Consider the following 57671-nt stretch of genomic DNA (forward strand, 5'->3'; position numbering starts at 1 on the left):
GTACCGCTGCCCGCGATCACCGCCTCCCTCTTCGCCCGGTTCGCCTCCCGCCAGGAGGACTCCCCGCAGATGAAGATGATCGCCGCGCTGCGCAACCAGTTCGGCGGCCACGCCGTCGAGTCGGCGAAGAAGTAACCCGTGGGAGATCTGCTGCTGGTCCGGCACGGCGAGACGGAGTGGAGCCGGTCGGGCCGGCACACCAGCCACACCGACCTGCCCCTGACCCCGCACGGTGAGGAGCAGGCCAAGTCCCTGGCCCCGCTGCTGTCGGGCCGGCCGTTCGCGCGGGTGCTCACCAGCCCGCTCGGCCGCGCCCGCCGCACCGCCGAACTCGCGGGCCTGGTCGGCGCCGTGACCGACGCCGACCTGCACGAATGGGACTACGGCGACTACGAGGGCGTCACCACCGTCGACATCCACCGCACCCGGCCCGACTGGGACCTGTGGACCGACGGCACCCCGCCCGGGGACGGCACGGACGGCGAGTCGCCCGAGCAGGTCGGCCGCCGCGCCGACCGGGTGCTGGCCCGGGTGGTGCCCGCGCTCGCCGGGGGCGATGTGGTCCTGGTGGCCCACGCCCACTTCCTGCGGGTGCTCACCGCCCGCCGGCTGGGCCTGCCGCCCGCCGAGGGCAGGCTGTTCCAGTTGGCGACCGGCACGCTCAGCCGGCTCTCCACCGAACACGACCGGCCCGTGATCGCCGAGTGGAACACCCGGCCCTGACGCCCGACGGCCGGGGGCCGGTTGACAGCTCCCGGCCGGCGCGTCAGAGTCCCGGTCGATGGAGATCGACGATCTGACGCCGGCCGAGGCCCGCGTGTGGCGGGCCTTCCCCCGGGGCGAACTCGTGGACTTCCGGACCGCGGACGACGAGGACCCCGCCGAGGGCGCCGACTGGGGACCGGAGCGGACGGTACGGGCCTCGGTGCTGCGGACGCTGCTGCTGGACGGGCCGCGGGAGAACGGCGAGATCCCCTCCCTCGACCTGTCCGGCGCCCGGATCACCGGATCCCTCCGCCTGCAGTACGCGGCCGTCGAGGTGCCGGTGCGGCTGAAGAACTGCCACGTCGAGCAGGTGCCCCGGCTGTACGGATGCCGCCTGCGGGAACTGAACCTGAGCGAGTCCGTGCTGCCGGGGCTGGTCGCCCACGCGGTGCGCGTGGACGGCGTCCTGCGGATGACCCGCACCCGGTGCCACGGGACGGTACGGCTGGCCGGGGCGGAGATAGCGGGGAGCCTGTACCTGGAAGGCGCGCGGTTCCATGCCGCCCCGGACACCGAGGGGCCGGTGCTCCAGCTCAACCAGGCGGTCCTCCGCGCCGACCTGTGGGCACCCGGCCTGCGCACGCACGGTACGACCCGGCTCACCGGCGCCGGTGTCGCCGGGCAGGTCAACCTCCGGGACGCGGTCCTCGACGCGGGTGGGGGCACGGCCCTGGACGCGCAGAACCTGGTCGTCGGGACGAACGTGACCGCCGGGTGCCTGCGCGCCCGCGGCCTGCTCGACCTGCGCGGCGCCCGCGTACCGGGCACCCTCGACCTGGCGCACGCCTCGCTGTCCCGGCCGGGCGATGTCGCGCTGCGGGCCACCAGCTCGGTGATCGGGGAGCTGTGGCTGTTCGCCGGCGAGCGGATCGAGGGCGCGCTCCGGCTGCGGCGCGCCCGGATCGACAGCCTGAGCCTGGACCCGGAGATGCTGCCCGACGAGGTGTACCTGAACGACCTGTCCTACACGGCGCTCGTCCCCCACCATCCCGCCGAGCGCCGCCTGCCCATGCTGGAGCGGGACGGCGACGGCTATGTCCCGTACGCCTACGAGCAGTTGACGGCCGCCTACCGCCGCACCGGCGACGACGACGCGGCCCGGCGGGTGCAGCTCGCCAAGCAGCGCCGGCACCGCCGCACCCTGCCCTGGTACGGGCGTGCCTGGGGGTGTCTCCAGGACGTGACCGTGGGCTACGGCTTCCGGCCGATGCGGGCCCTGGCCTGGCTGCTGACGCTGCTCGCGATCGGCTCGGCCGCGTTCGGCCTGGAGCACCCGGCGGCGCTGAAGCCGTCCGAGGCCCCGCCGTTCAACCCGGTGTTCTACACCCTGGACCTGCTGCTGCCGATCATCTCCTTCGGGCAGGAGACGGCGTTCGCGCCGCGCGCCGGGTACCAGTGGCTGGCCTATCTGCTGACCGTCACCGGCTGGGTCCTGGCCACCACCGTCGTCACCGGCGTCACCCGGACCGTCAGCCGCCAGTGAACCCCCGGGCGGTGTGCTGCGCGGCCAGCCGTACGGGCGCGTTGGGGGCGCCGTAGCCGCGGTAGCCGCCGTCGCGCTGGAGGAGTTCGACGAAGACCCGGCCGACGGTGTGCGTGTAGCAGTGCCGGAAGACGCCGTGCGCGTCCCGGTCGTAGAGGATGCCGAGGTCCCGGTAGGTCTCCAGCTCGCCGTCGGCGAACTCGTAGCGGGCCGCGAGGTCGTCGTAGTAGTTCGCGGGGATCGGCAGCAGGGTGCCGCCGGCCGCCCGGAAGCGGCGGGCCGCGGCGACCACGTCGTCGGTGGCGAGCGCGAGGTGCTGGGCGTGCGCGGTGCCGTCGGTGGGCGCCGGGCCGACGGACAGGACGATACGGACGCCGCCGGCGTCGTCGGTGACCGCGCGGCTGCGCTGGAGCCCGTAGGGGTCGGCGACGTCCACGCTCGCCTGGGGACGCAGCCCGAGGACACCGCTGTGGAACAGGGCGGCCTCGTCGAAGTGGTGCCAGGGCTGGGTCAGCGCCACGTGGTCGATGCGGCACCCGTCCGCGGGGGCGGGCGCGGTGTCCGTGAAGTCGGCCCGCCAGTCGGGGGCGTCCCCGCCGGGCGCGGCGCAGAAGAACAGCTCGGTGCCGTCGGGCGCGGCGACCGCCTCCAGCGGCGCGTCCCCCGGGGCGCGGCGGCGCGGCAGCACGGGGGCGAGCAGCGCCTCGGCGCGGCGGGCGGCACCCGCCGGGTCGGGCGAGGTCAGGCCGATCGCGGCGAGCCGGGTGCCCTCGCGGCGCTCGGCGGGCCCGGTGTTGACCAGGACCCGGGCGTCGCCGCGCTGCCACAGGTCGACGGGCTTGCCGCGGTGCCGGGCGGCGCGGGCGAAGCCGAGCGCGCCGAGCAGGCCGGCCACCGGCTGGGCGTCGGGGGTGACCAGCTCGGCGAAGGCGACGCCGGTGGGCACGACGGCCGGGGGCAGAGGCGCGGTGCCGACCTCTTCCTGGAGCATCCGCAGCGAGCGCTGGGCGTCGACGGCGGTGGCGGCGGCATCGGCCTGCCGGAACACGTCGTTGAAGACCTCCAGGGAGAGCGGCCCGGCGTAGCCGGTGCGCAGGACCTGGCGGACCAGCCCGGCGACGTCGAAGCCGCCCTGGCCGGGGAAGCAGCGGTGGTGGCGGCTCCACTGCAGGACGTCCATGGCGAGCCGGGGGGCGTCGGCGAGCTGGAGGAAGAAGATCTTCTCGCCGGGCAGGTCGGCGATGCCCTTCGGGTCGCCGTCCCGGGAGAGGATGTGGAAGCTGTCCAGACAGGTGCCGAGCGCGGGGTGGTCCGCCGCCTCGACCACCCGCCAGGCGTGGTCCCAGGTGCTGATGTGCCGGCCCCAGGCGAGCGCCTCGTAGGCGACGCGGATGCCGAAGTCCTGGGCGAGCGAGGCGAGGCGGGCGAGCTGCTCGGCGGCGAGCGCGTCGTCGTCCAGGGCGTCCGGGGAGACGCTGGAGCAGACCAGGACGGTGTCGGCGCCGAGCCGGCGCATCAGCGCGAACTTGTGCCGGGCGCGGCGCAGGCTGCGCGCGAACTCCGCCTCGGGGAGCGCCTCGACGTCCCGCATCGGCTGGTAGAGGTCGATGGTCAGACCGAGGTCGGCGCAGCGGGCGCGGATCTCCTCGGGGGTGAGCGGGCTGGCGAGCAGGTCGTTCTCGAAGATCTCCACGCCGTCGAAGCCGGCCCGGGCGGCGGCGGTGAGCTTCTCGGTGAGCGGTCCGCTCAGACAGACGGTGGCGATGGACGTACGCACGTCGGTGCCTCTTTCTCCGTGGGCCTACTGGTGCTTCCTCCGGGGGCCTACCGGGGCGCGGGGACGGCGCCGGCCAGCGCGGGCAGGTCCGCGAGCATCCGGGCGGTGCCGGGTTCCCGCCCGGTGAACAGGCGGAACGCGTCCGCCGCCTGGAAGACGGCCATGCCGCCGCCGTCCAGCACCGCGCAGCCCGCGGCGCGGGCGGCCCGGACCAGCTCGGTCCGAAGCGGCCGGTAGACGACCTCGGCGACCCACAGCCCGGGACGCAGCAGTCCGGCGGGGAAGGGCAGACCGGGGTGGGCGGCCATGCCGGTGGGGGTGGCGTGCACCACGCCGTCGGCGCCGGCCAGGACGCCGGGCAGCCGGTCCGGCCCGGCGCGGTCGGCCCGGCCCGCGCCGAAGTGCCGGTTCAGCGACCCGGCCAGCGCGGCCGCCCGCTCGGGCAGCGCGTCGACGACGGTGATCCGCCCGGCGCCCAGGGTGAGCAGGGCGTGGGCGACGGCCGCGCCCGCCCCGCCGGCGCCCACCAGCGCGACCCGTTCCAGCGGGGCGTCGGGCAGGCCCCGGGCGAAGGAGGCGGCGAAGCCGGTGACGTCGGTGTTGTGGCCGACCGCCCGGCCGCCGTCGAAGACGACGGTGTTGACCGCGCCCAGCGCCTCGGCCCCCGGGGCGAGCCCGTCGAGGTGGCCGAGGACGAGCTGCTTGCACGGGTGGGTGATGTTCAGCCCGTCGAAGCCCAGGTCCCGCGCGGCCCGCACCAGGTCGCCCACCTTCTCCGGGGCCGCGCCCAGCGCGTCCAGGTCGATCAGCCGGTACAGGTAGCGCAGCCCCTGCCGGTCGGCCTCCCGCTGGTGCAGGGCCGGACTGAGCGACGGGCCGATGCCGGAGCCGATCAGTCCGACGAGATACGAGTCCTTGGCCACCGGTGACCTCCTGAGCCGGGCACGGCTAATGTACGAACCAGTACGTTAGTCATAGCAGCAGGGCACGGCCCGTGGGAAGACCCGACCTTCTACAATCACCGCACTGGCCCCCGCCCCAGCCGAAGGAACCCGATGACCAGCGTCGACGAACCGGCACGATCCAACGGGCGCATCCGCGACGCCGCCCGCACCCGGGCCGAGATCCTCGACGTGGCCACCCGGGAGTTCGCCCGGGCCGGCTACGACGGGGCCCGCGTCGACGAGATCGCCGCCCGCACCCGCACCACCAAGCGGATGATCTACTACTACTTCGGCGGCAAGGAGCAGCTCTTCACCGCCGTGCTGGAGCGGGCGTACGGGGTGATCCGGGAGGCCGAGCAGCAGCTCGACGTCGAGCACCTCGACCCGGTCGCCGCGATCCGGCGGCTGGCCGAGGTCACCTTCGACCACCACGAGCGGCACCCGGACTTCATCCGCCTGGTCAGCATCGAGAACATCCACGGCGCCGAGCACATCGCCGCCTCCGAGGAGCTGGCCCGGATCGGCTCGCCCGCGCTGGACGTGATCCGCCGGATCCTCGCCGCGGGCCAGGAGTCGGGGCTGTTCACGGCCGACGTGGACGCGGTCGACCTGCACGCGATGATCAGTTCCTTCTGCTTCTTCCGGGTCGCCAACCGGCACACCTTCGGCGCCCTGTTCGGCCGCGACCTGATCGCCCCCGAGCAGCGCGAGCACTACCGGACCATGCTCGGCGACATGGTGATCGCCTACCTGACCGCGGAGCGCTCGGCCCGCTGAGCCCGGCCGGCCCGGCCGCACCGCACCCCTTGACACCCGGAACCCGCGGGCGCACCATCCCAGCCACCACTACTAACTATCCAGTGGGTTAATTAGGCGACGATGCCGAAGGAGCCGCCGCGTGTCCGTCCCCGCCCCCGTCCCCGAGGCCCCGCCGGGGCAGCCGAAGAAGGCGGCGACCGCCGCCTGGATCGGCAGCGCCCTGGAGTACTACGACTTCTTCATCTACGGCAGCGCCGCGGCGCTGATCTTTCCCGAGGTCTTCTTCGACGCGTCCGATCCGGCGACGGCCACCCTGCTGTCGCTGGCCACCTTCGGTGTCGCCTACGCCGCCCGGCCGCTCGGGGCGTTGTTCCTGGGGCACATCGGGGACCGCCTCGGCCGCAAGAAGATCATGGTGTTCACGCTGATCCTGATGGGCGTGTCGACGTTCCTCATCGGCTGTCTGCCCACCCGCGCCCAGGTCGGCACCCTCGCGCCGGTGCTGCTGGTGCTCTGCCGGGTCCTGCAGGGCGTCTCGGCCGCCGGCGAGCAGGCCAGCGCCAACTCCATGACCCTGGAACACGCCCCCGGACACCGGCGCGGCTTCTTCACCAGTTTCACGCTCAGCGGCACCCAGGGCGGCCAGTTGCTGGCCACGCTGGTGTTCATCCCGGTCGCCGCGCTGCCCGAGGAGCACCTGATGGCCTGGGGCTGGCGGGTGCCGTTCTGGCTGAGCGTCGCGGTCGCCGTCGTCGGCTACGTCATCCGCCGCAACCTGGACGAGACCCCGGCGTTCACCCGGCAGACCGCCGCGCAAGGGGTGGTGAAAATGCCGCTGCTGGTGCTGGTGCGCGAGCACTGGGCGGATGTGCTGCGGGTGATCGGGGGCGCGCTGATCGCCTCGGTGAGCACCATTTTCACGGTGTGGGCGCTGGCGTTCGCCACCGGTGACTCGGTCGGCATGTCCCGTACCGCCATGCTCTGGGTGGGCGCCCTCGCCAATGTGGTGGCGCTCGCCGCGATCCCGCTGTGGGCCACGCTCTCCGACCGGATCGGCCGCCGCCCGGTGTTCCTGGTCGGCGCGGCGGGCAGCGCGGTGACCATGTTCCTGTACCTGTGGGCGGTCTCGACCGGCTCCTACCCGCTCACCTTCCTGTGCGGCGTGCTCTGCTTCGGCGTGGTCTACAGCGCCGCCAACGGGGTGTGGCCCGCCTTCTACGGCGAGATGTTCGCGACCCGGGTGCGGCTGTCCGGGGTGGCGATCGGCACCCAGATCGGCTTCGCGGTGGCCGGGTTCGCGGTGACGTTCGCCGCCCGGATCGCGGGGCCGGACGGCGACGACTGGACGGCGGTCGCCCTGTTCACGGCGGCCCTGTGCGTGCCCCCGGTGATCGCCGCGCTGACCGCCCGGGAGACGCACGCCGTGCCGACGGAACAGCTCGGCGAACGGGTCCCCGTGAGCGCGCCCCGGGCGGCGAAGGTGACGGCCTGACCGGCGGCGGTGGCCTGCCGGGGGGTCAGTGCGGGAGGTCGGTCACGCCGTAGACGCGGTCCACCCGCAGCCGCAGCACCAGGCGGCGGTCGCGGACCAGGGCGGCGCGGTAGTCGTCCCAGTCGGGGTGCTCGCCGAGGGCCTCGCGGTAGAGCCGGACCAGTTCCTCGGCCGTCTCGTCGTACGGGTCGGCGACGACCGGGGAGAGGTCGGCGGTGCCCTCGGCGACCGCGTAGGACCACCGGTCGGGGGTGGTCACGTGGTAGGAGGCGCGGGGGTCGCGGCGGAGGTTGCGGGTCTTGGCGCGGTCGTCGGTGAGCGAGACGCGCAGGACGCGCCCCTCGGGGTCGTAGGTGTGGATGACGTTCGACAACTGGGGGCGGCCGTCCCGCTTGAGGGTGACCAGCACACCGTTGCGTTCCTCGGCGAACAGCTTCAGCAGCGCGTCCTGCGTGGCGTCATCAGTCATGCCTCGGTCAACGGGCGGGCGGGCAGGTCTGTTCCCCGCGTCCGGTCCACGGATTCCGGTGGACCGGAGGCGCCTGGGCGGGCAGGAGTCACGGAGGAGTCCTCGAGTGACGGAGGAGCGCGAACGATGACAGGGCTGCGACAGGAGACCGACCCGGACCGGGCCGGGCTGGACGGCAAGGCGCTGGAGCGACTGGACCGGCACTTCGCCCAGGAGGTGGACGCGGGCCGGCTCCCCGGCTTCCTGGTGGCCGTGGCGCGCGGCGGCCGGGTCGCCCACCTCACCACGTACGGCCACCGGGACATCGCGGCCGGGCTGCCGGTGACGGCGGACACGCTGTGGCGGATCTACTCCATGACCAAGCCGGTCACCGCGGTCGCCGTGCTGATGCTGGCCGAGGAGGGACGGCTCTCCCTCGACGACCCGGTCGCCGCGTACCTGCCCGCCTTCGCCGAGCCGCGGGTGTACGCCGGCGGCAGCGCGCCGGACGTGACGACCCGCCCGGCCGCCGGGCCCGTACTGATCCGGCACCTGATGACCCACACCGCCGGTCTGACCTTCGGCTTCTACCACGCCCACCCGGTGGACGCCCTCTACCGCGCGGCGGGCCTGGAGTCCTCGGTACCGCCCGGCGCGGACCTCGCGGAGACGGTCGACCTGTACGCGAGCCTGCCGCTGCAGTTCGAACCGGGCACCCAGTGGAACTACTCCGTCGCCAGCAATGTGCTCGGCCGCCTGGTGGAGGTGGTCAGCGGCCGGCCGCTGGACGAGTTCTTCGCCGAGCGGATCTTCCGCCCGCTCGGCATGGCGGACGCCGGTTTCCAGGTCACCGGCGAACAGGCCGGGCGGCTCGCGGAGCTGTACGGGGAGCAGGACGGCGGCGGTATCGCGCCGGTCGCCGGGCTGCCGCTGCAGGGCCGGCCGCGGTTCCTGTCCGGCAGCGGCGGCCTGGTGGCCTCCGCGCACGACGTGCACCGCTTCACGGAGCTGCTGCGGCGCCGCGGCGAACTCGACGGCACCCGGCTGCTGTCGGCCGCCACCGTGGACCTGATGACCCGCAACCATCTGCCCGGCGGCGCCGACCTGCGGTCCTTCGGCAGTCGCCCGGCGCACGACGAACCCGGCAACGACGGCGTCGGCTTCGGCCTCGGGGTCTCCGTGGTGACCGACCCGGCCCGCACCCAGGTGCCCTCGGCGCCCGGCACGTACGGGTGGAGCGGAGTGGCGACGACGACGTTCTGGGTGGACCCGGGCCGCGAGCTGACCGTGCAGTTCATGACCCAGGTGCGGCCGAGGTCCTCGCACACGGTGTTCCGGGACCTCAAGCGGCTGGTCCACGAGGCGGTCACGGACTGACGGTCCGTCAGAACCGCGGGCCGGCGGTACGGCGGCCCCAGGGGGCCGGCGGCGTCCCGGCCGCTCAGGCCGGCCCCTGCCGCTCCCGGGGCAGCAGCCCCACCGCCGCCAGCGGTACGGCGGCCAGCACCAGCCACGGGACGGCGGCGGGCAGGCCGCTGTCCAGCAGGGAGCCGACGACCGAGCTGCCGGCCAGCACGATCAGCCCGGACACCGAGGACAGCGCGCCGGTGTAGAGGCCGAGCCGGCCGTCCTCCGCGAGGTCGGGCACCCAGGCGCGGGCGACCGGCGCGACCAGCATCTGGCCGAGGGTGAGCAGGACCACGAAGGCGGCGGCGGGCAGCAGCCCGGCCGTCCCGGTCCACCCGGCGGGCCGGGCCGCCGCCACCACCGCGAACCCGCCCCCGATCAGCACCAGTCCGGCCGCCATGGACCGGCGCGACGTCAGCCGCTCCCCCGCCCACCGCGTCACCGGCAACTGCGCCGCCACGACCAGCAGCGAGGACAGCGCGAACAGCCAGGCCAGCGGCGCCTGCGACCCGGCCGCCCGCACCACCTCGGCGGGCAGCGCCAGATAGAACTGGTTGTAGGCGAGCAGATAGGCCCCGTAGGCGCAGCACAGCGCGAGGAAGGGCCGGTTGCGCAGCAGCAGTCTCCCGCCGCCCCGGACCCGGGTGCGGGGGCGTCCCGGGACGCGCTGCGGCAGTAGCCACGCGTGCCCGGCGAGGACCAGCACGAAGACCCCGGCCCCGGCCAGGCAGGCGGTACGGAAGTCCACGCCCAGCAGCAGCGCCCCGAGCAGCGGCCCGGTGAACGCCCCGGCCTGCCCGGCGACGGTGAACAGCGCGAGCACCCGGGTGCGCGGTCCCGCCCCGGACTCCTCCCACAGCACCGCCTGCCGGGCGACCTCGGACTCGACGGCGGGGGAGAACAGCGCGGCGGCGAACCCGATGAGCAGGACCGCGCCGAGCACGGACCAGGTGGCCTCCGCGTACCCGAGCCAGCCGAACCCGGCGATCCGCAGCCCGCACCCGGTGAGGACGACGGGCCGGATGCCGTACCGGTCGGCGAGCGCCCCGCCCACCACGAACAGTCCCTGCTGGCTGAAGGTGCGCAGTCCGAGCACGAGCCCGACCAGCCAGCCCGCCATGCCGATGCCCTCGCCGAGGTGGTCGGCGAGGAAGGGCAGCACGGCGTAGAAGCCGATGTTGAAGGCGAGCTGGGTGAGGACGAGCAGCCGCAGGAGCGGGGTGAGGCGGGCGCGTCCGCGGGTCGCCGGCGGGGCGGTGGCCGTGGTCTCCTGGGTCATCGCACGCCCACCGGTTCCCTGCTGACGGCGGGTTCGGGGGACTCGGCGGGCGCCGGGGACGGGCGCCGCCGGGGCAGCCGTACCCCTCCGCTCGCGGTGACGGCGAGCGCGCCCAGCAGGGCCAGGACGGCGGCGGGGGCGAGGACGGCCCAGGGGGCGCGTTCGGCGTAGGGCTGGTTCTCGGCGAGCAGCAGGCCCCACTCGGGGGACGGGGGCTGCGCGCCCAGGCCGAGGAAGCCGAGGGAGGCGAGCGCGAGGGCGACGCCGGGCAGCCGCAGCAGGGCGTGCCGGACGACGGACGGCAGCACGGCGGGCAGCAGTTCGCGGCGGAGCAGGTACCAGCGGCCCGCGCCCAGGCCGCGGGTGGCGAGGACGTGCAGGGTGGCGCGTTCCTGGCGCAGCAGCGCGGAGGTGTGCGCGGCCAGCGGCGCCCAGGCGACGGCGGTCACGGCGAGCGCGGGGGTGGCGGTGCCGCCGCCGGCGACGGCGGTGACCAGGAGGGCGAGCAGGACGGGCGGCACGGCGTTGACGGTGTCGACCAGCGGCCCGGACAGCCGGGGTACGAGGCCCAGCAGGACGCCGAGGAGGAGGGCGGCGGCGCTGATCGCGGCGGCCAGCAGCAGGGTGTCGAGGGCGCCGTGCCCGACCCGAGCGAGCAGGTCCCGGCCGAGGGCGTCGGTGCCGAACGGGTGGGCGAGGGAGGGCGGTCGCAGCCGGTCGCCGGTGGCGACGGCGAGCGGGTCCCGGGTCAGCCCGGCCGCCACCACGGCGATCAGCAGGGCCCCGAGAACCAGCGGTGTACGGCTCCGCGCGGGCGGCGCGGGGCGGTGCAGGGTGGGCAGCGCGCCGTCGCGCAGGGCGGGGCCGGTGAGCAGCCGGGCGGCGAGCCGGGTGACGGCGGTGGCCACGGCGGCGAGCAGCACCAGGGCGAGGGTGCCGGCCTGGAGGACGGGCAGGTCCTGGGCGAGGGCGGCCTGGAGGGTGGTGCGGCCCAGGCCGGGAATGTCGAAGATCTGCTCGACGGCGACGGCTCCGCCGGTGAGTCCGACCACGAACAGGCCGAGGTTGGGCAGCAGCGCGGGCACGCACCGGCGGACCGCCTGCCGGGCGATGCGCCGGCCGGTCAGTCCCCGGGCGGCGGCGGCCAGCGCCCAGGGTTCGCGGAAGGCGCCGGGCAGCAGGTCGTCGAGGAGCCGTCCGAGCACGGCCCCGGCGGGCAGGCCGAGGGCGAGCGCGGGCAGCAGGGTGTACTGGGGCCCGTACCAGCCGAGCGCGGGCAGCCAGCCGAGCTGGACGCCGACGACGGTGGCGAGCACGGAGGCGAGCAGGAACTCGGGCAGCGCGGCGAGCGTCGCGGAGCCGGTGCCGCCGCGCCGGCCGGTGCCGAGCCGCCGGGCGGCGCCGCGCCGCAGCGTCCGGGCGCAGACGCCGGCGGCGGTGAGCACGGCGACGACGAGGGCCACCGCCATCAGCAGCACCGAGGCGCCGAGCGCGCGCAGCACGTCGGGCAGCACCGCGGAGCCGGAGATCCACGACCGCCCGGCGTCCCCGTGCGGCAGCCCGCCGAGCCACTGCCCGAGCAACTGCAGCGGCCCGCCGTCGAGCCCCAGTTGGGCGCGGATGCCGGCCAGCACCTCGGGTGTCGGGGTCCGTTCGGCGGACCGCGCCTTGAGGACGGTGAGCGCCGGGTCGGTGCGGGTCAGCCAGGGCAGCAGCCCGATCCCGCAGACCAGCCCGGCGGCGAGCGTCAACCGCCAGAGCAGGGCCGTCACTTGCCGCCGCATGGCTCAGCGCCGCGTTCCCGTGCCGACGAGGGTGCGCTCGTACGGGTCGAGGACCACGCCCTGGACGCCGTCGCGGACGCCGGTGATGATGCGCTGGTGGACCAGGGGCAGGACGGCGTCCGTGCCGAGGATCCGGGCCTCGGCGGCCATGGCCGCGTCCCGCCGCCGGTCGGTGTCGGCGGCCTTCTCGGCCTGGGCCACGGCCCGGTCGACGCCCTTGTCGCAGAGCTGGGCGATGTTGAAGTCGCCGTCGCAGGTGTAGTCACCGGCGAGGACGGCGACCGGGTCCCCGGTGTCGAGGAGGGTGTTGCGGGCCAGCACGAACGCGTCGAACTTCCCGTCCAACGCGTCGCTCTCCAGCCGCGAGTACTCCCGGACGACGAGCCGGACCGTGAACCCGGCCTTCTCCCACTGCTCCTTGACGACCTGGGCGACCTCGGGCAGTTCGGGCCGGTTGTCGTAGGTGGCGAGGGTGACGGTCTCGCCCTTCGGCCGCTGCTCCGCGGCCCGCCCGACGGGTGCCGTCCGCTTGCCTTCCGCCCAGGTGACGGCGGGCCCGTAGATCCCGGCGCCGGGGTCGCCGTACCCCTCGTACACGTCCTTGGCGAAGACGGAGGTGTCGAGGGCGGCGCGGGCGGCGGCCCGCAGTCCGGCGTCGTGGAAGGTCCCGGTGCGGGCGTTGAGCAGCAGGCTGGTGGTGCGGGTGGTGGCGGTGTCCCGCCGCTCGTCCCGGTCCAGGGTGGCGGCCTGGGCGACGGGCAGGGCCTCGGCGATGTCCAGTTCGCCGGTGCGCAGGGCGTTGGCGCGGGCGGTGCCGTCGGCGATGAACCGGGCGTCGATCCCGGCGGCCTGCGCCCGCCCGCCCCAGTAGTCGTCGAACCGGTCGAGGGAGGCGGAGGTCGCTCCGTTCACCTCGGTGATCTCGAAGGGCCCGGTAGCGGTGCCCACGGGGTCGGCCTTGCCCGTCTTCGCGTACGCCTTGGCGGACAGCACGGCGAGGCTCGGACTGGACAGCCGCAACGGCAGTACGGGGTCGGCCTCGGCGGTGGTGATCCGCACGGCGCGGTCGCCGGCGGGCTCGGCCTTGAGGCTGACCCCGGTGAGGGCGGCGGGCGCGGGCTCGGCGTCGGCGGCGTGCCCGAGCGAGTCGGCAACCGCCTCGGGGGTGACCTCGGTGCCGTCCTGGAAGGTGGCCTCGCGCAGCGTGAACGTCCAGGTCCTGGCGTTCTCCTGGCGCCAGGACGCGGCGAGCGCGGGCGCGGCGGAGCCGTTGGCGTCCAGCGCGGTGAGGCCCTCGGTCACTCCGAGCCGGCTGAGCAGGGTGGCGTCGGCGCCGTACGGGGAGAGGTTCTCGGCGGGCGGGAACGCCAGCGCGACCCGCAGCCGCGACCCCCCGGTGTCACCGGAGCCTTCGTCGCCGTCGCCGCCGGAGGCGAAGCAACTGGATATCAGCGGTACGAGCAGGAAGGGGGCGAGCAGCCGAAGGCGACGGTGGGAGCGCATGGTCCTCGGTTCGATGAGTGCGGGGGGGTGGATCGGCCGTGACGGCAAGATCAGACCCTACATGAAAACCATTACCACTTAACCGGTCACCCCATGGGCACGTCGAAGTGCACGACCCGCTGCCCGCCCCCGGGCTCCTCCCGCTCGTCGTACACCACCTTGGCGAGCGACCGCCAGAACGGCTCCGCCCCCTCCACGCCGGGGTCGGTGTGCAGGTAGACGGCCCGGTACCCCCCGTCCGCGGCGGCGAAGGCCAGCAACTCCTCCACCATCCACCGCGCCAGCCCCCGCCTGCGGTGCTCGGGCCGCACGTACACCCGCCGGAGCTGCGCGGTCACCCCGGACGGATACCGCTCGGCGACCTCCCGGGGGTTCGGCGGATGCGCGGGCCCCCGGGAGTCGAGCGCCCCGGTCCCGACGACCTCGCCCCCCGCGTCCACGGCGACGAGCAGCGTGTGCCGCGGCGGCGCGAGATAGGCCCCGTCCAGATCGATGATGTCCCGGTGCCACCGCGGCACGTACCCCGTCCCGAAGTCCCGGTACACGGTGTCGAGCATGACGGCCCGAGCGGCATCGAGGTCGTCGGGACCGGCGGGACGAATACTGTAGTCACTGTGGCGCACCTGCACATCATATGCAACAAGCGCGCGTCACCCCTGCGGGGCCCCGAGGTGAGCGACGAACCCGCGCCACGCCCCACCGGACACGGAGAACGAGGGCCCGCCCCGCTCCTTGGAGTCCCGGACGTGCACGGCTCCGAACGCGTGGGCGATCTCGACACAACTGTCACCCTCGGACCCGCTGTGACTGCTCTTGAACCAGACCAGCTCGTTGACGGTGCTCATAGCGCTCCTCGCATCCGCTGCAACAACTCCGCCGAGTCCGCCGGGGACAGGGCCTGCGAGCGCATCTTGGCATAGCGCATCTGCATGACGCTGACCGCTTGCCGATCCATGACGAGCTGCCCGGTCTTCTGCCCCTCCGCATATCCCAACCAGTGCCGCTCCGGCGTCTCCAAGAGCTGCATGGGCCCATCGGTCCCCGCGTGATACGGCTGCCGCAACGGCATGATCTGCAACTCCACGTTCCACAGCTCGGTGCAGGCGAGGAGGTGGTCGAGGAGTTCCCGGGTCACCTCCTCACCGCCCGTGTGCCGCAGCAGCACCGACTCCTCGACGATGAAGCTGAACGCGATCGGCGGGGTGCGCCGGAGCAGTTCCTGCCGCGCCTTCCGTGCGGTGATCCGCTGCTCCAGTTGCTCCTCGGTCGGCGGAGGCGGCACGTTGAGCATGACGGCCCTGGTGTACGCCTCGGTCTGGAGCAGCCCCGGCACCACCCGGCATTCGTACGTGCACAGGGCGACCGCGGTCTCCTCGAAGCCCGCCCACTCCCGGAACCACACCGCCAGGCCCCGCTGCCGCCCGAGGTGCCGGGACATCGCCCGCAGCACCCCGAACGTCTCCAGCACCTCCTCCGCCCGTTCGACGAACTGGGCGGACGGCATCCGCCGCCCCTGCTCCACCGAGGCGACCAGAGCGTGCGAGTAGCCGAGCCGTTCCGCGACCTGCTCCTGCGTGAGCAGGGCCCGTTCCCGGAACGCCTTGAGCGCCGCTCCGAACACTCTGAGACTGTCGGACGGTTCCACCGCACCACTGTTCGCCATGCCCGAACGACCCCCTTGCCGCGCCGGTGAGCTTTTCCTCTACAACGACCCGGCCGGCCATCGGTGCCCGTACACCCCGAGGTGTACGGGCGGACTCTCACCCCTTCTGTTCCACCCGCACCCAGTCCACCTCCGCCTGCACTCCCCCGCCCGCGATGCGGTCCACACTGGACTGGGGCAGGCCCCAGTAGGGGGAGGTGACCTGGTTCCAGCCGGCGGGGTAGGCGCCGCCCAGGGCGAGGTTGAGGATGACGTACTGGTTGTGGTCGAAGACCCACTTGCCGCGGGTCGACTCCAGCTTGTTGCGGGTCGTCTCCTGGACGAGGCGGTCGTCGACGAAGAAGCGCATGGCCGTGGGGGTCCACTCGACCGCGTAGGTGTGCCACTGGTCGACGCGGCCGCCGCCGGGGAAGACCTGGCGGGCGCCGATGTTGCCGTCGGCCGAGTAGCCGGGGCCGTGCAGGGCGCTGCTGGTCCAGTCGGCGTAGCCGATGTTCTCCATGATGTCGGTCTCGCCGGAGGCCGGCCAGGAGACGGACGGGTCGTCGACGTCGCTGCCCAGCAGCCAGAAGGCCGGCCAGAAGCCGTCGCCGACCGGCAGCTTCATCCGCGCGCTCACCCTGCCGTACGTGAAGTCGAACTTGGTGTTGGTGTCGATGCGGCCGGACGTGAAGTCGTAGGTGCCGCCGCCCGCGCGGGTACAGCCCTTGCAGTACTTGGCGCGCAGCACCAGTGCCCCGTTCTCCTGGCGGATGTTCTCCGTGGAGTCGACGTACGCCTGCGCCTCGCCGTTGACCGAACCCATCTCGGTGCCGGTGCGGACCACCCGCCACTTCGAGCGGTCCAGGGCGGAGGAGGTGAAGTCGTCGAAGAAGCGGGTCTGGTACGTGCCCTGCTGGTCGGCCGGCAGGGCCGGGTACGCCGCCGACGCCGAGCCGCCCGTGCCCCAGACCTGGAACTCGTAGAGCGAGTAGCCGAACTGGGCGGTGGCCGGGGCCGGGTTGTAGAAGGAGCGGCGTTCCTTGCCGAGCATCCGGACGTAGCGGCCGGTGACGGGCGCGGGCAGCCGGACGGTGTCGTGGCGGCCGGTCGCCTCGGCCGGGGACTTCACATCGGCGCGGCGGGCGGCGACCTCGGTGGCCGAGGGGCGGTACACGGTGCGCCAGGTGCGGTTGTCGTCGGAGACCTGGAGTTCGTAGTCGACGGCGTACGCGGCCTCCCAGTACAGGTCGACGGTGTCGATGGTGGAGGTGGCGCCCAGGTCGACCGAGACCCAGCGGTCGGCGTTCCAGTCGCTGGCCCAGCGGGTCTGGTCGGCCTTGAGGTCGGCGGGCCAGCCGCCGTCCGTGACGAACGCCGGTGAGTTGCCCGCGTGCTGGTAGAAGTTGGCGTACGCCGGGTGGTTGAGGGCGAGGTTGGCGCGGGTGGTGGAGGCGGGGGCCGGTTCGCCGCCGTACACCTTGAAGGAGTACAGGGAGTAGCCGTACGGGGTCGCCCGCTCGATCCCGCGCATCCGGACGTAGCGGGCCGTGACCTCCTGGGGGTAGGTGTGGGCGGTGACCGAGCCGCCCGTGCCGGCCGTCTCCGTGTAGAACGGGGTCCAGTCCGTACCGTTCCGGGACGCCTCCAGGACGTATCTCTTGCCGTACGCCGCCTCCCAGTCGAGGACCACCCGGTCGACGCGGACGGTCGTGCCCAGGTCGACGCGGAGCCAGGCGCCGTCGGCGAAGTCGCTGGACCAGCGGGTGCCGGCGTTGCCGTCGAAGGCCAGGCCGGGGGCGGTGCCGGCGTTCTCGCTGCCGGAGGCGGTGACGGCGGACGGGTTCGCGGCGTACGCGGAGGCCGCGCGGTCGGTGTCCCAGGCCGCCGCCGCGGCGGCCGGTCGCGCGGCGGCCGGCGGGGTGAACGCGGGCCCGGCGGCCAGCAGGGTCAGGGCCGCGAGGGCGGTGAGGAGAGTGCGGGATGCCATGAGATCTCCTTCGGTGACGGACTGGTGCCTGCGTGAGGTGTGCATGTTGTGTGCATGACAAGATTGGTTCAAGAGGTGGAGGCGATGGGGGTGACGGGGGCGCGGATTCCGGGTCCGCGTCCCCGCCGTCTCACGCCGCCCGGCGCCCCCGCATCCGCTCGTGCTCGCCGATGATCCCGGCGTACCGGCGTCCGCTGCCCTTGATCGTGCGGACCTGGGTCCGGTAGTCCACGTGGACCAGTCCGAACCGCTTGTCGTAGCCGTACGCCCACTCGAAGTTGTCCAGCAGCGACCAGGCGAAGTACCCGGCCAGCGGAGCGCCCCGGCGGGCGGCGGAGGCGCACGCCGCGATGTGCGCCGCCAGGTACTCCGCGCGCTCCGGGTCGTCGACCGTGCCGTCGGGGCGGACCACGTCCGGGAAGGACGAGCCGTTCTCCGTGACGTAGATGCTGCGCGCCCCGTACTCCTCGGTGAGGCGGAGCAGCAGGTCCTCGATGCCGCTCGCGTCGATCTCCCAGTCCATGCCGGTGCGCGGGACGCCCTCGCGCTGGACGGTGCGGACGTACGGCGCCGGGGCTGCCGGGTCGTCGGCGACGGTCTGCGGGAAGTAGTAGTTCAGCCCGGTCCAGTCCAGGCCGGCGCCGATCAGCTCCAGGTCGCCCGGCCGTTCCGGCAGGTCGACGCCGTACAGCTCGCGCATGTCGGCGGGGAAGCCGCGGCCGTGCACCGGGTCCAGCCACCAGCGGTTGGTGTGGCCGTCCATCCGGCGGGCCGCGTCGCGGTCGGCCTCGCGGTCGGAGGCGGCGTGGATGGTGGAGAGGTTGTTGACGATGCCGACCTGGGCGCCGGGGGCGGCGGACCTGATCGCCGCCATCGCCAGGCCGTGGCCGAGCAGGAGGTGGTAGGAGGCGCGGACGGCCGCCGTCAGGTCGGTCCAGCCGGGGGCCATCGTGCCCTCCAGGTGGCCGATCCAGGCCGAGCACAGGGGCTCGTTGAGGGTGGCCCAGTGGGTCACGCGGTCGCCCAGCTTCTCCGCGACGACCGCCGTGTACGCCGCGAAGTGCTCGGCCGTGGCCCGCTCGGGCCAGCCGCCGCGGTCCTGGAGCGCCTGCGGGAGGTCCCAGTGGTAGAGGGTGACGGACGGGGTGATGCCCGCCTCGAGCAGCGCGTCGGTCAACTGGTCGTAGAAGGCCAGCCCCTTGGCGTTGACCTGGCCGTCGCCGCCGGGCACGATCCGCGGCCAGGCGACGGAGAAGCGGTAGGCGTTGGTGCCCAGCCGCCGCATCAGGCCGATGTCCTCGCGCCAGCGGTGGTAGTGGTCGCAGGCGACGTCGCCGTGGTCGTCGCCCGCGATCCGGCCGGGGGTGTGCGAGAAGGTGTCCCAGATCGACGGCGCGCGGCCGTCCTCCGCGACGGCTCCCTCGATCTGGTACGCCGAGGTGGCCGTGCCCCACAGGAAGTCGTGCGGCAGAGCGGCGAGGTCGATGGTCACAGGGGTCCCTTCGGTCGGTGCGGGGCGGGTCATTTGACGGCTCCGGCGGTCAGGCCGGCCACCAGGTAGCGCTGGAGGAGCAGGAAGCCCGCCACCACGGGGACGCTCACCACCAGCGAGGCGGCCATGATCTGGTTCCAGTAGACGTCGTAGAGCGTGGAGTAGCCCTGGAGGCCGACCGCCAGGGTGCGGGTGGTGTCGTTGGTCATCACCGAGGCGAACAGCACCTCGCCCCAGGCGGTCATGAAGGCGTAGACGGCGACCGCGACGATGCCCGGGACCGCGGCCGGGACGACGACCCGGAACAGCGCCTTGAGCGGGCCGCAGCCGTCGACCAGCGCCGCCTCGTCCAGGTCGCGCGGCACCGAGTCGAAGTAGCCGATCAGCATCCAGATGGAGAACGGCAGGGAGAAGGTCAGATAGGTGAGGATCAGACCGCCCCGGGAGCCGAACAGGGCGATGCCCGTGGCGTTGCCGATGTTGACGTAGATCAGGAACAGCGGCAGCAGGAACAGGATGCCGGGGAACATCTGCGTCGACAGGACCGTCACCGTGAACACCCGCTTGCCGCGGAAGTCGTAGCGGCTCACCGCGTACGCCGCGAAGATGGCGATCACCACCGAGCAGACCGTCGCCGCGCCCGCCACGATCAGCGAGTTCACGAAGTACTTCGCCAGCGGGACCGTCGACCAGATGTCGATGTACGGGCGGACGGTCAGGCTGCTGGGCAGCCAGCGGAAGGTGCCCGTCACGTCCGCGAGCGGCTTCAGCGAACTGGAGACCATGACGTAGACGGGGAGCAGGACGAAGGCGGTGAGCAGGGTGAGCACGATCCGCCGGGTCCACAGGAAGGAGCGGGGCGGGGCCATGGGAGAGCGGGCCGTCGTCGGTGGCATGAGTGAGCGGGTGTCAGGCACGGGCGGTCCTCCGTCCGCGTGAGGTGACGGCCAGGTAGACGCCCGTGACGACGAGCAGGAACAGCAGCAGCAGGACGGACATCGCCGAGCCCCGGCCGAAGTTCCAGGTCGCGAAGGACTCCTGGTAGATGTGGACGGAGATCAGGTCGGCGGAGGCCGGCGCGGTCTTGCCGAACAGGACGTACGGGGTGTTGAAGTCGTTGAACGTCCACAGGAACAGCACCAGGACGAGCACCTGGTTGACCGCGCTGAGCGACGGCAGGGTGATCCGGCGGATCTGCTGCCAGGTGCCGGCGCCGTCCAGGGCGGCGGCCTCGTACAGGTCCTTGGGGATGTTCTGCAGGCCGGCCATGACGATGAGGAAGGCGAACGGCCAGCCCTTCCACACCGAGACGGTGAGCAGCGCGACGAACGCGTTGTCGCCCAGCAGCCAGAACGACGGCTTGTCGGTGAGGCCGAGCTGGTCGTGCAGGACGTGGTTCACCAGGCCGTTGTCGTGCTGGAACATGAAGACCCAGGTGATGACGGCCGCGTACACGGGCAGCGCGTACGGCACCAGGAACAGGGCGCGCAGCAGGCCCCGGCCGCGGAAGGTGTCCTGCATGCAGACGGCGGCGGCGGTGCCGATCAGCCAGCACAGGGCGACCGAGAGGACGGTGAAGCCGACGGTGACGAAGAAGGAGCGCAGCAGTTCCTCGCCGACCGGGCCGTCGAAGTCGACCGAGACCCGGTAGTTGCCGAGGCCGGACCAGGGGGCGGCGCCCCAGTCGCGGATGAAGTACTGGGTCAGCTCCTTGAAGCTCATCACCACGCCGATGACCATCGGCGCCAGGTGGACGAGGAGTTCGAAGAGCAGGGCGGGCAGGAGCAGCAGATAGGGCAGGGCGGTGCGGCGGAGCCGGCCGGGGCGGCGGCGCGGGCCGCCCGGCACCGGGCCGGCGGGCGAGCCGTCGCGCGGCGCCCGCCGTCCGGTGGTCACGGGTGCGGTGGTGGTCATGGTGGTCAGGCCGCCGGCATCTGCGACTGGGCCTTCTCCAGCTTGGCCTTCACCGACGCCTCGGTGACCGCGCGCCCGGCGGCGGCGTCGGCGTACAGCTCCTTGATCGCCGTACCGACGGCCGTCTCGAACTGGGACTCGGCCGGGACCTGCGGCAGCGCGACCGCGCTCTTGGTGAGGGTGTCCTTCAGCACGGCGTTGGCCGGGGTGTTGAACGCGGGGTCGGACTGGGCGGCGGCGACCGGCGGGATGGAGCTGTACGCCTTGTTGAGGATCTTCTGCTCCTCGTCGCTGGTCATGAACTTCACGAACTCGGTGGCGCCGTCGAGGTTGCCGGTGTTCTTGAAGACGGCCAGGTTGATGCCGGCGACCATGGAGTTGACGTTGGCGCCGCCGCCAGGCGTGCCCGAGCGCACCGGGACGGGGGCGATGCCGTAGTCGTCCTCGTCCATGCCCTGGGAGGTGAGGTTGGCGGCGGCGGACTGCCACAGCAGCATCGCGGTCTTGCCCTTGGCGAAGTCGCTGACGGACTGGTTCTGGGCGTACTCGGCGTTGCCCGGCGCGATGATCTTGTCCTTGGCCATGAGGTCGACGTAGTCCTTGACGGCGGTCACGGCCCCGGCGTTGGTGAAGTCGGGCTTGCCGTCGGCGGTGAAGAAGTCGGCGCCGTGCTGCTTGGCGAAGATGTAGGCGTGGTGGATGTTCTCGGAGGGGTTCGACCCCTCGGTGCCCAGGCCCCACTTGCCGTTCTTCGACAGCTTCTTGCCCGCCGCGACCAGCTCGTCCCAGGTGACCGGCGGCTTGCTGATCCCGGCGTCGGCGAACATCTTCTTGTTGTAGTAGAGGGCGTACGCCATGGAGTACAGCGGCACCGCGGCCGGGTCCTGGCCGCGCACGCCGGTCGAGCCGAGGGCGGACGGCACGAAGCGGTCCTTGCCGCCGATCTTGCCGAAGTTCTCGGCGTCCCAGGGCAGTAGAGCGCCGGTGGCCTGGAGCGAGGCGCTCCAGGTGTTGCCGATGTTGAGGACGTCGGGGCCCTGTCCGGACGTGGTCGCGGTGAGGATGCGGTTGAGCAGGTCGGACCAGGGCACGACCTCCAGCTTCACCTCGATGCCGGTCTGCTTCTCGAACTTGTCGAGTTCGGGCTGGAGCACCTTCTTGTCGATCTCGACGCTGGCGCCCTGGTTGGAGGCCCAGTACGTCAGGGTCTTCGGCGAGTCCGAGGACCCGCCGCCCGTGGGTGAACCGCCGCCGCAGGCCGAGGCGGCGAGGGCGAGAGACAGGGTGACGGCGCCTGTGGCCGCGGCTCGGATGCTGCGCATGGCTCCTGGGGTCCCTTCGGGGAGCACGCCCGCTGACGACGCACTCACGGCTTAATTTAGGACGTGAGTTAAACCGTGAAGGTCTGACCCGTCAAGGGTTTGGACGGGCTTCGTGGAACTCGGTCACGCCTCTTGACGACCGCGTTAGGACGCTGAAGCATTCGGCGGCGAGAGAGCGCTCCCTCATCCCCCACCGTTCACTTCCTGAACACCCCGACAGGAGAGCCGCCGATGTCCTCCCTCCCCACACCCGGTGCCGCCGCTCCCGGACGCAGAGCCGTGCTGGGTGCCGCCGCCGCTGCCGCCCCGCTGCTCGCGGGGCTGGCGTCCGCCCCCGCCTCGGCCTCCCCCGCCGCGGCCGGCCCGGCACCGAAGCGGAAGCCGCGGCTGCGGGCCGCGCTGCCCGGCGGCGGCGACCTCGGCCCGAACGTCATCGTGTTCGACCCGGCCACGCCCGGCATCCAGGCCAAGCTGGACGAGATCTTCCGGCAGCAGGAGTCGGCCCAGTTCGGCACCGGCCGCTACCAACTGCTGTTCAAGCCGGGCACGTACCACGGCCTCAACGCCCAGATCGGGTTCTACACCTCCATCTCCGGTCTCGGCCTCTCCCCCGACGACACCACCATCAACGGGGACGTGACGGTCGACGCCGGCTGGTTCAACGGCAACGCCACGCAGAACTTCTGGCGTTCGGCGGAGAACCTCGCCGTGGTGCCGGTCAACGGCACCAACCGGTGGGCGGTCTCCCAGGCGGCCCCGTTCCGCCGGATGCACGTCCGCGGCGGCCTCAACCTCGCGCCCGACGGCTACGGCTGGGCCAGCGGCGGCTACATCGCCGACAGCCGGATCGACGGCCAGGTGGGCCCGTACTCCCAGCAGCAGTGGTACACCCGGGACAGCGCGGTCGGCGGCTGGCTCAACGCCGTGTGGAACATGGTCTTCTCCGGTGTCGAGGGCGCCCCCGCGACCAGCTTCCCCAACCCGCCGTACACCACCCTGAACACCACGCCGGTCTCCCGCGAGAAGCCGTTCCTGTACCTCAGCGGCGGGCAGTACCGGGTCTTCCTGCCGGAGAAGCGGACCGACGCCCGCGGGGTCTCCTGGGGCAGCGGCACCCCGCGCGGCACCTCGCTGCCGCTGACCCAGTTCTACGTCGCCCGGCCCGGGGTCTCGGCCGCCACCCTCAACCAGGCGCTCTCCGAGGGGCTGCACCTGCTGCTGACGCCGGGCATCTACCACCTGGACCGGCCGATCCAGGTCAACCGCGCCAACACCGTGGTCCTCGGCCTCGGCTACGCCACCCTCATCCCCGACAACGGCGTCACCGCGCTCAAGGTCGCCGACGTGGACGGCGTACGGCTGGCCGGCTTCCTCATCGACGCCGGACCGGTCAACTCCCCCACCCTGCTGGAGGTCGGCCCGCAGGGCGCCTGGCGGGACCACTCGGCCAACCCGACCACCGTGCAGGACGTGTTCGTGCGGATCGGCGGCGCGGGCGCCGGCAAGGCCACCACCAGCATGGTGATCAACAGCCGGCACACCATCGTCGACCACACCTGGATCTGGCGCGCCGACCACGGCCAGGGCGTCGGCTGGGAGACCAACCGCGCCGACTACGGCCTCGTCGTCAACGGCGACGACGTGCTGATCACCGGCCTGTTCGTCGAGCACTTCAACAAGTACGACGTGCAGTGGAACGGCCAGCGCGGCCGCACGATCTTCTTCCAGAACGAGAAGGCGTACGACGCCCCCAACCAGGCCGCCGTCCAGAACGGCTCGGTCAAGGGCTACGCCGCGTACAAGGTCGGCGACCAGGTCACCGAGCACGAGGGCTGGGGCCTGGGCTCCTACTGCTACTACAACGTCGACCCGACCATCGTCCAGCACCACGGCTTCGCCGCCCCCAACCGGCCCGGCGTCCGCTTCCACAGCCTGCTCGTCGTCTCCCTCGGCGGCAACGGGCAGTACGAGCGGGTCATCAACGACACGGGCGCACCGACGTCCGGCACCTCCACGGTGCCGTCGACGGTGGTGTCGTACCCGTGACGCACGGCCGGCCCCTCGTGGGAGGGACCGGCCGTCCCCGGTCCGTGGCCGGCCCCACCTCCCCGGGGCCGGCCACCGGTCTGTGCAAGGCGGGCGGTCGGGACTGGGGTTGCGGCCGAGGGCGCGACCCCTACCCGGCTCGGACGGCCGGCGCCGGTGTCGGCGTCGGCGTCGGTGCCGGTGCCGGTGCGTAGCCGGTGGGCCGGGCCGTGAAGGTGCCGCGGCCCTGGGTGCGGCCGCGCAACCGGGTCGCGTAGCCGAACAGCTCGGCCAGCGGCACGGTGGCCGTCACCACGGCCGCGCCCGCCCGGGTCCGGGAGCCGGTCACCCGGCCCCGCCGGGCGGCGAGATCACCGAGCACCCCGCCGACCGTGTCCTCGGGCACGGTGACCGTGACCTCGACGACCGGTTCCAGCAGCACCATCGCGCAGGCGCGCAGGGCGTCCCGGAGGCCGAGCCGCCCGGCGGTGCGGAAAGCGGTGTCCGAGGAGTCCTTCACATGCGTCTGCCCGTCGGTGAGCGTGACCCGGACCCCGGTGACCGGATGCCCGCCGAGCGGCCCCTCGGCGAGCGCCTCCCGGCAGCCGGCCTCGACGGCCCGGACGTACTCCTGCGGCACCCGCCCGCCGGTCACGGCCGACACGAAGACGAAGCCCTCCCCTTCCCCGGGTTCCCCGGGTCCCCCGGGTTTCTCGGGTTCCTCGGGCCCGAGCGGCGCGACATCGAGGACGACGTGGGCGAACTGCCCCGCGCCGCCGTCCTGTTTGACGTGCCGGTACCCGAAGCCGGACACCCCCGTGCCGACCGTCTCGCGGTACGCCACCCCCGGCCGACCGACGCTGATCTCCACGCCGTGCTCCCGGCGGACCCGTTCGGCCGCGACCTCCAGGTGCAGCTCGCCCATGCCGGACAGCAGCGTCTGGCCGGTCTCCGGGTCGGTCCGCACCACCAGCGAGGGGTCCTCCTCGGCGAGCCGGGCCAGGGCCGACGCCAGCCTGCCGGTGTCGGTGGACCGGCGGGCCTCGACGGCGACGTGCACGACGGGTTCGGCCGTGCCGGGCGGCTCCAGCACCAGCGGGGCGTCCGGGGCGCACAGGGTGGCGCCGGGCCGGGTGCCCTTCAGGCCGACGACGGCGACGATGTCCCCGGCGACCGCGCGCTCCAGCGGGTCGTGCCGGTCGGCCCGTACCCGCAGGATCCGGCCGATCCGCTCACCGCGCCCGGTGGTGGCGTCCCACACCGTGTCTCCCTTCTCCATGGTTCCCGAGTACACCCGCAGGAAGGTCAGCCGTCCCGTGGCGGTGGCCTGCACCTTGAACGCCAGGGCCGCGAGCGGGGCGTCCGGATCGGCGGCCCGCTCCCGCTCCTCGCCGTGGTGGGTGCCGCGTACGGGCGGCACGTCGAGCGGGGAGGGCAGATACGCCACCACCGCGTCGAGGAGTGGTTCGACACCGCGGTCGCGGTACGCCGATCCGCACAGCACCACGACACCGTCGCCGGAGCGGGTCAGGTCGCGCAGGGCGGCGGTGAGCGTGCCGTCGCCGAGGGTCCCGCGGTCGCAGTACTCCTCCAGCGCGGCCGGGTGCCGTTCGGCGACGGCCTCCTCCAGCAGGTGCCGGCGCCGCGCGGCCTCCGCTCGCAACTCCTCCGGCACCGGCCCCCGCTCGGCCGCCTCCGCCCCGTCCGCCCAGGTCAGCGCCCGCATCCGGACGAGATCGACGACACCGGTGAAACCGCCCTCCGCACCGATCGGAAGCTGCACGACCAGCGGCGCGGGGTGCAGCCTCCGGCGGATCGAGTCCACGGCGGCGTCCAGGTCGGCGCCGGCCCGGTCCATCTTGTTGACGAACGCGATCCGCGGCACACCGTGCCGGTCCGCCTGCCGCCACACCGACTCGCTCTGCGGCTCGACGCCCGCGACGGCGTCGAACACCGCGACCGCGCCGTCCAGGACCCGCAGCGACCGCTCCACCTCGTCGGCGAAGTCGACGTGCCCCGGGGTGTCGATCAGATTGATCCGGTGACTGTCCCAGGCACAGGTCACCGCGGCGGCGAAGATGGTGATGCCGCGGTCGCGTTCCTGCGGGTCGAAGTCGGTGACCGCCGTGCCGTCGTGGACCTCGCCGCGCTTGTGCGTGACACCGGTCGCGTAGAGGATCCGCTCGGTGACGGTGGTCTTGCCGGCGTCGACATGGGCGAGGATGCCCAGATTGCGGACGGTGGCGGGAGTGTGGGTGCGCATGGCCCCTGGCCTTCCGGGTGTTCTCCGAACAGGACGGCGCGATTCCCGGACACGGGCAACCGACGGTACGTCGGTGAGTGCGGACCGACTCCGCGTCAGTTGCGGCCCGGTACGGACCTCCGATGCCGGCCGCGCAGCGGGCACCGGACGTACCGAGACACGAGGATCACCTCGTAACGGGACGAGGGGACGACGACGGCGACGCGCTCCCGCACGGCCCTCTCCCCTCACTCGTCCCGGTGTCGTGGCGAGTGTAGGAAGCGGGCGGGGCGGAGCGCACGGGGTTTTGCCACCGCCGGGCGGCGGGACGCGCACGCGGCGGGCGGGAGGGCGGGCGCGCAACCCGGATGGTGTAGTCGTTGAGATCGAACTTGGCCTTGCTCTTCTTGTTGAACGTGAGCTTCTTCCTGGCTGGGTCGTCGAAGTGGGCGCGCATCAGGCTGTCGAGCAGGTTGGCAGCGAGCGCCTGGGCCGGATTGTTGTGTCCGTCCCGCAGGGCAGCCACGCAATCGAGAGCAAAGCCCCGCGACTCCTGTAGGTCGGGGTGGTGAACGCTGTCGATCACGGCGTTGCAGTGGGTGACGATGCCCTTCCAGCGCCGCCCGATGATGCGGCGGCGTTCAACGGCGTCGGGCGCGTCCAAGAGAGCTCGCACGACCTTCGGCCCCGGCACCCACATCAGAGGTATGCCCTCTTCAAGAAGCATCTGCTCGAACTCCTCGATAGGCGGCATCGCGTCGTGGAGGTTCGGCGGGTAAATGCGCTCCTTCAAGGAATCGAGCCCTTCGAAGACGCCCGCCCAGTACTCCCGAAGGTGTTCGTGCAGCGGTGCGAAGGTCTCACGAAGCATGGCGTTCACGCCTGACGCCTCAACCAGTTGTCTGCCGATCGTCTCGCTGATCTGCGTCATCGGCGCGTACGTCTGGATCACTGGTCGAACCATGTCGGCGAAGATGCTGCGGTAGTAGTCCGTCAGCGGCTGGAACGCGCGAGCCAAGCCGAAAGGGTCGACCGGCCCCGGCTCAGAACCCTCTTAGGGCTCATCAACCTCGTTGCTCATGGCCAAATCGTGGCACGCGGCTGATCGTGGGAGCGACCGATTACTTCGGTTCGTCCACCTTGCACCGCGGCGCCGTCTAGATCCGCTCGACCTCCGGCAGCCGCCGGCGTGGGCTTGATGCCCGGCGACCAGACGGGCCAGGCCGGTCGACGGTGTTGCTCGCGATCACTCATCGGGCGTGAACGTCTCTTGCGTGCCGTCGGCTCGGGTGATGGCGATTTTCACCGTCTCGGTGACGTGCACGGTGTCGCTGACGCCAACGAACACTTCGTTGAGGAAGCGGAACATGTAATCGGTGCGCGTGCTGTTTTTGTCCAAGTGGACGGTTCTGATGTTCTCGGCAGTCGCAACCTTGGTCGCACCCTCCTGGAGTCCGAGCGGACTCACGATGATGCCGCCCACAGCGCCGGTGTCGATGATGCTGTAGGCCAAGTGCGCCATCTGCCCTTGAGTCTGCTTCTTCTTCGTGTAACGGCGGCACTCGATAATTATGAATCCTTCGCCGCCAATGGTGAACCCCTTGCCGTCGATCGCCCACTCAGTACCCGAGCGCTCGCCGATGACCTTCTGTTCATCCTCGACACGCTCAAGACCCAGCTTGTCGGCCACCTGGTCGAGAAGGTAGACAGCTACCTCTTCGTACGACGCCCAACGTTTGTCAGAGCTCGCCATCTCTACCTCCTTGCGCCAACACCCCTTGCCGTAGTGCTTCAAAACATACTCTTCAAGTGCGTCATCGAGAATCTACTAAGGCTTGCGGTGCTCGATATACTTGAGGTCTCCGACCATCTGAACGTGACGAATACATAGAAATGACACGGTTAACGGCCTGGTGGTGTCCACTGGCGTTATGTGGATGTGTGAGCCGCCCTCAACCGTCCCAGTTGGAAAGATCAGCCGCCGTGACATGCCTGCGTATCAGTCAAGGTCACATCCAGTACGAGTCGTTCATATCTGGATATGGCGCTAGGTCTGACTTAACGATCCGCAGCTCGCGACTCTGCTTTTCCCATTCGTCCACTCGTCCTCGAGCGCGATTCAAGGCGTCGCATTGAGCACTCGACAAGTAGAAGCTCAACGACTTCACCGCATCCCAAGCTTCGTTGCACTCCTTGATGTTAAGCGGCTCCGCCGAAGAAGCCACCAGATAGCGTTCAACAGCATTCGTCACGATCTGCTTTTCGATGCGTGGATGCAGTTGCGGCAGAATATTTATTACACCATCCGAGCTGTAGACGATTACGATCGCTGGGGGCCGCTCACTGTCGAGGTACCGCACGGCATTGTTGAAGCGACTGCCTCGAGCTGGATCCCCTCGACCATGGGCAGTGCCATCGAGGATCACACCGATTGCATGGCATAGGCCCTGTGGGTCAACCAGGATTGCACCATCCATGTCCGTAAGCTGAGTCAATAGTTTCGTGCTGAGCCGGGTCGGTTCGATAGACCATGATTGCGGCGATAGGCGCTCAGCTTCACCGGCAGCATCCCCCGAAATGATCAGCATCGCTCCATGTCTATGGCTGCCTGCGGCTTGTGCAGCTTCCCTCAGCGCAGCCTGATCAGCCTCAGGGAACAAACGACTGACGATATCTTTCAAGTACTCTTCGTCAAGCAGAGGCGTCGGCAAACGCGGGATGCCGTCCCGCACAATCAATAGCGCGTTACCTGCGTGCGAGAACTCCCAGACACCCCGTGCGGTGAAGCGAACCGCGAACACCGTCTCGCTCTCTGCGTCATAGTCCGGCTTCACCACTCCAAGTCCATAGACGTTTTCGCCATCTGACAGCAGGTCTGATTGAGATCCGCTGGCCTCTAGAAGCTTTCGTACGGCCGGCACGTTACGCATCTCAACCGGGTGCTTCAGCCTAAGAAACACTTCAATAGTTGGATCGTCCTCCTGGGCGATGACAAGTCGCCCAGCCCCCGGCCGCCCCTCGTACGGAAGCGCCGAGAGGCCACTCATCAGCAAGTGGTTCTCACTACCAAACCAGAAACCAGCGCAGTACAGCATGGAGCGGACCATCGCTTCGGTGGCGCCCCTTACAATCTCGTCCACGCTGTCTGGCAAAGAAGCCGAGCCAGTATCAGGGATATAGAGAACTCGAGCTGAACGTCTCAAGATCTCGCGAATCACAGCATGCACGAGCGACCGGTCCACATGGAAGCGATCACGTTGCTCTGTCTTGATCTGGGGAGCCCTTGCAAGAGCCGTCTTATCAACACTGATAACCGTGTGTACTTCATAGTCGTCCACTCGAACCGATTCACCCGCAAAGAATTGCCGCCCTTGCTCGCGTGGCATGGCCTCAAAGGCTTCTTCGAGTGCTTTTGCGCGCATCCTGTCACGTAGCTCCTGATGACGCTGTTCATGCACGTGAGCAACGCTGTGGATCATGTCGCGATCTGGATGACTTGCGTACAACTCGACAGCCCGCCGCCGCACATGTGCCAAATCGGCAGGAACATAGGGGCCATCTTCAGGCTCAATACATACATCAAACTCATGTTCACCAGCAGCCTTGAAGCCGACGAGCACTACTTCAGGATCCCCAGCAAAGCCGATTGCTTCAAGGGCCATCTCGGCGCGTACCTTCACCGAGATTCTGAAGTGGGGCTGATAGGCCCACATGAACTGTTTAATGGAACGTCCTTCCCTCATCACCTATGCGCTCCTCAATAAGGCACAGCCGCCTCCGCTGGCCCCAGTTTCTTGCAACTTCATCGTCATGCGCCTCTTACGAAAAGTCTGGCCGCCTCCGCGAAGTCATCTGCTAGATGCTTCTTATCCCGCTCTGAAAATTCCAGCTCGCCCTTGCTGTCGCGGTCAGTCCAATAACGCCCCTTGAGTCGTCTTGCCGGGCTGCCAGACACATCAAACACTGTTGAGCCATGATGAATCCGACTGCGGTGCTCGACACGCAAATCTGGCTTGTTGAGGTACATGTAGGTGAGAATCACCGACCCATCGACCTCGGACACCTCGCCCAGAGCGGACGTGGACCTCGACTCGTCAGTTAGCAATTTGACGGTGACCAGCGACGCGGTCTGATGCACCACAAGGTAGACAGTCTTTGGAGGCGGGTTGCTGTTAGTTGCCGGATCCACCCAGAAGGACGTGAGGGTACCTTTCCAGGTGCCTCGGAGGCTACGCGGAATGCCCATCCCCGGGATTCGTTGGATCCAAGGGAGTCGCCACAGCCAGAAATCCCATACGTTGAACATCACCGTGCACACAAAGACGGCAGTCGAGAAGAGCTTGAGCATGCTCCAATCCGGCTTCCCTTCGTGCACCCATGCGCTAACCAAGAAGATACCGACGACGACCCCGATGATGACACGAATGGCAATCGTTTTTTTCATGAGGCGTATCCCAGATAGTTCCAAGCAGCTTTCACAAAGTCACGCCCGTCCTGGCGGTTCCAGTCTTGAGCGCTGTGGAAGAGATACTTGCATTCGCTCACCTCTAGCCATCGCTCCGATTCGACAGAGGGCTCATCCCCCTCAAGCTCCTTCCAGACGTGCAAGATGATTCCCTCGACCGTCTTTGTCCAAGTCGGCGCAAGAAAAACGCTGTCAGGACAATTGTACACAAGGCATTCAACAAAGAAGGAGGGAACCTCTCGATGGACACCTTTTGCGACCATCACGTTCTCGACTCGCTTCATGATCCGGACGGCCTTTTTGTAATACTGTTTCGTACGGGTGTTCTTTGCCCGGCCGTTCTCTAGCTGCTGCTTCGGGTAGTTCACTAGAGAGTTGCCGTTCTTCTTGAAGACCTTTGCGCCCTCCCGGTAATTACCGGACGAGAAGTAGTACCGGTAGTCGAAGCAAGGCACGACATCGGCGTCCACCCTCGCACTGCCGGAGTGGATGCGGAATGCCGTCGATCCCGAGGAGTCGACTTGACCAGGAAACTTTGCTTCGAGCGCGGTCTCAAGCTCCGAGCGCAGTTTCGCCGGGGTCCAAAATCCGGTGTAGGACCCGCTGGGCGGATGTGCTCCCTCAGTCGCCTCGTCCCAGTACACCGCCTCACCGCACTGTACAGCGATATCAACATCGCTATCCGCCTTGACGTTTGTGTTGTTTGCGTAGGAACCTTTGGCGTAAACGCTGAGGTCGCATCCGTTAAACGCGACGTGCGCCTTAATGGCCTCGCGAATCATCCGCTCTGTACGGTCTTGCTTGTCCTGCTCTGTTGCGCTGGAAGGCCCAGTCCAGCCACCCAGCTTTTCTTCCAGCGTCATTTAGACTCCCCGTTAATTCCTCAAATTATAAGCCGTTATTCCATTAAGTCCAATAGTCGTCAATGTCTCCGCCATTGGGCATGCCTGTACGCATAAGCGCCCGACCAACGGCGGGTGGTCAGGCGCTCTAAGGCCTGATTCTACGACGCTCAGCCGTCCACCACGAGAGTTACCAACAACCCGTGCTGGTGCGGTACGACGTCGTGCGACACGATGCGCCCGCGGCCGATCGCCTCAGCAAGCTGCTGGTGCTCCTGCATCAGCGCGGTTGGCTCCAGGTCGAGGACCGTGACGCCATGCTTCTTGCCGGGCCTCCAGCCGCCCCAGTTCCAGATCACCAGTCGTTGCGCCATGCGGCCATCCGCGAGCAGGTCATGACGGCGCTCGTGCAGCGCCAGCAAGCCGGCCAAGCCGAGGTGAAGCGACAAAAGCAGCGACGGCAGGACCTCCGTAACGCACAGCTCAAGCTGATTGAGATGCGCTACGCCGACGCCATCCCGCTCGACCTGCTGAAGTCGGCAGGAACGCATCAACCGCGAGCTGGCCGCAGCCCAGGAGATCATCGACCGCTACTCAACAGAGATGGACTCCGTACTGAGCGTGATCGAGGAGGTGCTACTACTGTGCGCCAACGCTCACCGGCTGTACCGGAGCGCACCACCGGCTGTGCGGCGACAGCCTGACCTAGCCGTCTTCGCCCGCCTCCTGATCGTTGACGACTAAGTGCAGGGCGCGGACCTCACCAGTGGGTTTGCCCATCTGTTGATGCCCAACCCTAGCGTGCAGCGCCCGTACGGCAGCCTGCCTCCTGACACACAGAACCCCGGTCCCAACCGGGACCGGGGTTCAAACGACCCTACTTTGGTGTCCGAGGGGGGACTTGAACCCCCACGCCCGTTAAAGGGCACTAGCACCTCAAGCTAGCGCGTCTGCCATTCCGCCACCCGGACTAGGTGTCTGTCGGCCGTCGGGGGTGTTCCCCGTGGCGACGAAGACAACCATACCAAGGTTTCGCAGTGCCTTTCACCTGCGTTTCCCTGCCCTGGGCGGGGGGCGGGACGGTGGGTGAGCGGGTGGTTACGGCGTGAGCCGCCGGTCGGGGAAAGGGTCCGCCACCGGGCGCTGCCCGGCCGGGGCCCGGCGGCCGAAAGTGACGCATGCCCCCTGGACACCACTCACGGGATGCGGGATAACAGGCTCCATACAGTATTCGTCGACTGTATGCAATCTACCGCGAGTCTACTGCGAGAGCGCTCCCACCCCTCCCCCGAAGGGACAGGACTTCGCCATGCCCGACGACACCCAGGACGTCATCTCCGGCGGCCACCTCGTGGCCAAGGCACTCAAGGCCGAGGGCGTCGACCGCGTCTACACCCTGTGCGGCGGTCACATCATCGACATCTACGACGGCTGTGTGGACGAGGGCATCGAGGTCGTCGACGTCCGCCACGAGCAGGTCGCCGCGCACGCCGCCGACGGGTACGCCCGGGTCACCGGCAGGCCCGGCTGCGCGGTCGTCACCGCCGGACCCGGCACCACCGACGCCGTCACCGGGGTCGCCAACGCCTTCCGGGCGGAGTCGCCGATGCTGCTGATCGGCGGGCAGGGCGCCCTCGGCCAGCACAGGATGGGCTCGCTCCAAGACCTGCCGCACGTCGACATGATGACGCCGATCACCAAGTTCGCGGCGACCGTGCCGGCCACCGCCCGCGTCGCCGACATGGTGTCGATGGCGTTCCGCGAGTGCTTCCACGGCGCCCCCGGCCCCTCCTTCCTGGAGATCCCCCGCGATGTCCTGGACGCCAAGGTGCCGGTGGCCTCGGCGCGGGTGCCCGCGGCCGGTGCCTACCGGGCCTCGACCCGCTCGGCCGGTGACCCGGAGGCGGTCGAGGACCTCGCCGACCTGCTGGTGCACGCCGAGAAGCCGGCCATCCTGCTCGGCAGCCAGGTGTGGACCACCCGCGGCACCGCGGCCGCCGTCGACCTGGTCCGCGCCCTGGACCTCCCCGCCTACATGAACGGCGCGGGACGCGGCACCCTGCCGCCGGGCGACCCGCACCACTTCCAGCTCTCGCGTCGGTACGCCTTCTCGCACGCCGACGTGATCGTCGTCGTCGGCACGCCCTTCGACTTCCGCATGGGCTACGGCAAGCGGCTCTCCCCGGACGCGACGGTGGTCCAGATCGACCTCGACTACCGCACCGTCGGCAAGAACCGCGACATCGGCCTCGGTATCGTCGGCGACCCGGGGCTGGTGCTGCGGTCGGTGGCCGAGGCGGCCTCCGGCCGGATCGACGTCGGCGCGTCGAAGCGGAAGGAGTGGCTCGACGAGCTGCGCGCCGCCGAGCAGGCCGCGCTCGACAAGCGACTGCCGCAGCTCAGGTCGGACGCCTCCCCCATCCACCCGTACCGGCTGGTCAGCGAGATCAACGACTTCCTCACCGAGGACTCGGTCTACATCGGCGACGGCGGCGACATCGTCACCTTCTCCGGTCAGGTCGTGCAGCCCAAGGCGCCGGGCCACTGGATGGACCCGGGACCGCTCGGCACGCTCGGTGTCGGCATCCCCTTCGTGCTGGCCGCCAAGCAGGCGCGGCCGGACAAGGAGGTCGTCGCCCTCTTCGGCGACGGCGCCTTCTCGCTCACCGGCTGGGACTTCGAGACCCTCGTCCGCTACGACCTCCCCTTCGTCGGCGTCATCGGCAACAACTCCTCCATGAACCAGATCCGCTACGGCCAGGCCGCCAAGTACGGCAAGGAGCGCGAGCGGGTCGGCAACACCCTCGGCGACGTGCCCTACGACCAGTTCGCACGGATGCTCGGCGGTCACGGCGAGGAGGTCCGCGACCCCGCCGACATCGGCCCCGCGCTCCGCCGGGCCCGCGAGTCCGGCAAACCGTCGCTGATCAACGTCTGGGTCGACCCGGACGCGTACGCCCCCGGAACCATGAACCAGACGATGTACAAGTGAGGTGGAACGCCCATGACGGCCAAGGCTCTTGAGGGCATCCGCGTGCTGGACATGACGCACGTGCAGTCCGGTCCCTCCGCGACCCAGTTGCTCGCCTGGCTCGGCGCGGACGTGGTCAAGCTGGAGGCGCCGGCCGGTGACATCACGCGCAGGCAGTTGCGCGACCTCCCGGACGTCGACTCCCTCTACTTCACGATGCTCAACTGCAACAAGCGGAGCATCACCCTCAACACCAAGACCGAGCGCGGCAAGCACCTGCTCACCGAGCTGATCCGGCGCTCCGACGTCCTGGTCGAGAACTTCGGGCCGGGCGCGGTGGACCGGATGGGTTTCACCTGGGACCGCGTCAAGGAGATCAATCCACGGATCGTCTACGCCTCCATCAAGGGGTTCGGCGAAGGCCCGTACACCGGCTTCAAGGCGTACGAGGTCGTCGCGCAGGCCATGGGCGGGTCGATGTCGACCACCGGTTTCCAGGACGGGCCGCCGCTGGCGACGGGGGCCCAGATCGGGGACTCGGGCACGGGCGTCCACGCCGTGGCGGGCATCCTCGCCGCCCTGTACCAGCGGGAGCGCACCGGGCGCGGACAGCGGGTGAACGTGGCCATGCAGCACGCGGTGCTCAACCTCTGCCGGGTGAAGCTGCGCGACCAGCAGCGCCTGAGCCATGGTCCACTCGCCGAATATCCCAACGAGGACTTCGGCGACGAGGTTCCCCGCTCCGGGAACGCCTCCGGCGGCGGGCAGCCCGGCTGGGCGGTCAGGTGCGCGCCGGGCGGCCCCAACGACTACGTGTACGTGATCGTGCAGCCGGTCGGCTGGCGGCCGCTGACCGAGCTGATCGGCCGGCCCGAGCTGGCCGCCGACCCCGAGTGGGCGACGCCGGAGGCCCGGCTGCCGAAGCTGGGCAAGATGTTCCAGTTGATCGAGGAGTGGTCGGCCACGCTGCCCAAGTGGGAGGTGCTGGAGCGGCTGAACGCGCACGCCATCCCGTGCGGGCCGATCCTGTCCACCCGGGAGATCATCGAGGACGAGTCGCTGGCCGCCAACGGGATGATCGTGCGCGTTCCGCACCCCGAGCGCGGCGAGTTCGTGACCGTCGGCAGCCCGCTGAAGCTCTCCGACTCCCCCGTGGAGGTCGGCAGTCCGCCCCTGCTGGGCGAGCACAACGAGGAGATCTACGCCGGCGAGCTGGGGCTCGGCGACGAGGAACTGCGCCTGCTCGAGTCGGACGGGGTGATCTGACGTGGTGGCCGACGACCGGGTGACGCGGGTCCGCGCGGTGCTGGACGCCGTGCGCGCCGGGGGACGGACCGCGCTGACCGCCCCCGAGGGCAAGCTGCTCGCCGAGGCGTACGGGATCGCCGTACCCGGCGAGGCGGTGGCGGGCGATGCCGAGGAGGCGGTGGCGTGCGCCGCGCGGTTCGGCGGGCCCGTGGTGATGAAGATCGTGTCGCCGGACATCCTCCACAAGACCGACGCCGGCGGTGTGGTCGTCGGCGTCGAGGGGGCGGCGGACGTCCGGGCCGCGTTCCACCGGATCGTGGCGGACGCGCGGGCGTACGCCCCCGGCGCCCGGATCGAGGGCGTGCAGATCCAGGAGCTGCTGCCGCCGGGGCAGGAGCTGATCGTCGGGGCGGTGACCGATCCGACGTTCGGGAAGGTGGTGGCGTTCGGGCTCGGCGGGGTGCTGGTGGAGGTGCTCAAGGACGTCACGTTCCGGCTGGCGCCCGTGGACGCCGAGGAGGCGCTGTCCATGCTGGACTCCGTGCGGGCGGCCGAGGTGCTGCGCGGGGTGCGCGGACGGGCGGCGGTGGACCGGGCGGCGGTGGCCGAGCAGATCCGGCGGGTCTCCGAACTGGTCACCGACTTCCCGGAGATCGCCGAGGTGGACCTCAACCCGGTGATCGCCACCGCGGACGGCGCGGTGGCGGCCGACATCCGGGTGCTCCTGGCCACCGGGACGCCCAAGGAGCGGCGCCGCTACACGCGCGCGGAGATCCTCGCCTCGATGCGCCGCCTGATGCAGCCGACGTCGGTGGCCGTGATCGGCGCCTCCAACGAGACCGGCAAGATCGGCAACTCGGTGATGCGCAACCTGGTCGACGGCGGCTTCGCCGGGGAGATCCACCCGGTCAACCCCAGGGCCGACGACATCCTGGGTCACAAGGCGTACAAGAGTGTCACCGACGTGCCCGGTGAGGTGGACGTGGCGGTCTTCGCGATCCCCGCGCGGTTCGTGGCCGCGGCACTGGAGGAAGTGGGCCGCAAGAGGATCCCGAACGCCGTGCTGATCCCCTCCGGGTTCGCGGAGACCGGCGAACACGCCCTCCAGGACGAAGTCGTGGCCGTCGCCGAGCGGTACGGCGTCCGGCTGCTGGGGCCGAACATCTACGGCTACTACTCGACCTGGCAGGACCTGTGCGCCACCTTCTGCACCCCGTACGACGTCAAGGGCGGCGTGGCGCTGACCTCCCAGTCGGGCGGCATCGGGATGGCCGTCCTGGGCTTCGCCCGCACCACGAAGACGGGCGTGTCGGCCATCGTCGGGCTGGGCAACAAGGCCGACCTGGACGAGGACGACCTGCTGACCTGGTTCGGCGAGGACCCGCACACCGAGTGCGTCGCGATGCACCTGGAGGACCTCAAGGACGGCCGGGCCTTCGTGGCCGCCGCACGGGCGACGGTGCCGAGGAAACCGGTCGTGGTCCTCAAGGCGGGCCGTACGGCCGCGGGCGCCCGGGCCGCCGGGTCGCACACCGGGGCGCTGGCCGGGGACGACGCCGTGTACGACGACATCCTGCGGCAGGCCGGTGTCATCCGGGCGCCCGGCCTGAACGACATGCTGGAGTACGCGCGCGCGTTGCCGGTGCTTCCCGCCCCCCGGGGCGACAACGTGGTGATCATCACCGGGGCCGGCGGCAGCGGGGTGCTGCTGTCCGACGCGGTGACGGACCACGGGCTGTCCCTGATGGAGATCCCGCCCGACCTGGACGCGGCCTTCCGGGAGTTCATCCCGCCCTTCGGCGCGGCGGGCAACCCGGTGGACATCACCGGGGGCGAGCCGCCGGCCACGTACGAGGCGACGATCCGGCTGGGGCTGGCGGACCCGCGCGTCCACGCGCTGGTGCTCGGCTACTGGCACACCATCGTCACCCCTCCCATGGTGTTCGCCGAACTCACCGCGCGCGTGGTGGCCGAGTTCCGCGCACGCGGCGTGGAGAAGCCCGTGGTGGCCTCCCTGGCGGGTGACGTGGAGGTCGAGGAGGCGGGCCAGTACCTCTTCGAGCGGGGCGTGGTGGCCTACCCCTACACGACCGAGAAACCGGTCGCCGTGCTCGGCGCCAAGTACCGCTGGGCGCGGGCGGCGGGGCTCCTCGGGGGGCGGTGCACCAGGTGAACGGGCGCGGGGCCGGCCGACGGTGCGCGTCGGCCGGCCCCGGGACCCGCGCGCACGAAAGGCAGGGGACGGGGGGCGCCGACCGGAGCTTTCGACCGCAAGGGGTGCTGAACGACATGACAACGACCGGCATATCGACATCCGTCCCCTACCGGGAGGTGACGGATCACCACGGCCGCGTGTACCGGATCGGCGAGTCCGACACCGACATCATGGGCCGCCCCCGCAAGTGGATGGTCATCCTGCCCTGGGTCGGCATGATGGGCATCAGTTCCGCCGAGTACGCGTTCACCTCGGCGGAGGACACCCTGCACGAGGCGCACCTGTGGAGCAGCGGGCACATCTTCTGGCTGATGGGCGTCTGGGTGTTCTTCCAGGCGGCCGTGGCCTTCCCGGCCGGGCGGCTGCGCGAGAGCGGCCGGCTCCCCGCGCGGTCGGCGATGCTGATCGGCGCGGTGGGCACCCTGTCGGGGTACGTCTCCCTGGCGTACGCGCCGCATGTCGCCGTCGCCTACCTCGGCTTCGGCATGTGCAGCGGCATCGGCGCCGGTCTGGTCTACGCGACGTGCGTGAACATGGTCGGCAAGTGGTATCCGGAGCGCAAGGGCGGCAAGACCGGCTTCGTCAACGGCGGCTTCGCCTACGGCTCGGTGCCGTTCGTGTTCCTGTTCACCTCGTATATGGACCTGGGCAACTACGAGACGGTGCTGGTCTGCGCGGGCGTCGGGCTCTGCCTGCTGGTCGCCTCGGCGGGCTGGTTCTTCCGGGACCCGCCGAAGAACTGGTGGCCCGCGCACATCGACCCGCTGCGGCGGACCGACGACCCGAAGATCCGCCGGGCGCTGGCCAAGAACCCGCCGGCGGTCAAGCAGTACACCCCCGGGGAGGCCGCGCGCACACCCGTGCTGTGGATGATGTGGTTCTGCCTGCTGTGCACGGCCGGCATCAACATCTTCGGCATCGCCTTCCAGGTGCCGTTCGGCAAGGACATGGGCTTCGCCGGCGGGATCGTGGCGACGGCGATGTCCCTGAAGGCGATCGTCAACGGCACCGGACGCGGCGTCATCGGCTGGATCTCCGACCGGTGCGGCCGCCGCGCCACCCTGATCATCGTCTGCCTGGTGCTGGGCGCCGCCCAGTTCGGGGTGCTGGTCTCCGGACGGCTCGGCAGCATGCCGTTCTTCCTGTTCTGCTCCATGGTCTCCGGCTTCGGCGGCGGCGCGATCTTCCCGCTGTTCGCGGCGATGACGGCGGACTACTTCGGGGAGAACAACAACGCGACCAACTACGGCATGGTCTACAGCTCGAAGCTGATCTCCGGGCTCGTCGGTTCCGGCCTGGGCGCGGTCGTCGTCGGCGCCTGGGACTACGACGGTGCGTTCGAGCTGGCCGGTTCGATCGGGCTGGCCTCCGCGGGGCTGGCGCTGTTCCTGAAGGCACCGGGCAGGCCCGATGTGAAGCGCGTCGTGCCCAACCCGCACCCGCTCGGCGAGGAGACGGCCTGATACGACGGCGGCGCCGCGGACGGCGCGACGGGGCGGCCCCTCCCGCGAGGTACGGGAGGGGCCGCCCCGTCGCCGCGCCGCCCCGTCGCCGCGCCGGTCCGGTCGGCCGTGCGGGTCCGGTAGGCCGTGCCGGTCAGCGGTGGCGCTTGCGCAGGGCCGCCAGGTTGTCGTAGCTGATCTTGGCCTCGCGCAGCGACTGCGCGGGGTCGGTGGCGCTCGGGGAGTTGTCGTCCTCGATCATCGGGTTGTGGTAGTTGCGGTGCCCGACCCGGGAGAAGAACGTCGTGTAGTCGATGACGCCGGTCCCGAAGGGAACCATCTCGTAGCCCATGCCGTTGGTGGTGCTGACGACGCCGTCCTTGGCGTGGAACAGCGGGTAGCGCTTGTCGTGCCGGGCCACCAGGCCGGCCGGGTCGAAGACGTTCCTGCGGGTGGAGCCGTCGTGAGCCGTGTAGGTGTGGAACTTGTACTGGGCCACGTGCGCCCAGAAGATGTCCATCTCCAGCCACACCAGCCGGGGGTCGGTGACCTTCAGGAAGTACTCCAGCTTGCGGATGCCGGAGCTGCGGGTGGGCCGTCCCTGGGCGTCCAGCGGGCCGCCGTCGAGGAGGAAGCCGTAGGCCGCGTCGTGGTTGTGGGTGTAGAGCTTGATGCCCTCGCGGCGGGCGATCTCGCCGAGGGCGTTCCACTTGTCGGCGGCCACGTCCCAGTCGGCCCGGTAGGAGCTGCCGGTGGGGTCGCCGCCGGTGCCCATGTGGGCCATGCCGAGGATGTTGGCGATCTCCAGGTGCTTCTTGAAGGTGTCCAGGTCGGCGCTGGTCAGCGGCCAGGACGACGGGATGAAGCCGTGGTTGCCCTGGGCGCGCAGCCCGTACTCGTCCAGCCAGGAGCGCAGCAGCTTGGCACCGGCGACCGACTCCAGACTGGCCCCGCCGGGCGCGTTGGCGTGCTGGTTGTAGCCCGCGAACTCGACCTGCCGGTAGCCGTGCCGGGCGAGTTGCTTGAAGACCTCGCGGAAGCCGGAGGGCAGGTCGCTGGCGAGCGGGTCGCGGGCGGTGGCGTCCCGGACGGTGTAGAGGATGATGCCGCGCTTGTCCGCGGGGACCAGGACGTCACCGCCGTGCCCGTGTCCGTGGCCGTGGCCGTGTCCTCTGCCCCGGTCCTGGTCGTGGGCCAGGGCGGGTGAGGCGCCGAAGACGGGGGCCGCGACGGCGGCGCCGGCGACGGCGGTGCAGGTGGTCAGGAACCGGCGGCGGCCGACGCCGAGGCTGCGGCGCAGCGCCTCGTCGGGGCCGTCGGCCGTGGGGGCGTCGGTGCCTGTGGTGCGGGGGAACAGGGTCACGGGTGCCTGCCTTCTCGGTCGTGACCTGCCCCGATGCGCTCGGGGCGGGCCGTTGTCAGTGGTGCGTGCTTCACTGAAATGGAGCCGGAATCAGCGGGCCGGGGGTCAGCCGAGTCCGGCCAGTCGGAGCAGGAGTTGTTTCACGTCGGTGGCCGCCACACGGTCACCGACAGCGCGGGGGGTGGAGCAGATGAGGAGCGGACCGTCGTCGTCGCTCGCGGGAAGGCGGCCGTGGCTGCCGCGAATAGGTGAGGCGTCCAGCGGCACCACCGCCATGCGGTAGCGCATGCCGAGTTTCTTGCGGGCCAGCGCGGTGGCTGCCTTGACCTTGACATAGGGGTCGAGCGGGTCCATGAACAGCTCGACCGGGTCGTAGCCGGGTTTGCGGTGGATCTCGACCAGCCGTGCGAAGTCGGGCGCGCGGTCGTCGTCGAGCCAGTAGTAGTACGTGAACCAGGCGTCCGGTTCCGCGACGGCGACGAGTTCTCCGGCGCGCGGATGGTCGAGGTGGTGGGCCTTCTTGCCCTCGTCGTCGAGGAGCTGCTCGATGCCGGGCAGTCCGTCGAGGGCGGCGCGGGTGGCGGCGAGGTCCTCGGGGCGGCGCACGTAGACGTGGGCGATCTGGTGGTCGGCGACCGCGAAGGCGCGGGAGGCCATCGGGTCGAGGTACTCCATGCCGTCCTGCGTGTGCACCTCCAGCAGGCCGGCGCGGCGCAGGGCGCGGTTGATGTCGACGGACCGGTTCACCCGGGTGATGCCGTACTCGGACAGGGCGACGACGGTGCGTCCCTCGGCGCGGGCGTCGTCCAGGAGCGGGGCCAGGGCCGTGTCCAGGTCGGTGGCGGCCCGCAGGGAGCGGGGGTCGTCGGGGCCGAAGCGCTGGAGATCGTAGTCGAGGTGCGGGAGGTAGCAGAGGGCCAGGTCGGGGCGGCGGGTGCGGATGATGTGCCGGGTGGCGTCGATGATCCACTGGCTGGAGACCAGGTCGGCGCCGGGTCCCCAGAAGTGGAAGAGGGGGAAGGTGCCGAATTTCTCGGTGAGTTCGTCGTGCAGGGCCGGGGGCCGGGTGTAGCAGTCGGGTTCCTTGCGGCCGTCGGCGTAGTAGACGGGACGGGGGGTGACGGTGATGTCGGTGTCGGCGCCCATGGCGTACCACCAGCAGATGTTGGCGACGGTGTAGCCGGGGTGGGCGCGGCGGGCGGCGTCCCAGAGCTTGTCGCCGGCGACGAGTCCGTTGTGCTGGCGCCACAGCAGGACGTCGCCGAGTTCGCGGAAGTACCAGCCGTTGCCGACGATGCCGTGTTCGGAGGGGAGGGCGCCGGTGAGGAAGGTGGACTGGGCGGCGCAGGTGACGGCGGGCAGGACGGTGCCGAGCGGGGCGCGGGAGCCGGACCGGCCGAGCGCCTTGAGGTGGGGCATGTGGTCGAGGAGACGGGGGGTGAGGCCGACGACGTCCAGGACCAGGAGCGGGGTGGGGCCTTCGGGTCGGGTCACGGCAGCTCCTTCAGGCCGAGGTCGGTGAGCAGTTCGCGGGCGAGGGTCAGCTCGGCGGCGATGCCGTCGGTGAGCTGGGCCCGGACCCGGGGCCGCAGCTCGGGCGGGAGGGCCTGCCAGGTGTAGGTCTCGACCTCCAGGTGCCGGGTGAGGGGGTGCGGGCCGCCGACCAGCTTGGTCAGGGCGGACTTCAGGACGGGGAGGGTGGAGGTGAGGGGCGCGGCGGGGTCGGCGTGCAGCGGGACGTGGAAGTGGGCCCGCCAGGGCGCCGTGTCGGGCAGGGCGTCGCCGGTGAGCGCCTCGTCGAGGTCGTCGGTGCCGGCGAGGCCGGCGGGGGTGGTGGTGCGGGTCTGGTGCAGGAAGCGGGGTTCGGCGAAGGCGGCGAGGGCCGCGCGGACCTCGGGGAGACGGGGGTGTTCGGCGTGCAGGGCGGCGGAGAGCTGCGCCTTGACGATGGGGACGCGGGCGACGCCGAGGGTGTCCAGGGCGGTGTGCGGATCTTCGAAGGAGGTGGCGAGATGGCAGGTGTCCACACAGATGCCGACGCGGTCGTGGCCGATCGCGGTGAGCGGGGTGATGGCGTCCCGGGTGGTCTCGACGACACAGCCGGGCTCGGGCTCCAGGCCGACCCGGATGGAGCGGCCGGTCAGCTCCTCCAGGGCGTCCAGGCGTTCGGCCAGGGTGAGCAGGGCGGCGCGGGCCTTCTCGGCGCGGGCGTCGTCATAGGCGGTGCGCCAGGCCAGCGGGAGGGTGGAGATGCTGCCCTCGGTGACGTCGTCGGGGAGCAGCCCGGCGAGCACACGGGCCAGAGAGGTGGTGTGGTCCAGGCGTTCGGGGTCGGCCCAGTCCGGCTGGTAGACGCGGTACTTGACCTCCTCGGCGCCGAATCCCTCGTAGGGGAAGCCGTTGAGGGTGACGACCTCCAGGCCCCGCCGGTCGAGTTCGGCGCGCAGGCCGCGCAGCGCGGACGGGTCGGTGACCAGGGCTTGGGCGGCGTCGCGGGCCAGCCACAGGCCGATGCCGAGGCGGTCCCGGCCGAGGCGGCGGCGGACCGGCTCGCAGTGGTCGCGGAGCTGGGCGAGGACGCCGTCGAGGGTCTCGGCGGGGTGCACGTTGGTGCAGTAGGCGAGGTGGACGACGGAGCCGTCGGGGTGCCGGAAGCGCATCGCTCACTCCCCGCCGCGCAGGATCGAGTTGCCCTCGTGGGTGGCGTCGGGGGCGGTGACGTCCAGGTCGAGCCGTCCGCTGAGCCCGTAGAACGCGACGGGGTTGCGCCACAGCACCCGGTCCACGTCGTCCTCGCCGAAGCCCTCGGTGAGCATCAGGTCGGCGACCTTGCGGGTCTTCAGCGGGTCGCTGCGACCCCAGTCGGCGGCGGAGTTCACCAGCACCCGGTCGGGGCCGTACTCGCGGAGGATCGCCACCATCCGCTTCTCGTCCATCTTGGTGTCCGGATACACCGAGAAGCCGAGCCAGGCCCCGCTGTCCTTGGCCTCCTTCACGGTGGTCTCGTTGAGGTGGTCGACCAGCACCCGCTCCGGGGGCAGCGCGGACTCGCGGACCACATCGAGGGTGCGGCGCAGACCGGCCAGCTTGTCGCGGTGCGGGGTGTGCACCAGGGCGGGCAGCCCGTGGTCGGCGGCGAGCTGCAACTGGGCGGCGAGCGCGGTGTCCTCGGCCGGTGTCATCGAGTCGTAGCCGATCTCGCCGACGGCGACCACGCGGTCCTTGACGAGATAGCGGGGCAGGTCGGCGAGGACGGGGGCGCAGCGCGGGTCGTTGGCCTCCTTGGGGTTGAGGGCGATCGTGCAGTGGTGGGCGATGCCGTACTGGGCGGCGCGGAACGGCTCCCAGCCGAGGAGGGCGTCGAAGTAGTCGTGGAAGGAGGCGGGCGAGGTGCGGGGCTGGCCGAGCCAGAACGCGGGCTCGACGACGGCGCGGACACCCGCGGCGTACATGGCCTCGTAGTCGTCGGTGGTGCGGGAGGTCATGTGGATGTGGGGGTCGAAGATGCGCATCAGGACTCCTTGCCGTGGGGGCCGGCCGGGCGCCGCGACGGGGACGCGGGACCGGTCAGGGCCAGGACGCGGTGCAGGTCTTCGGGCACGGGACGGCCGGCGGCGGTGCGTTCGGCGGCGTAGTCGGCGAGCATCCGGGCGAGTTCGCCGTCCCCGTGGGACCGGCGGTCCAGATCCGCCACATGGTCCACCGGGACGCCGGTGAACAGGCACTTCAGCACGGCGTGCCGCCACTGGTGGGCGTCGAGGTGGCGGGCCGCGTACGGTCCGACGGCGGCGGCCAGCAGCCGGGTGTCGTTGGTGCGCAGGGCGTCCTCGACGAGCGGGAGGGCCTCCGGGCCGGGCACCAGGTGGGGCAGCGCGTACAGGACGGCACGGCGTTCGTCGGCGGTGCCCTGGTGGTAGACCCGGGCCAGCGCGTCGGTGTCGGCGCCGGCCGCGTGCAGGATCAGCACGCGGGCCGCGTCGGCATGGACCGGGCCGCAGCGGCGGGCGGCCTCGGCCAGCCGCAGCTCCCACACGGAGATCGGCCCGTGCCCGCCGGGGTGCGTGGCCGCCTCCTCCAGTGCCTGGTCCAGCCAGGCCCGGGCGGCACCGCCCAGCCGGGCGTCGAGCGCGGTGCGCAGGTCGGCCGGGGAGGTGTGGGCGGGGGTGGTGTGGGCTGGGGTGGCCGGCTCCGAGGGCGGGTTCTGCGGGGGGTGGGTGGTGTGGGGGTGTCTCATGGGGTGCTCCCTTGTGGGGTGGCCGAGGGCACGCCGGTGGGTGGGGCGGCCGACGGCGGTACGTCGGTGACGGCGCCGGAGGCCGCCAAGGGGGTGGTGGCCGAGGTCGCCGCCGTGTGGAGGAAGGGGAGGGAGTGGGTCGCGTAGTGGGGGCCGGCGTGGGAGTGGCGAGGGAGTTCGACGACGGTGAGGCCCTGGTAGCCGGTGGCGGCGAGGGCCGCGAGGACGGGCGGGAAGTCGATCTCGCCCTCACCGAACGGGAGGTGTTCGTGGACGCCGCGCCGCATGTCCTCGATCTGGACGTGCCGCAGCCAGGGGCCGGCGGCGCGTACGCAGTCGGCGGGAGAGAGCGGTTCGAGGCACTGGCAGTGGCCGATGTCCAGGGTGAGACCGAGGGCCTCGGGGTCGCCGAGGGCACGGCGCAGCCGGTGGAAGTCGGTCAGGGTGCCCAGGAGGTGACCGGGCTCGGGTTCCACGGCGAGCGGGACGCCGGAGGCCGCGGCGGCGTCCACGACGGGGGCGAGGGCCTCGGCGAGGCGCTGCCACGCGGTGTCCTCGTCCGTGCCGGCGGGGGTCACGCCGCTGAAGCAGTGCACGGCGTGGGCGCCGAGGTCGGCGGCGATCCGGACGGCCCGCAGCAGCAGGTCGACGCGGCGGGCGCGGTCGTCGGGGTCAGGGTCGAGGAGGGAGGGGCCGTGTTTGCGGCGCGGGTCGAGGACATAGCGGGCGCCCGTCTCGACGGTGACCCCGAGGCCCAGCGCGGCCAGGCGGTGCGCCACCCGGCGGGTGCGGGCCGCCAGGTCCGGGGCGAGCGGGTCGAGGTGCATGTGGTCCAGGGTGAGCCCGACACCGTCGTATCCCAGGTCGGCGAGGAGCGTCAGCGCGTCGTCGAGGCGGAGGTCGGCGAGGCCGTTGGTGCCGTAGCCGAAGCGGAACGGGGGGACGGCGGGACGGGACGGTACGGGTGGTGTGCGGCGCGTCATGTGATGCTCACCTTCCTCGCGAACCGCCGGCCCAGTGGGGCGAGCCCCGCGACCACCGCCGCGAGGGCGCCGGCTCCGGCACGGGCGGCGAGGGCGGCCTGGAGGGGGATCGTGGCGCGGATACCGCCGCCGACGGCGCGTTGGGTGAGCGGGGGTGAGGGGTTGAGGGCGGCGTGGAGATAGGGGCGGGCGGCCGTGGCGGCGTAGACGGCGGCGAGGGCGGTGGCCAGGGGCTCACGGCTGCTGCCGGGGCGCGCTCCTGGACGCCGGAGCAGGGGGCCCGCGGTCCCGGGGCCGCGCCGGGAGCCGCCATCGGTGCCTGGGCCGGTGCCCGGTCCGGTGCCTCGGCCGGTGCCCGGTCCGGTGCCTGGGCCACCGAGGGCGGGTGGCGTACCGTGCTCCGCCCCGGGGCCGGGCGCTGGGCCGCCGGGGCGCCGGGCGGTGTCCGGTGCCGTGGGGGCCGGGCCGGTGGCCGTCGGGGTGGGGCCCGGCAGGCCGCGGGAGGCTGCTTCCCGTCGGCCTGCCGGGTGTCGGGTGGGGTGCCGGGCCGTCAGGCGGGTCAGTACGGCGGTGGTGGCCAGGGCCGCGAGGGGGGCCAGCGCCGAGCCGCCCGTGGTCTCGCGGCGGGAGACGGTCGTGACCGCGAGGGTGTGGGTGCCGAGGAGCGCCGCCGAGGGCAGCGCCGGGCGGACCCGGCCGGTGGTGGCGGCGCCCAGGAGGAGGTCCAGGGCGCGGGCTCCGGCCATGGCGACGGGGCCGGCCGGGGTGTGCTTCAGGGTGAGGTCGTAGGCCCAGACGGTCGCCGCGAGGGGCGTGGCCACGGCGAGCGCGGGGCGGCCGGCGCGTGCGGCGAGGGCCAGTCCGGCCGCGGTGAGGGCGCAGGCGGCGGTGAGGGCGGTGGACGGGTGGACGCGGCCGGAGGGGAGGGGGCGGTGGGGGCGTTCGGCGGCGTCCTCGGTGCGGTCGGCCCAGTCGTTGAGGACCATGCCGGCCTCGTACAGGCAGAGGGAGGAACCGATGGCCAGGAGGGTGCGGGGTCCGGGCCGGGCCCCGGCCGCGGCGACGCCGGCCAGGGCGTCGCCGGGGACGGTGAACAGGGCCGGCAGGCGGAGCAGTTCGGCCCAGGCGAGCGCACGGGAGGGGCGGCTGTCACCCGCGCCCGCGTCTCCGCGCGCCGTGGCGGCCCCCGTCGCACCGCCGCGCGCCGCCACGCCGAGGGCCCCCGCGCCGACGGCCCCGGCAGCGGCGTCAGCAACCCCGGAACCGGTGACCCCGGCACGAGCGCCTCCCACCTGGGAAACCTCGGTCACCCCCCTCCCCCGGCTCACCGACGCTCCCCGGCCTCGGCACCGACACCGGCCTCGGCACCACCGGCCTCGGCACCACCACCGGCACCGGCATCCCTCACGGCCGCCCTCGCAGGCGTCAGCGGTGGCGCCGCGTCCCGCAGCCGTTCCGCGAACGCCATCAGCTCGGCGTACTGCTCCCCCAGACCGGACGGGCCGTCGCCCACCGGGTCCTTGAAGTAGAAACCCAGTTCGCGGAGGGGTCCGGAGCAGCCGCGTTCGTGGGCGCGGGCGGTGAGGCGGGCGAGGTCGAGGACGAGCGGGGCGGCGAGCGCGGAGTCGCAGCCCTGCCAGATGGTCTGGAGGATCATGCGGGAGCCGAGGAAGCCGTCGAAGGCGACGTGGTCCCAGGCGGTCTTGAAGTCGCCGAGCGAGGGGACGTCGTCGATGTGGACCTCGCCCTCGACGGGGGCGCCGAGGGTGTCGGCGAGGACGCGTTCCTTGCCGGCGTTCTTCGCCGCCGCGGCGGCGGGGTCGGCGAGGGCGGCGCCGTCGCCGCCGCCGAGGAGGTTGGTGCCGGACCAGGCCCGGACACTGAGGGCCCGCTGGGCGAACATCGGGCCGAGGACGGACCGCAGCAGCGTCTGGCCGGTCTTGCCGTCGCGGCCCGCGTACGGCAGACCACTGGCGTCCGCCTCGGCGGCCAAGGAGGGGTGATGGAGGCCGGTGGAGGGGGTGAAGTTGACGTACGGGCAGCCGGCGCGCAGGGCCGCCGCCGCGTAGAGGGAGCTGGGCGGCAGGTCGCGGCCAGTGGCGAGCGGTTCGGTGGACGCCACGTTGACGACCACGGTCCGCGCCACTCCCGTACGGCGCGTGAAGTCGCGGATGTCGGCGGCGAAGGCGGTGATCAGTTCCTCGGTGGTCCGGGTGTCGCCGGGCAGGGGTCCGCCGGGGCGTACCTCCCGTTCGGCGGCGGCCAGTTCGGCGTGGACGGCGGAGGGCAGGCCGGGGGGCAGGACACCGCCGGCGGCCAGGGTCTCGGCCCGCTTCGGCAGGGGGCAGTCCACGGTGTCGTGGCCGCCGAAGACCAGGGCGGCGAGGGGCGGGAGTCCGGAGCTGGCGAACTGGGGGGCCTCGGTGACCATGCCGGTCGGGGGGTGCAGTCCGGCGGTGACGGCGGCGGCGCCCGCCACCACGGTGGTGGCGACGGAACCGCGCGCGCCGATCAGCCACACACCGGTACGGGAGTCGGAGGACGAAGAAGAGGAGGAATTGGAAGAGGAAGGGGAGAGGGAGGTGGAAGGGGAAGAGGACGCGGACATGGGCAGCCTCCTTGTCGAACGCGTCATGGTGGAACCCCGGAGACACCGGGCGAGGCACGGCCCCCCGAAGAATCAGGCACCCCCGGAGGGCCAAGCGCCCCCCGGAGGGCCCGGTGGCGGCGGGCGGGGGTCCGGCGTCCCCCGCCCGCCGCCGTCTGTGGCCCCGAGGGGGCTAGGAGGACAGCTCCTTCAACTGGATGTCCCGGAAGGAGACCTTGTCGGCGGCGCCGTGGTTCTGGAGGCCGATGTAGCCGTCCGTGAGGCTCCGCTGGGGGTCCTTGTTGGTGAAGTCGTTGATCTTGACTCCGTTGAGGAACACCTGGAGGCGTTCGCCCTGGACCTTGATCTCGTAGGAGTTCCACTGCCCGGGCGGGCGCAGGACCTGGTCACGGGCCTTGATGTTCGCCGACTTGAAGGAGTAGACGGCGCCCGTGGTGCGGTCGGGGGTGTCCGTGGCGTCGATCTGGATCTCGTAGCCCTTGTCCACCGCGGACCAGGGGTCGTCGGAGGCGGGGAAGCCCACGAAGATCCCGGAGTTGTCGTCGCCCCGCATCTTCCAGTCGAGGGTGAGCGAGTACGACTTCAGCTCCTTGGCCTGGTACCAGAGCAGTCCCATGCCGCCGTTGGACTCCAGGGTGCCGTCCTTGATGTCGAAGCCGCCGGGGCCGGCCTGCTTCCAGCCGTCCAGGGTCTGGCCGTTGAAGATCTTCCGGTAGCCCTTGTCCGGCTTGCAGTCCGCCTTGACCTGGCCGGTGGCGTACTGCAGGCCGCCGAGCAGGTGGGCGCGGAACGACTCGTCGGCGTAGGACTCCTTGGTGTGGCCGAGGCCGGTGTAGAAGGAGCGGCCGCCCTCGTACTTCTGGCACCAGGCGATCGGGTGGTCGCCCTTCATGGTGCCGCCCTGGTAGGTGGTCTCGTCGAGGGTGGCGAGGACCTTGGCCCGCTCGCGCGGGTTGGTGCGGTAGTTGTACAGCTCGTCGGTGCGGACCCAGGTGTCGTCCAGGTGCGCGGTGGCCGGGTGGTCGTGGTCCTCCACGCGGACGGTGGCCTGCTGGATGGCCGGGTGCGAGGCGAAGTAGGCGCCGACCAGGCCGCCGTAGAACTGCCAGTCGTACTCGGTGTCGGCGGCGGCGTGCACGCCGAGGTAGCCGCCGCCGTTCTTGATGTAGTTCTCGAACGCGGTCTGCTGCTCGGCGTTGAGCACGTCACCGGTGGTGGACAGGAAGGCGACCGCGTCGTACTTGGCGAGGTTGGCCGTGGTGAACTGCTTGGCCTCCTCGGTGGCGGTGACGGTGATGCCGGCCGGGGCGCCGAGTTCCTTCAGGGCGGCGATGCCCTGCGGGATGGCGTCGTGGCGGTAGCCGGCGGTCTTGGAGAAGACCAGGACCTTCTTGCCGTTCTTGAAGGGCTCCTTGGAGAACTCGAAGTCGTCCACATCGAACAGGGCGCCCTCGCCGCCCTTGAAGACGAGGTAGATGTCGGTGGTCTTCTTGGGCAGCGACCGCAGCGGCACGTCGACGTTCTGGAACGTCTCCCAGCTCCCGGTCGGCGGGATGTAGGCCGAGCCGTGCAGCGGGCCGGTGGGCGAGCCGGTGCGCAGTTCGACGTAGCCGCCGGCGCCGCCGGAGGAGGCGCGGACGGTCATCTTCTTCTGCCCGTCGAACTTGTAGGGGCTGAAGGAGATCCAGTCGCCGTCGTTGATGTCGCCGACGGTCTTGCCGCCGTTGGCGCCGGTCTTGTCGTAGGTCTGGATGCCGGACTGGGTGGTGAAGTGCTCGGCCTGGCGGTGCAGCGGCTGGAGCACGGTGCGGGCGGTGCCGGTCAGCGCCTCCTGGCCGTTGGCGCCGCCGTCGGTGTAGCTGGCGCCGACCACACCGTAGATGTTGGCGTTGGGGTCGTGGCCGCCCTCGCCGGCCGGCGGCTTGAGGGTGCCCTCACAGCCCATCTCGCTGGTCAGCTCGTGGGCGTGGTGGTCGTGGCCGAGGCTGTAGGTGACCTTGACCTTGGAGCAGTCGACGGTCTCCTCGGGGTCGGTGACGGTCACCTTGAACGGGACCGGCTCGCCGAACGCGGCCAGGGTGCCGTTGCCGGGGATGTCGATGCGCACCTTGGGTTCGGTGTTGCCGACCACGATGCGGACGCTGGCGTTGCCGGTGTTGCCCTCGGGGTCCTCGGCGGTGAAGGTCGCGGTGTAGGTGCCGGCCTTCTTGTAGCGGTGGGTGGGGGTGAGCCCGGTGCCCGTGGTGCCGTCGCCGAAGTCCCAGCGGTAGGTGAGGTCGGTGGAGTCGGCGTCCTTGGCGGAGCCGGTGAAGGTGACCTTCAGGCCCACCGCGCCGGAGGTCTTGTCGGCGCTCACCTCGGCGATCGGGGAGTAGCCGTCCTCGGCGTTCTCGATGCGGTAGAGGGCGGAGTCGTCGTCGCCCTGGAACCAGGACAGGCCGTAGTCGAGGACGTAGAGCGCCCCGTCGGGGCCGAAGTCCATGTCCATGATCTGGGTGCCGGTCCACGGGAAGTCGTTGATCGACGCGACCGACCCGTCCCCGTTCTGCTCGATCCGCTTGATCCACTGGCGGCCGAACTCACCGGCGAAGAAGTCACCGTCGTACGCCTCGGGGAACTTCACCTCGGAGTCGAGGTCGGGGTCGTAGTGGTAGACCGGGCCGGCCATCGGGGACTCGGAGCCGCTGCCGAACTCGGGCACGGAGTCGTCGTCGTACGGTATCCAGGCCGGCTGCGCGGGCGGCAGGTCGACCAGGCCGGTGTTGTGCGGCGAGGTGTTCTTCGGGGCGGCGCAGTCGAAGGGCTCGCCGGAGGTGCCGGTGGCGAAGTCGTAGTCGACGTACGGGTCGTTGTCGCCGGTGCAGAACGGCCAGCCGAAGTTGCCCGGCTCGGTGACCTTGGCGAACTCGACCTGTCCGGCCGGGCCGCGGGCGGGGTCGGCGGCGCCCGCGTCGGGGCCGTAGTCGCCGACGTAGACGATGCCGGTCTTCTCGTCGACGCTCATCCGGAACGGGTTGCGGAAGCCCATCGCGTAGATCTCGGGGCGGGTCTTCGCGGTGCCGGGGGCGAAGAGGTTGCCCTCGGGGATGGTGTACGAGCCGTCCTCGGCGACCTTGATGCGCAGGATCTTGCCGCGCAGGTCGTTGGTGTTGCCGGAGCTGCGGCGGGCGTCGAAGGCCGGGTTGCGGCTGGACCGCTCGTCGATCGGGGTGAAGCCGTCGGAGGCGAACGGGTTGGAGTCGTCGCCGGTCGACAGGTACAGGTTGCCCTCGGCGTCGAAGTCGATGTCGCCGCCGACGTGACAGCAGATGCCGCGGGAGGTGGCGACGTCCAGGACCTTCTTCTCGCTGGACAGGTCCAGGGTGCCGTTGGGGTTGAGGACGAAGCGGGAGAGGCGGTTGACGCCGTCGAACTTGGCGAAGTCGGCGGCGGTGCCGTTCTCCGGGGCGTCGCCGTCGGGGGTGTCGAGCGGCGGGGCGTAGTAGAGGTAGATCGCCCGGTTGTGCTCGAAGTCCGGGTCGATGCCGACGCCCTGCAGGCCCTCCTCGTCGTGGTCGTAGACGTCGAGCTTGCCGGCGACCTTGGTGACGCCGCCCTGGTCGGTGAGGCGCAGGGTGCCGTCGCGCGAGGTGTGCAGGACGCTGCGGTCCGGGAGCACGGCGAGCGACATCGGCTCGCCCATCTCGGGTTCGCCCTTGGCGAGCGGTACCTGCTGGAACTGCCCCTCGGCCGCGGGGGCCGGGGTGTCGTGCTCCGGGTGGCCGGGGTGGGCGCCGGCCACGGTAGCGGGGGTGCCGACGGCCAGCAGCAGGCCGGTGAACAGGGCGAGGGTGGTGCGGACTGTCCTTCTCCTGGGGGTTCTGAGCCTGGTTGGGTGCACGAGGTCCCTCCGGGAACGGGTGAGCCGTACGGGTGGGTGCGGGCGGTGCGGTGCGGGCTCCGGGGTGCGCCGTCACCCCGGAGCGAGCGGGGGCTAGTTGCCGAACGCCGCGTCGAAGGAGGCGGACGGCGGCTCGTAGTCGTAGGTCTTCAGGCGGGTCAGGGCCTCGGGGGCGCCCTGGAGGCGGTCCATGCCGGCGTCCTCCCACTCCACGGAGACCGGGCCCCGGTAGTCGATGGCGCGCAGCATCCGGAAGACGTCCTCCCAGGGCACGTCGCCGTGTCCGGCGGAGACGAAGTCCCAGCCGCGGCGCGGGTCGCCCCAGGGCAGGTGGGAGCCGAGGCGGCCGTTGCGGCCGTCGAGGCGGGTGCGGGCCTCCTTGCAGTCGACGTGGTAGATCCGGTCGCGGAAGTCCCACAGGAAGCCGACGGGGTCGAGGTCCTGCCAGACGAAGTGGGACGGGTCGAAGTTGAGGCCGAAGGCCGGGCGGTGGTCGACGGCTTCGAGGGCGCGCTGGGTGGTCCAGTAGTCGTAGGCGATCTCGCTGGGGTGGACCTCGTGGGCGAAGCGGACGCCCTCGGCGTCGAAGACGTCCAGGATCGGGTTCCAGCGGTCGGCGAAGTCCTGGTAGCCGCGTTCGATCATCGCTTCGGGGGCGGGCGGGAACATGGCGACCAGGTGCCAGATCGCCGAGCCGGTGAAGCCGATGACGGTGTCGACGCCGAGCCGGCGGGCGGCCCGCGCGGTGTCCTTGAGCTCGGCGGCGGCCCGCTGCCGTACGCCCTCGGCGTCGCCGTCGCCCCAGATCCGGGCGGGCAGGATCGCCTGGTGGCGTTCGTCGATGATGGCGTCGCAGACCGCCTGGCCGACCAGGTGGTTGGAGACGGCCCAGCACTTCAGGCCGTACTTGTCGAGGAGCTGGTGGCGGGAGGCGACGTAGGAGGGGTCGGCGAGGGCCTTGTCGACCTCGAAGTGGTCGCCCCAGCAGGCGAGTTCCAGGCCGTCGTAGCCGAAGTCGCGGGCGAGTCGGCAGACCTCCTCCAGGGGCAGGTCCGCCCACTGGCCGGTGAAGAGCGTGAAGTTGCGCGGCATGTCGCTGCCAGCCTCCTCAGGGGGCGATCGGGGTGTAGACGGAGTTCTTCTCGGCGCTCTCCTCCACCGCGGCGAGCACGCGCTGCACCTGCAGTCCGTCGGCGAAGGAGGGTTCCGGGCGGCGGCCGTCGGCGACGGCGTGCACCAGGTCGCGGGCCTGGTGGACGAAGGTGTGCTCGTAGCCGAGGCCGTGGCCGGGCGGCCACCAGGCGGCCAGGTAGGGGTGTTCGGGTTCGGTGACGAGGATGCGGCGGAAACCGGCGTGCTCGCCGGGCTCGGTGCCGTCGTGGTAGGCCAGTTCGTTGAGCCGTTCCAGGTCGAAGGCGAGGGAGCCGTGCTCGCCGTTGAGCTCGATGCGCAGGGCGTTCTTGCGGCCGGTGGCGTACCGGGTGGCCTCGAAGGAGGCGAGGGCGCCGGAGGGGAAGCGGCCGGTGAAGACGGCCGCGTCGTCCACGGTGACCTGGCCGGTGGTGCCGTCCGCCGATCCGGCGCTCAGGCCCCGGGCGGCGCCGGCGGGCAGCGGGCGCTGCCGGACGAAGGTCTCGGTGAGGGCGGAGACACCGGCCAGCTTCTCGCCGGTCAGGTACTGGGCGAGGTCGACGATGTGCGCGCCGAGGTCGCCGAGCGCGCCGGACCCGGCGAGTTCCTTGCGCAGCCGCCAGGTCAGCGGCGCCTCGGGGTCGACCAGCCAGTCCTGGAGGTACGTCACCCGCACGTGCCGCAGCCTGCCGATCCGGCCCTCGGCGACCATCCGCCGGGCCAGCGCGGTGGCCGGTACCCGGCGGTAGTTGAAGCCGACCATGGCGATCTGGCCGCGGGCGGCGGCCTCGTCGGCGGCGCGGGTCATGGCCTCGGCCTCGGCGACGGTGTTGGCGAGCGGTTTCTCGCACAGGACGTGCTTGCCGGCGGCGAGCGCGGCCAGCGCGATCTCGGCGTGGCTGTCGCCGGGGGTGCAGATGTCGACGAGGTCGACGTCGTCCCGGGCGATCAGGGCCCGCCAGTCGGTCTCGGCGGCGGCCCAGCCGTGCCGGTCGGCGGCCGCGCGCACCGCGTCGGCGTCCCGGCCGCAGATCGCGGCGAGCACGGGGTTCAGCGGCAGGTCGAAGACCCGGCCGGCGGTGCGCCAGCCCTGGGAGTGGGCGGCGCCCATGAAGGCGTAGCCGACCATGCCGACCCGCAGCGGCGGTCTGCCGACGGCCGCCCCGACGCCCCGGGGCGCCGCCGCGGCCGACGCCTCGGTGGCGATGGCCCCGGGGGCCCCGGCGGCCCCGGCGGTCGGCGGCACCGTGGCGGTGGCGTCCACGGTCCCGCCGGTCGGCGGTACCGTGCCGACCGCCGCGGTGGCCGGCGGCACGCTGCCCACCGCCCCGGTGGCCTCACCGGCCGTCGTCCCGGTGGCTCCGGCGGCGCCGGCCCCGGGGGCCGATGCCCCCGCCCCGGGGACCGGTGTCTGCGCCCCGGCCCCCTCGGGCTGCTGCGGCTGTCCCATGCGGTTGTCCTCCTCGTCGTGGTGGCGCGGTGGGGGGTGCTCCCCGTCCCTGAGGGCTGGTCAGGCCCGTGGGGCGGGGTGCCTCACTTGAAGCCGGTGGACATGTACTGGTCGACGTTGTCCTTGTCGACGACGGCCGAGTAGAGGGTGATCGACGCGGGGATCTCGTACTCGGCGAGGCCGCCGATCCCCTTGCCCTGGCCGAGGGCGCGGGCCAGGTCGATCGCGGAGGCGGCCATGGTCGGCGGGTAGAGGACGGTCGCCTTCAGCACGCCGTTGTCCTGCTTGATGGCCTGGAACGCGGAGAGCGCGCCCGCGCCGCCGACCATCAGGAAGTCGTCGCGTCCGGCCTGTTCGATGGCGCGCAGGGCGCCGACGCCCTGGTCGTCGTCGTGGTTCCACAGGGCGTCGAACTTCGACTGCGCCTGGAGGAGCTGGGCCATCTTCGCCTGGCCGGACTCGACCGTGAAGTCGGCGGCCTGGCGGGCCACCTTCTTGATGTTGGGGTAGTTCTTCAGGGCGTCGTCGAAGCCCTGGGTGCGCTGCTTGGTCAGCTCCAGGTTGTCCAGGCCGGCCAGCTCGACCACCCGGGCGTCGGCCTTGCCCTTGAGCTTCTCGCCGATGTAGTGCCCGGCGTTGAGGCCCATGCCGTAGTTGTCGCCGCCGACCCAGCAGCGGTACGCCTGCGGGGTGTTGAAGACCCTGTCCAGGTTGACCACCGGTATCCCGGCCCGCATCGCCTTCAGCCCGACCTGGGTGAGCGCCTTGCCGTCGGCGGGCAGCACCACCAGGACGTCGACCTTCTTGTTGATGAGGGTCTCTATCTGGCCGATCTGCTGGGCGGTGTCGTTGGAGCCCTCGGTGACCTCCAGGGTCACGTCGGAGTACTTGCCCGCCCGGTTCTTGGCCTGGTCGTTGATGGCGTTGAGCCAGCCGTGGTCGGCGAGCGGACCGGCGTAGCCGATGGTGACCGGCTTGCCGGGCTTGTCGTCGGCGGCCGGCCGGGTGTCGGCGGCGGCCTCCTTGTCGTCGTCGGACTCGTTGCTCGTGCACCCGGTGAGGAAGGCACCGGCGGAGACGGCGGCGGCTCCGAAGAGCAGTCCTCTGCGGCTGGCGAGGGGCGTGTGCTCAGGCATGGCGGTGAACCCTTTCCTCAGGTCGTGCTCGCGGTACGGCGCTGGACCAGCACGGCGGCGACGATGATCGCGCCCTTGGCGATCTGCTGGACGTCGCTCTGCAGGTTGTTCAGGGCGAAGATGTTGGTGATCGTGGTGAAGATCAGGACGCCGAGCACCGAGCCGACGATGGTGCCCCGGCCGCCGCTGAGCAGCGTGCCGCCGATGATCGCGGCGGCGATGGCGTCGAGTTCGTAGAGGTTGCCGTTGGTGTTCTGGCCGGAGCCGGACAGGACGATCAGCAGGAAGGCGGCGATGCCGCAGCACAGCCCGGACAGCAGGTAGAGGTAGAGCCGCTGGCGGCGGACGTCGATGCCGGCCAGGCGGGCGGCCTCGGCGTTGCCGCCGACGGCGACGGTGCGGCGGCCGAAGGTGGTGCGGTTCAGCACCAGCCAGCCGATGACGGTGACGGCGGCGAAGACCAGCACCAGGGGCGGGACGCCGAGCACGTAGGAGTCGCGTTCGCCGAGGTCCAGGATGCCGTCGACGGTGACGATCTGGGTCCGTCCGTCGGTGATCTGCAGGGCCAGGCCGCGGGCGGAGGCGAGCATGGCGAGGGTGGCGATGAACGGGACCATCGCGCCGTACGCGATGAGGACGCCGTTGACCAGTCCGCAGCCGACGCCGACCACGATCGCGGTGAACAGGATGCCGAAGAAACCGTACTCCTGGGTGGCGACCGTGGTGGCCCACACCGAGGCGAGGGCGACGATGGCGCCGACGGAGAGGTCGATGCCGCCGGAGATGATGACGAAGGTCATGCCGACGGTGACGACGCCGATCACGGACGCCTGGGTGAGGACGAGCTGGAGGTTGCGGGTGTCGAGGAACTCGTCGGGCTTGGTGATCCCGCCGATGATCACCAGGACGGCGAGGACACCGAGCAGGGAGAGGGTGCGGACGTCGGCGCGGGCGATCACGCCCCGCCAGGCGGGCGGCCCGTCCACGGGTGCCGCCTTGCCGGTGCCGTCCCGGGGCGGGGATGCGTGCTGCGTCATGACGCCGGGCTTCCTTCCATCACGAGGTCGAGTACGCGGTGTTCGTCGAGTTCGCGGGCGGGTGCCTCGTGCACGACCCGGCCCTCGCGCAGTACCAGCACGCGGTCGGCGAGGCCGAGCACCTCGGGGACCTCGCTGGAGACCAGCAGCACGGCGAGGCCCTCGTCGGCGAGGCGCCGGATGACCGCGTACAGCTCGGCGCGGGCGCCGACGTCGACGCCGCGGGTGGGTTCGTCCAGGAGCAGCACCCGGCAGCCGCGCAGCAGCCAGCGGGCGAGGACCGCCTTCTGCTGGTTGCCGCCGGACAGGGTGCGCACGGGCACGTCCGGGTTGTCGGGCCGGAGCGACAGTTCGCGGGTGGCGGCGCGGGCGGCGCCCAGTTCGGCGCCGCGGTCGAT

45 protein-coding genes, 1 tRNA gene and 1 pseudogene (1 of these 47 running past the window's edge) are annotated in these 57671 nt (G+C 71.4%); 11 read left to right on the forward strand and 36 right to left on the reverse strand.

Annotation, left to right across the window (positions count from 1 at the left end; all coding sequences use genetic code 11):
• From IE316_RS28645 to IE316_RS28655, 3 genes and pseudogenes are all read left to right on the forward strand, one after another.
• Window positions 1-135: pseudogene (locus tag IE316_RS28645) on the forward strand (6-phosphogluconate dehydrogenase); the annotation flags it as partial.
• 3 nt (window positions 136-138) lie between these two features.
• Window positions 139-723 (forward strand): histidine phosphatase family protein, encoded by a 585-nt coding sequence (locus IE316_RS28650; RefSeq protein ID WP_190207431.1) that lies wholly within the window; start codon window positions 139-141, stop codon window positions 721-723.
• 58 nt (window positions 724-781) lie between these two features.
• Window positions 782-2248, forward strand: coding sequence for a membrane-associated oxidoreductase (locus IE316_RS28655; RefSeq protein WP_190207432.1), 1467 nt, complete (start codon window positions 782-784; stop codon window positions 2246-2248).
• On the opposite strand, the gene IE316_RS28660 is transcribed toward IE316_RS28655, so the two are convergent.
• Both IE316_RS28660 and IE316_RS28665 read right to left on the reverse strand, forming a co-directional pair.
• A complete protein-coding gene (locus IE316_RS28660; RefSeq protein ID WP_190207433.1) occupies window positions 2235-4025 on the reverse strand; it encodes a sugar phosphate isomerase/epimerase and 4-hydroxyphenylpyruvate domain-containing protein in 1791 nt (596 codons plus the stop codon). The two genes, IE316_RS28655 and IE316_RS28660, sit on opposite strands and share 14 nt — an antisense overlap.
• 47 nt (window positions 4026-4072) lie before the next feature.
• Window positions 4073-4948 (reverse strand): shikimate dehydrogenase, encoded by an 876-nt coding sequence (locus IE316_RS28665; protein ID WP_190207434.1) that lies wholly within the window; start codon window positions 4946-4948, stop codon window positions 4073-4075.
• Window positions 4949-5080: 132 nt separating this feature from the next.
• Here IE316_RS28665 and IE316_RS28670 point away from each other — a divergent pair, with 132 nt between their 5' ends.
• Both IE316_RS28670 and IE316_RS28675 read left to right on the forward strand, forming a co-directional pair.
• Window positions 5081-5746, forward strand: coding sequence for a TetR/AcrR family transcriptional regulator (locus IE316_RS28670; protein WP_190207435.1), 666 nt, complete (start codon window positions 5081-5083; stop codon window positions 5744-5746).
• Window positions 5747-5867: 121 nt separating this feature from the next.
• A complete protein-coding gene (locus IE316_RS28675; RefSeq protein ID WP_190207436.1) occupies window positions 5868-7220 on the forward strand; it encodes an MFS transporter in 1353 nt (450 codons plus the stop codon).
• A 25-nt stretch (window positions 7221-7245) separates the two neighbouring features.
• Here IE316_RS28675 and IE316_RS28680 read toward each other — a convergent pair whose 3' ends face one another.
• Window positions 7246-7689 carry a PPOX class F420-dependent oxidoreductase gene (locus IE316_RS28680; RefSeq protein WP_190207437.1) on the reverse strand — a complete coding sequence of 148 codons (444 nt, stop codon included), beginning with the start codon at window positions 7687-7689 and terminating at the stop codon, window positions 7246-7248.
• A 126-nt stretch (window positions 7690-7815) separates the two neighbouring features.
• Here IE316_RS28680 and IE316_RS28685 point away from each other — a divergent pair, with 126 nt between their 5' ends.
• The gene (locus IE316_RS28685; RefSeq protein WP_190207438.1) at window positions 7816-9045 is read left to right on the forward strand and encodes a serine hydrolase domain-containing protein; all 1230 of its coding nucleotides are present in this window, start codon (window positions 7816-7818) and stop codon (window positions 9043-9045) included.
• A gap of 64 nt (window positions 9046-9109) precedes the next feature.
• Here IE316_RS28685 and IE316_RS28690 read toward each other — a convergent pair whose 3' ends face one another.
• The 11 genes from IE316_RS28690 to IE316_RS28740 all read right to left on the reverse strand — a co-directional run bounded on the left by IE316_RS28690 (window position 9110) and on the right by IE316_RS28740 (window position 22001).
• A complete protein-coding gene (locus tag IE316_RS28690) occupies window positions 9110-10354 on the reverse strand; it encodes an MDR family MFS transporter (RefSeq protein ID WP_190207439.1) in 1245 nt (414 codons plus the stop codon).
• Entirely contained in the window at window positions 10351-12138 is a 1788-nt protein-coding gene (locus tag IE316_RS28695) for an ABC transporter permease subunit (protein WP_190207440.1), read from the reverse strand. Before IE316_RS28695 ends, IE316_RS28690 begins: the two co-directional genes overlap by 4 nt.
• Window positions 12139-12141: 3 nt before the next feature.
• Entirely contained in the window at window positions 12142-13641 is a 1500-nt protein-coding gene (locus IE316_RS28700) for an ABC transporter substrate-binding protein (RefSeq protein ID WP_190207441.1), read from the reverse strand.
• Between the two features lie 86 nt (window positions 13642-13727).
• Entirely contained in the window at window positions 13728-14264 is a 537-nt protein-coding gene (locus IE316_RS28705; RefSeq protein WP_190207442.1) for a GNAT family N-acetyltransferase, read from the reverse strand.
• 27 nt (window positions 14265-14291) lie between these two features.
• Window positions 14292-14486 (reverse strand): DUF397 domain-containing protein, encoded by a 195-nt coding sequence (locus tag IE316_RS28710; RefSeq protein ID WP_190207443.1) that lies wholly within the window; start codon window positions 14484-14486, stop codon window positions 14292-14294.
• On the reverse strand, window positions 14483-15304 hold the full coding sequence (locus IE316_RS28715) for a helix-turn-helix domain-containing protein (protein WP_190207444.1): 822 nt from the start codon (window positions 15302-15304) through the stop codon (window positions 14483-14485). The genes IE316_RS28710 and IE316_RS28715 overlap by 4 nt, the downstream gene beginning before the upstream one ends.
• 97 nt (window positions 15305-15401) lie before the next feature.
• Window positions 15402-17273 carry a discoidin domain-containing protein gene (locus IE316_RS28720; protein WP_190207445.1) on the reverse strand — a complete coding sequence of 624 codons (1872 nt, stop codon included), beginning with the start codon at window positions 17271-17273 and terminating at the stop codon, window positions 15402-15404.
• Window positions 17274-17403: 130 nt separating this feature from the next.
• Window positions 17404-18798, reverse strand: a complete 1395-nt coding sequence (locus tag IE316_RS28725; RefSeq protein ID WP_190207446.1) for a GH1 family beta-glucosidase — start codon at window positions 18796-18798, stop codon at window positions 17404-17406.
• Window positions 18795-19634, reverse strand: coding sequence for a carbohydrate ABC transporter permease (locus IE316_RS28730; RefSeq protein WP_190207564.1), 840 nt, complete (start codon window positions 19632-19634; stop codon window positions 18795-18797). Before IE316_RS28730 ends, IE316_RS28725 begins: the two co-directional genes overlap by 4 nt.
• A gap of 40 nt (window positions 19635-19674) precedes the next feature.
• On the reverse strand, window positions 19675-20679 hold the full coding sequence (locus IE316_RS28735) for a carbohydrate ABC transporter permease (protein WP_190207447.1): 1005 nt from the start codon (window positions 20677-20679) through the stop codon (window positions 19675-19677).
• A gap of 5 nt (window positions 20680-20684) precedes the next feature.
• A complete protein-coding gene (locus IE316_RS28740) occupies window positions 20685-22001 on the reverse strand; it encodes an ABC transporter substrate-binding protein (protein ID WP_190207448.1) in 1317 nt (438 codons plus the stop codon).
• Window positions 22002-22232: 231 nt separating this feature from the next.
• Between IE316_RS28740 and IE316_RS28745 the strand changes: the two genes are divergently transcribed.
• Window positions 22233-24047 carry a pectate lyase-like domain-containing protein gene (locus IE316_RS28745; protein ID WP_190207449.1) on the forward strand — a complete coding sequence of 605 codons (1815 nt, stop codon included), beginning with the start codon at window positions 22233-22235 and terminating at the stop codon, window positions 24045-24047.
• A gap of 130 nt (window positions 24048-24177) precedes the next feature.
• Here IE316_RS28745 and fusA read toward each other — a convergent pair whose 3' ends face one another.
• The 8 genes from fusA to IE316_RS28785 all read right to left on the reverse strand — a co-directional run bounded on the left by fusA (window position 24178) and on the right by IE316_RS28785 (window position 32546).
• Window positions 24178-26289 carry an elongation factor G gene (gene fusA, locus IE316_RS28750; RefSeq protein WP_190207450.1) on the reverse strand — a complete coding sequence of 704 codons (2112 nt, stop codon included), beginning with the start codon at window positions 26287-26289 and terminating at the stop codon, window positions 24178-24180.
• Between the two features lie 166 nt (window positions 26290-26455).
• A complete protein-coding gene (locus IE316_RS28755; RefSeq protein ID WP_190207451.1) occupies window positions 26456-27286 on the reverse strand; it encodes a hypothetical protein in 831 nt (276 codons plus the stop codon).
• Between the two features lie 228 nt (window positions 27287-27514).
• A complete protein-coding gene (locus IE316_RS28760) occupies window positions 27515-28021 on the reverse strand; it encodes a hypothetical protein (protein WP_190207452.1) in 507 nt (168 codons plus the stop codon).
• Window positions 28022-28277: 256 nt separating this feature from the next.
• Entirely contained in the window at window positions 28278-30011 is a 1734-nt protein-coding gene (locus IE316_RS28765; protein ID WP_190207453.1) for an anti-phage protein, read from the reverse strand.
• A gap of 65 nt (window positions 30012-30076) precedes the next feature.
• On the reverse strand, window positions 30077-30712 hold the full coding sequence (locus tag IE316_RS28770; protein ID WP_190207454.1) for a Cap15 family cyclic dinucleotide receptor domain-containing protein: 636 nt from the start codon (window positions 30710-30712) through the stop codon (window positions 30077-30079).
• A complete protein-coding gene (locus IE316_RS28775) occupies window positions 30709-31596 on the reverse strand; it encodes a nucleotidyltransferase domain-containing protein (protein WP_190207455.1) in 888 nt (295 codons plus the stop codon). Before IE316_RS28775 ends, IE316_RS28770 begins: the two co-directional genes overlap by 4 nt.
• A 149-nt stretch (window positions 31597-31745) precedes the next feature.
• Complete coding sequence (locus IE316_RS28780) at window positions 31746-32159, reverse strand: hypothetical protein (RefSeq protein WP_190207456.1); 414 nt, start codon at window positions 32157-32159, stop codon at window positions 31746-31748.
• Window positions 32160-32458: 299 nt separating this feature from the next.
• A tRNA-Leu gene (locus IE316_RS28785) sits at window positions 32459-32546 on the reverse strand.
• Window positions 32547-32884: 338 nt separating this feature from the next.
• Between IE316_RS28785 and IE316_RS28790 the strand changes: the two genes are divergently transcribed.
• The 4 genes from IE316_RS28790 (at window position 32885) to IE316_RS28805 (ending at window position 39472) form a co-directional block, all read left to right on the forward strand.
• Window positions 32885-34567, forward strand: a complete 1683-nt coding sequence (locus IE316_RS28790) for a thiamine pyrophosphate-binding protein (protein WP_190207457.1) — start codon at window positions 32885-32887, stop codon at window positions 34565-34567.
• Window positions 34568-34579: 12 nt separating this feature from the next.
• Window positions 34580-35812: a formyl-CoA transferase gene (frc, locus tag IE316_RS28795; protein ID WP_190207458.1), complete on the forward strand. Its 1233-nt coding sequence runs from the start codon at window positions 34580-34582 to the stop codon at window positions 35810-35812.
• Window positions 35813-35816: 4 nt separating this feature from the next.
• Window positions 35817-37967, forward strand: coding sequence for an acetate--CoA ligase family protein (locus tag IE316_RS28800; protein WP_190207565.1), 2151 nt, complete (start codon window positions 35817-35819; stop codon window positions 37965-37967).
• Between the two features lie 116 nt (window positions 37968-38083).
• Window positions 38084-39472 carry an OFA family MFS transporter gene (locus IE316_RS28805; protein ID WP_190207459.1) on the forward strand — a complete coding sequence of 463 codons (1389 nt, stop codon included), beginning with the start codon at window positions 38084-38086 and terminating at the stop codon, window positions 39470-39472.
• A gap of 133 nt (window positions 39473-39605) precedes the next feature.
• On the opposite strand, the gene IE316_RS28810 is transcribed toward IE316_RS28805, so the two are convergent.
• The 14 genes from IE316_RS28810 to IE316_RS28875 all read right to left on the reverse strand — a co-directional run.
• Window positions 39606-40814 carry a sugar phosphate isomerase/epimerase family protein gene (locus tag IE316_RS28810; protein WP_229910596.1) on the reverse strand — a complete coding sequence of 403 codons (1209 nt, stop codon included), beginning with the start codon at window positions 40812-40814 and terminating at the stop codon, window positions 39606-39608.
• A gap of 105 nt (window positions 40815-40919) precedes the next feature.
• Window positions 40920-42308 carry an alkaline phosphatase family protein gene (locus IE316_RS28815; protein ID WP_190207460.1) on the reverse strand — a complete coding sequence of 463 codons (1389 nt, stop codon included), beginning with the start codon at window positions 42306-42308 and terminating at the stop codon, window positions 40920-40922.
• A complete protein-coding gene (gene eboE, locus IE316_RS28820; RefSeq protein WP_190207461.1) occupies window positions 42305-43474 on the reverse strand; it encodes a metabolite traffic protein EboE in 1170 nt (389 codons plus the stop codon). Before eboE ends, IE316_RS28815 begins: the two co-directional genes overlap by 4 nt.
• Before the next feature lie 3 nt (window positions 43475-43477).
• Window positions 43478-44326 carry a TatD family hydrolase gene (locus IE316_RS28825; protein ID WP_190207462.1) on the reverse strand — a complete coding sequence of 283 codons (849 nt, stop codon included), beginning with the start codon at window positions 44324-44326 and terminating at the stop codon, window positions 43478-43480.
• Window positions 44326-45048 (reverse strand): EboA domain-containing protein, encoded by a 723-nt coding sequence (locus tag IE316_RS28830; RefSeq protein WP_190207463.1) that lies wholly within the window; start codon window positions 45046-45048, stop codon window positions 44326-44328. The genes IE316_RS28825 and IE316_RS28830 overlap by 1 nt, the downstream gene beginning before the upstream one ends.
• Window positions 45045-46031 carry a sugar phosphate isomerase/epimerase family protein gene (locus IE316_RS28835; protein ID WP_190207464.1) on the reverse strand — a complete coding sequence of 329 codons (987 nt, stop codon included), beginning with the start codon at window positions 46029-46031 and terminating at the stop codon, window positions 45045-45047. The genes IE316_RS28830 and IE316_RS28835 overlap by 4 nt, the downstream gene beginning before the upstream one ends.
• Complete coding sequence (locus IE316_RS28840; protein ID WP_229910597.1) at window positions 46028-47323, reverse strand: SCO3242 family prenyltransferase; 1296 nt, start codon at window positions 47321-47323, stop codon at window positions 46028-46030. Before IE316_RS28840 ends, IE316_RS28835 begins: the two co-directional genes overlap by 4 nt.
• 32 nt (window positions 47324-47355) lie before the next feature.
• On the reverse strand, window positions 47356-48639 hold the full coding sequence (locus IE316_RS28845) for an inositol-3-phosphate synthase (protein WP_190207465.1): 1284 nt from the start codon (window positions 48637-48639) through the stop codon (window positions 47356-47358).
• 172 nt (window positions 48640-48811) lie between these two features.
• Window positions 48812-52519 (reverse strand): ThuA domain-containing protein, encoded by a 3708-nt coding sequence (locus IE316_RS28850; protein WP_190207466.1) that lies wholly within the window; start codon window positions 52517-52519, stop codon window positions 48812-48814.
• Window positions 52520-52612: 93 nt separating this feature from the next.
• Window positions 52613-53611 (reverse strand): sugar phosphate isomerase/epimerase family protein, encoded by a 999-nt coding sequence (locus IE316_RS28855; protein WP_190207467.1) that lies wholly within the window; start codon window positions 53609-53611, stop codon window positions 52613-52615.
• Between the two features lie 16 nt (window positions 53612-53627).
• Window positions 53628-55100, reverse strand: a complete 1473-nt coding sequence (locus IE316_RS28860; RefSeq protein ID WP_373311338.1) for a Gfo/Idh/MocA family protein — start codon at window positions 55098-55100, stop codon at window positions 53628-53630.
• Window positions 55101-55183: 83 nt separating this feature from the next.
• A complete protein-coding gene (locus IE316_RS28865; protein WP_190207468.1) occupies window positions 55184-56236 on the reverse strand; it encodes a substrate-binding domain-containing protein in 1053 nt (350 codons plus the stop codon).
• Window positions 56237-56253: 17 nt separating this feature from the next.
• A complete protein-coding gene (locus tag IE316_RS28870) occupies window positions 56254-57273 on the reverse strand; it encodes an ABC transporter permease (RefSeq protein WP_190207469.1) in 1020 nt (339 codons plus the stop codon).
• A protein-coding gene (locus IE316_RS28875; RefSeq protein WP_190207470.1) for a sugar ABC transporter ATP-binding protein crosses the window boundary here: on the reverse strand, window positions 57270-57671 show its 3' portion. 1116 nt of this gene lie beyond the right edge of the window; 402 of the gene's 1518 nt are visible here — the last part of the coding sequence; its start codon lies off the right edge, out of view — the gene reads right to left on this strand; the stop codon is at window positions 57270-57272. Before IE316_RS28875 ends, IE316_RS28870 begins: the two co-directional genes overlap by 4 nt.

It is taken from the genome of Streptomyces fumanus (assembly GCF_014655295.1).
Lineage (GTDB): Bacteria > Actinomycetota > Actinomycetes > Streptomycetales > Streptomycetaceae > Streptomyces > Streptomyces fumanus.

Bases quoted from the DNA above. Each gene is read 5' to 3' on its own strand.
- IE316_RS28780 (WP_190207456.1), bottom strand. From the start codon at position 32,159: ATGATCTCCTGGGCTGCGGCCAGCTCGCGGTTGATGCGTTCCTGCCGA.
- IE316_RS28845 (WP_190207465.1), bottom strand. From the start codon at position 48,639: ATGTCCGCGTCCTCTTCCCCTTCCACCTCCCTCTCCCCTTCCTCTTCC.
- IE316_RS28710 (WP_190207443.1), bottom strand. From the start codon at position 14,486: ATGAGCACCGTCAACGAGCTGGTCTGGTTCAAGAGCAGTCACAGCGGG.
- IE316_RS28680 (WP_190207437.1), bottom strand. From the start codon at position 7,689: ATGACTGATGACGCCACGCAGGACGCGCTGCTGAAGCTGTTCGCCGAG.
- IE316_RS28765 (WP_190207453.1), bottom strand. From the start codon at position 30,011: ATGAGGGAAGGACGTTCCATTAAACAGTTCATGTGGGCCTATCAGCCC.
- IE316_RS28775 (WP_190207455.1), bottom strand. From the start codon at position 31,596: ATGACGCTGGAAGAAAAGCTGGGTGGCTGGACTGGGCCTTCCAGCGCA.
- IE316_RS28870 (WP_190207469.1), bottom strand. From the start codon at position 57,273: ATGACGCAGCACGCATCCCCGCCCCGGGACGGCACCGGCAAGGCGGCA.
- IE316_RS28730 (WP_190207564.1), bottom strand. From the start codon at position 19,634: ATGGCCCCGCCCCGCTCCTTCCTGTGGACCCGGCGGATCGTGCTCACC.
- IE316_RS28670 (WP_190207435.1), top strand. From the start codon at position 5,081: ATGACCAGCGTCGACGAACCGGCACGATCCAACGGGCGCATCCGCGAC.
- IE316_RS28745 (WP_190207449.1), top strand. From the start codon at position 22,233: ATGTCCTCCCTCCCCACACCCGGTGCCGCCGCTCCCGGACGCAGAGCC.
- IE316_RS28760 (WP_190207452.1), bottom strand. From the start codon at position 28,021: ATGGCGAGCTCTGACAAACGTTGGGCGTCGTACGAAGAGGTAGCTGTC.
- IE316_RS28805 (WP_190207459.1), top strand. From the start codon at position 38,084: ATGACAACGACCGGCATATCGACATCCGTCCCCTACCGGGAGGTGACG.
- IE316_RS28690 (WP_190207439.1), bottom strand. From the start codon at position 10,354: ATGACCCAGGAGACCACGGCCACCGCCCCGCCGGCGACCCGCGGACGC.
- IE316_RS28865 (WP_190207468.1), bottom strand. From the start codon at position 56,236: ATGCCTGAGCACACGCCCCTCGCCAGCCGCAGAGGACTGCTCTTCGGA.
- frc (WP_190207458.1), top strand. From the start codon at position 34,580: ATGACGGCCAAGGCTCTTGAGGGCATCCGCGTGCTGGACATGACGCAC.
- IE316_RS28655 (WP_190207432.1), top strand. From the start codon at position 782: ATGGAGATCGACGATCTGACGCCGGCCGAGGCCCGCGTGTGGCGGGCC.
- IE316_RS28830 (WP_190207463.1), bottom strand. From the start codon at position 45,048: ATGAGACACCCCCACACCACCCACCCCCCGCAGAACCCGCCCTCGGAG.
- eboE (WP_190207461.1), bottom strand. From the start codon at position 43,474: ATGCGCTTCCGGCACCCCGACGGCTCCGTCGTCCACCTCGCCTACTGC.
- IE316_RS28700 (WP_190207441.1), bottom strand. From the start codon at position 13,641: ATGCGCTCCCACCGTCGCCTTCGGCTGCTCGCCCCCTTCCTGCTCGTA.
- IE316_RS28825 (WP_190207462.1), bottom strand. From the start codon at position 44,326: ATGCGCATCTTCGACCCCCACATCCACATGACCTCCCGCACCACCGAC.
- IE316_RS28685 (WP_190207438.1), top strand. From the start codon at position 7,816: ATGACAGGGCTGCGACAGGAGACCGACCCGGACCGGGCCGGGCTGGAC.
- IE316_RS28715 (WP_190207444.1), bottom strand. From the start codon at position 15,304: ATGGCGAACAGTGGTGCGGTGGAACCGTCCGACAGTCTCAGAGTGTTC.
- IE316_RS28695 (WP_190207440.1), bottom strand. From the start codon at position 12,138: ATGCGGCGGCAAGTGACGGCCCTGCTCTGGCGGTTGACGCTCGCCGCC.
- IE316_RS28740 (WP_190207448.1), bottom strand. From the start codon at position 22,001: ATGCGCAGCATCCGAGCCGCGGCCACAGGCGCCGTCACCCTGTCTCTC.
- IE316_RS28790 (WP_190207457.1), top strand. From the start codon at position 32,885: ATGCCCGACGACACCCAGGACGTCATCTCCGGCGGCCACCTCGTGGCC.
- IE316_RS28855 (WP_190207467.1), bottom strand. From the start codon at position 53,611: ATGCCGCGCAACTTCACGCTCTTCACCGGCCAGTGGGCGGACCTGCCC.
- fusA (WP_190207450.1), bottom strand. From the start codon at position 26,289: ATGCGCACCCACACTCCCGCCACCGTCCGCAATCTGGGCATCCTCGCC.
- IE316_RS28725 (WP_190207446.1), bottom strand. From the start codon at position 18,798: ATGACCCGCCCCGCACCGACCGAAGGGACCCCTGTGACCATCGACCTC.
- IE316_RS28835 (WP_190207464.1), bottom strand. From the start codon at position 46,031: ATGACGCGCCGCACACCACCCGTACCGTCCCGTCCCGCCGTCCCCCCG.
- IE316_RS28720 (WP_190207445.1), bottom strand. From the start codon at position 17,273: ATGGCATCCCGCACTCTCCTCACCGCCCTCGCGGCCCTGACCCTGCTG.
- IE316_RS28860 (WP_373311338.1), bottom strand. From the start codon at position 55,100: ATGGGACAGCCGCAGCAGCCCGAGGGGGCCGGGGCGCAGACACCGGTC.
- IE316_RS28735 (WP_190207447.1), bottom strand. From the start codon at position 20,679: ATGACCACCACCGCACCCGTGACCACCGGACGGCGGGCGCCGCGCGAC.
- IE316_RS28770 (WP_190207454.1), bottom strand. From the start codon at position 30,712: ATGAAAAAAACGATTGCCATTCGTGTCATCATCGGGGTCGTCGTCGGT.